The sequence below is a fragment of the Halogeometricum sp. CBA1124 genome, assembly GCF_009741955.1.
Lineage (GTDB): Archaea > Halobacteriota > Halobacteria > Halobacteriales > Haloferacaceae > Halogeometricum > Halogeometricum rufum.
This window is the reverse complement of record NZ_WPCD01000009.1, coordinates 1-51,968: the sequence shown is the minus strand read 5'-3', so window position 1 is coordinate 51,968 and position 51,968 is coordinate 1. Positions and strand designations below refer to the sequence as shown.

Sequence of the window (51,968 nt, the reverse complement as noted above, 5' to 3'; positions counted from 1 at the left end):
TCGCCGCCGTCGCCCTCGCCGCCGCCGTCGGCGTGGTGACGACGGCAGTCGGCCGCGCAGTCGACCGCGCGGCGCCCGAGAGGCGTCCGTGCGCGTCCCCGGCGCGGACGTCGAAGTCACCGTCGCTCGCTCCTCCGGCGAGTAGTCCGACCCGACGGCCCCCGAACGTTATTTTTCAGTCGAGTGACGAGTGCGAACGATGCCCGGAACACCCGACCCCGTCCTCGGTTCGTCACTCCTCACGCACGCCGTCGGCGCCCTCGCGGGCGTCGTCGCCGTCCTCCTCGCCGTCCGGTACCGCGACGACGCGTCGCCGCGGACGTTCGCCGCCGTGGGTGGCGCCGTCTTCGCGACGCTCGCCCTCCTCCTGTGGTTCGTCGTGCGCGTCGCCACCGACGAGTTCGCGCAGTTGTCGATTCCGTCGCTGCCGACGTTCGCCGCCATCGTCCTCGCCTCGGGTGCGGTGCTGTTCGCGCACACCGCGCTCTGTCTGTACCTGTACGGGCGAGCGGGCTATCTCTCCCCCCTGCTCGTCCTGTTCGGCGCGACGGAGTTCGTCGTCTGGGTGTTCCTGCACGTCCGCGGCGAGACGGACCCCATCGGTCTCTACTGGCTCCTGTTCGGACCGCTCGTCGTCGGGGTCGCTCTCGCCCTCGCGGGCGTCGAGTACGGCGTGCGGCGAGTCGCCGGCGGCGGTGTCGGGGGCTGAGTCGGGTCACGCGTCCTCGGGTCGGTCGCCGGCTGAGTCGGGTCACGCGTCCTCGGGTCGGTCGCCGGTCGACTCGCCGCGAGTCCGGACCCGGCGGACGATCCACCCCACGCACACCGCCTCCGCGTAGAGACAGGCGAACGCCAGCGGGTAGAACAACCACGGGGCGCGGAGTCCGAGCTGGTTGTACGCCACGGTGTCGAGGAAGAACGCCGCGGCGAACGCCGGGAACAGCGGGAAGAACAGTTCGCCGGGGGCGACGCCGGCGGCGAACCCGGCCCACGCCGCGAGGAGGAGTGCGAAGACGCCGAGCGTGACGCGACTCGTCGCCGCACGCCGAGCCGTCTCGACCGGCGGTGCGGACATCTCAGTCGACCGCGTCGGGGTCAGGACCGGCCGTGTCGTCGTCACGTTCGGCCGTGTCGGCGGCGCTTCCGGCCGCCTCGTCCGCGAGTCGGACGGCGGTCCCGTAGGCCAGAATCTCCGCCGCGCTCTGGGCGACGTTCGAGGTGGTGAAGCGGACGTTGACGACGGCGTCGGCACCCAGCGATTCGGCCTCGGCCTCCATCCGGTCGGCGGCTTCGTCTCGCGCCTCGGTCATGAGCCCCGTGTAGGAGTTCAACTCGCCGCCGACGAGGTTGCGGAGGCTCTGCGTGACGTCGCGGCCGACGTTCCGCGCGCGGACCGTGTTCCCGCGGACGACGCCGAGCACTTCGGCCGTCTCGCGGCCGGGGACCGATTCGGTGGTGGTGGAGAGCATACCGAGCGGTGCGCGGCCTGCGGATTTATTCGTTCCCCCGACCATCTCGCGCACGATGGAGTTCCACCACCTCGGCGTCGCCACCGCCGACGCCAGCGGACTCGCCGCCCTGTTCGCCGAACTGTTCGACGCGCCGGTCGCCCACGAGGAGGAGTTCGACGGCATGACCGTGCTGTTCCTCGAACTGGAGTCGGGCTACTTCGAACTGCTCGAACCGCACGAGGGCGGCGCGATATCCCGGTATCTGGAGAATCACGGGCCGGGCATCCACCACGTCGCCCTGCAGACCGACGACATCGAAGGAGCGTTGGAGACGGCGCGCGGCGCGGGCGTCGAACTCATCGACGACGAACCGCGACCCGGCGCGTGGGGGCACCAGGTGGCGTTCTTACACCCCAAGTCGACGGGCGGCGTCCTCGTGGAGTTCGTCTCGCACTGAGTCGCCCCGGCAGAAACGGACGGAACACAATCACTTTGTCGGGGTCCGCCGAGCATGCCTCATGGAGCGAGCCGAACTGTACAACCTCCTCACGCTGTTTCTCGTCTCGATAGTGACCCTGAGTGCGGACCTCTCGACGTTCTCGTTCCCGATGAGTCTCCTGTCGTCCGTCGCCTCTGTCGTCGCGTTCCTCGCGGTGATACTGATTCCTGCGTACCTCCTCGCGGACGTCGTCGCGGACGCGGAGGACCGCCTGCGGTCCTGACCGGTCGCAGTCTTAGTCAGCGAAACCGCTCGGTCACGCCACGGTCACGAAAGGTAGTTTACCCTCGCCGCCGAGTGGCGAACGATGCGCGATTGGCTCTCTCACCGGGTGCGGACTTCGCCCGACGCGACGGCACTCGTCCACGCCGGCACGGGCGAGTCGTGGACGTTCGCCGAGTTGGACGGGATGGTCGAGGAGACGGCGGGCCGACTCGTCGCACTCGGCGTCGCGCCGGGAGACCACCTCGGCGTCGTCCTCGAACCCCGCGTCGAGTACGTCACGCTGATTCACGCGGCGATGCGCCTCGGCGCGACGCTCGTCCCGTTGGGCGACGGACTCACCGCGCGGGAACTCGGCCGGCAGGTGGAGACGGCCGACGTGACCGTCCTCGTCTGCGGCGCGGAGACGGAGGCGAGAGCAGTCGAGGCCACCGACGACGTGCCAGTCCTCAGCGTGGACGCGACGGTGACGGCGAACGCGACGGCGGTGGTGTCCATCTACGAGTTCCTCCCCGAACCGGTGACGCCCGCGACGTGGTCGCGGGAGGACGTGCAACTCCTGCTGTTCACCTCGGGCACGACGGGCGACCCGAAGGCGGTGCAACTGACGATGGGGAACGTCCTCGCCAACGCCGTCGCCTCCGTGTTCCGCCTCGGCTTCGACCCGGGGGACCGCTGGCTGGTGACGCTCTCGTTGCACCACATGGGCGGTATCGGCCCCGTCCTCCGGATGCCGCTGTACGGAACGACCGTCGTCCTGCGCGAGGAGTTCGAGGCCGGGCCGGCCGCCGACGACATCGACCGGTACGACGTGACCGGCGTCTCTCTCGTGCCGACGATGCTCCGACGGATGCTCGACAGTCGCGGTACCCTCGCGTCGTCGCTTCGGACGGTCCTCCTCGGCGGCGCACCCGCCCCGCGGGAACTCGTCGAACGCTGCCGCGACTACTCCATCCCCGTCTACCCCACCTACGGGATGACCGAGACGGCCTCGCAGGTGGCGACGGCGCCGCCCGACGAGGCGTTCGGCCACGTCGGCACCGTCGGGCGACCCCTGTTCTGGACGGACGTGACCGTCGTCGACGAGGACGGCGAACGGCTCCCGCCGGGCGAGACGGGGGAGTTCGTCGTCGACGGTCCCACCGTCTCGCCGGGGTACTACGGGGACCCCGAGGCGACGGCCGAGCGTTCGGCGAGTTCGGCCTCCACACGGGCGACGTCGGCTACGTGGACCGGAGCGGCCGCCTCTACGTCCTCAACCGCGTCGACGACCGTATCATCACGGGCGGGGAGAACGTCGACCCCGGCGAGGTGGCGGACGTCCTCCGTTCGCACCCCGGCGTGCGCGACGTGGCCGTCGTCGGCGTCCCCGACGCAGAGTGGGGCGAACGCGTCTCCGCGCTGGTCGTCCCCGAGACGGACGAACTCGACCGGACCGACCTCGAGGCGTACGCCCGCGAGCGACTGGCCGGGTTCAAGATTCCCCGCGCCGTGGCGTTCGCAGACGAACTCCCGCGGACGTCTCGGGCACCGTCGAACGGGACGCGGTCCGCGAACGACTGGCGGCACACGACGAGACGGACGACGGCGGCGAGAGCGACGGTAGCGACGGCATCGATTCGGACGACGGCGAAAGCACCGAACCGACGAACGACGGTGACGCCGCGGACGGGGCAGACCGGGCCGATGCGGGAGAATCCGACGGCGCCGGCGACGACGACGGCATCGATTCGGACGACGCGGCGGCGGGCGACTCGGACGGTACCGACGACAGACGGTCCCCGGAGACGGAGAACTGACGCGGCGACGCGGCGGACAACTCCTCTGTTCGGGTCGTCGGTTCACGAACGATGATTATAGTGGAGCACGTGGGTCCGAGGTATGCCCGGTGCAACAGACCAGACGCTCCGACCGTTCCTCTGGCGCGCGCAGAAGATGTTCCCCGACCGAGAGGTCGTCTCGCGGACGCACGAGGGGGTTCAGCGCTACACCTACGCCGAATACGGCGACAGAGTCGCCCAGTTGGCGAACGCCCTCTCGGCCGCCGGCCTCGGCGACGGCGACCGAGTGGGGACGTTCTGCTGGAACCACCACCGCCACTTCGAGACGTACTTCGGCGTCCCGTCGATGGGTGCGCAACTGCACACCATCAACCCGCTCTTGCCGGACCACCACGTCCAGTACATCGTCGAGAACGCGGCCGACAGACTGCTGTTCGTCGACCCCTCGCTCGTGGAGAAACTGGACGAGGCGTACGACGAGGAGGCGTTCGCCTCGGTCGAACAGTTCGTCGTGATGGGCGAGGAGGTGCCCGACACCGACCTGTCCCCCGTGACCGACTACGAGTCGTTCCTCGCCGACGAGGACGCGGCGTACGACTGGCCGGACCTCTCCGAGGACCAACCGGCCGGGATGTGCTACACCTCCGGGACGACGGGGAAGCCGAAGGGCGTGGAGTACACCCAGCAGATGCTGTGGGCGCACACGATGGCGTCGCTCCCCGAGGCGGGACTCGACCTCCGTTCGTCGGACGTGGTGATGCCCGTCGTACCGATGTTCCACGTCAACGCGTGGGGGATGCCGTTCTCCACCACCGCCGCGGGAGCCAAGCACGTCTACCCCGGCCCGTCGCCGACGCCCGCGGACCTCGCCAGTCTCATCGAGGAGGAGGGCGTGACGCTCACCGCCGGCGTCCCCACCGTCTGGCTCGGACTCCTCGACTACCTGGAGGAGAACGACGCCGACATGTCGTCGCTGGAGACCATCGTCATCGGCGGGTCCGCGGCCCCGCAGTCGGTCATCCGCCGGTTCGACGAGGAGTACGACGTGGACGTCCTCCACGCGTGGGGGATGACGGAGATGTCGCCCATCGGCACCGTCGCGCGCCTCAAGCCCGGGATGGAGTCGCTCCCGAAGGACCAGCAGTACGACAAGCAGGCGAAACAGGGCCTCCTCATCCCCGGACTGGAGATGCGCGTCGTCGACGACGACGGCGAGGAGGTGCCGTGGAACGGCGAGGACTTCGGTGAACTGTGGGTCCGCGGCCCGTGGGTGACGACCGAGTACTTCGAGCGACCGGAGGCCAACCAGGAGGACTTCGAGGACAACTGGCTGAAGACGGGCGACGTGGTCACCGTCGACGAGGAGGGCTACGTGAAGATCGTCGACCGGGCGAAGGACGTCATCAAGTCCGGCGGGGAGTGGATATCCTCCGTCGAACTGGAGAACACCCTGATGGCCAACGACGGCGTCGCGGAGGCCACAGTCGTCGGCGTCCCCCACGAACGCTGGCAGGAACGGCCCGTCGCGTTCGTCGTGCCCGCCGCGGGGACGGACGAGGACGCCCTCAAGGCGGAACTCGTCGAGATGGTGAAAGCGGAGTTCCCGAAGTGGTGGGCCCCGGACGAAGTCGTCTTCATCGAGGAGGTGCCGAAGACGGCCACCGGCAAGTTCGACAAGAAGGTGCTCAGAGACCAGTACGACGACCAGTCGCTGGTCGAGGGGAAGACGCCCGAGGACGCCGCGCCCGACGCCGACGACTGACGCGCGCCGGCCGCGCCGTCGCCGTCACCGTCTCGAAACGATAAACTCGTTTGAAGGTTTCCACAGTTCCGTGGATTATTTTACCTTACAATTCTACTCCGAGGTATGGACCTTCTCGACGAGAGCGTCGTCCCCGAACACGCGCGGGACGTCAAGCAGACGGCACGCGAGTTCGCCGACGAACACGTCCGACCGAACGCGGAGGAGTACTTCGAGAGCGGCGAGTACCCCTGGGAGATTCTGGAGGCCGGCATGGACGCCGGCATCGTGGCTCAGGACATCTCCGAGGAGTACGGCGGCAAGGGGTACGACCTGCAGCAGATTCTCGCCATCAACGAGGAACTGTACCGTGCGGACGCGGGCATCGCCCTGACGCTCATGCTCGCCTCGTTCGGCTGTGAGATAGTCGAACACTACGGCTCCGAGGAGCAGAAGGAGGAGTACCTCCGCCCGGTCGCCGAGAACGAGCAGATTTCGGGGCTCGCCGTCTCCGAACCCCAGACGGGGTCGGACATGGCCGGCATGACGACGACGGCGGAGAAGACGGACGAGGGGTGGGTGCTCAACGGCGAGAAGTACTGGGTCGGCAACGCCGTCGAGGCCGACTGGCTCACCGTCTACGCGAAGACGGACGACACCGACGACCGGTACTCGAACTACTCGATGTTCATCGTGGAGACGGACACGGAGGGCTACGAGGCCGAACACATCCCCGAGAAGATGGGGATGCGCGCCTCCAAGCAGGGCCACATCGTCTTCGACGACTGCACGGTTCCCGAGGAGAACGTCGTCGGAACCCCCGGCGGCGGCTTCTACATGCTCGCGGACTTCTTCAACCACGGCCGCGTCGTCGTCGGCGGGCACGGCATCGGTCTGGCCGCGCGCGCCATCGAGGAGACGTGGGAGTTCGTCCACGACCGGGAGGCGTTCGGCCGCAACATCTCGGACTTCCAGTCGACGCAGCACATCCTCGCGGACATGCGGATGGAGTTCGAGGCGGCGCGGTCGCTGAACTGGCGCGCCGCGGAGAAGGTCCAGAACGGCGAGAACGCCGGCTTCTGGGCGGCATCGACGAAGACCAAGTCCACCGAGACGGCGATGATGTGCGCCGAACGCGGCATGCAACTGCACGGCGGCCGGTCCGTCCTCAACGAGTACCCCATCTCGCGCGTCTACCGCGACGTGCGCATCCCGGTCATCTACGAGGGCGCGAACGAGATTCAGCGCAACCTCATCTACCGGCAGTCGAAGTAACGGACGTCGACACCCGCCTTTTTGTCTCGGTCGACCGATTCGCCGCCATGGAACTCCGTCTCGACCGGTTCGCCGCGGAGCCGAGAGGCTGGGAGACCGCCCGCGTGTTCGTCTTCGGTTCGCTGGCGTTCTTCGGTCTGTACGCGTCTTTCGCAGTCGTCTCCGGGAGCGGCGACGCCACGATGCTCGTCTTCGGCGTCGCCAACGCGATGGCCGGCGTCGCGGAACTCCTCCCGAAGCGACGGCAGCGGTGGGTGAACGCCCTGCGGGCGGGTGCGGTCGGCGTCCTCCTCCTCGTGGTCGCGGGAGCGCTGGGCCGCCTCCTCTGGTAGCGTCCGGTCACGAGGCGGCGTCCGCGGCCGCACCGTTCTCCGTCGGCGTCACCCGGCGTCCAACAGCAACACGCCGACGGCCAGCACCGCACAGACGCCCGCCAGCGTCGGCCACAGCAGCGACGAGAGCCCGGCGTCGAAGAACGCGCCGCCGACGACGGAACCGAGGCCGAACCCGAGTCGCTTCGCGACTTCCAAGAGGGACAACTGCGACCCGCGGTCCTCCGCGCGCCCCAGCGACGACGCCAGCGACGTTATCAGCGGCGCGTGCAGAATCTCGCCGAGCGTTCGGAGGACGAGGAACGCGCCGACGAGGCCGACGCCGAGCGTCGCGGACACGGAGGAGACGGCGGCGACGGCGAGCATGCTCGCGGCCCACAGCGACGCGGAGACGACCAGTCCGCGGGTCCGCCGCCACGAGGCGACGGCGGCGACGAGGGGGAGTTGGAGCGTGACGATGACCAGCGGATTGAGGACGTACAGCGTCCCCAGTTGGGAACTCGTGAGTCCCAGCGTCTCCTCGGCGACGACGGGCACCGTCGTCTGCATCTGCGCGTACAGCACGGCGAAGCGACGTTGAGGACGGCGAGCGTCAGGACGCGACGCTCCGAGAGCGCCCGCCCCCAGTCGCCGACGGCGTCGCGGAGGGCGGCGCCGTGTCGCCCTCGTGGAGTCGCGGCAGGGCGTACCAGAGGACGCCGGCGACGACGGCGCAGGTGAGACCGTCGAGGACGAACACGGACAACGCGGCCACCTCGTAGAGGACGCCGCCGACGACGAACCCCGCGCCGAAGCCGGCGTTGTTGCCGACCTTCAGGAGGGCGAACGCCCGGTCCCTGTCGCCGCCCTCGGTCAGGTCGGCGATGGTGGCGTGACTCGCGGGCGTGTAGAGGCCGAGCGTGAGGCCCGCGGCCGCGGCGACGGCGACGAACGCCGGTCCGCTCTCGACGAGGGCGTAGGCGGCGAGCGTCACCGACGAGAGGAGCATGCTGGCGACCATCACGGGCTTTCGGCCGCGCCGGTCGGCGAGGTAGCCGCCGACCGCCGTGCCGACGGCGGTGGCGACGTTGTTCGCGAGGAGGCCGAACCCGACGACGGACAGCGAGATGCCGACGGCGAGGTGGAAGTGGACCGTCGCGAACGGGTAGACCAGCCCCGAGCCGAACAGGTTGACGAGTTGGCCGGCGGCGACGGCGTACACCGGTCGCGGGAAGCCCCGGAGGGCGTCCAGCGAGAACGACGGGGACGACACGCGCGGCGGTTCGGCACGCCGGGTGGAAAGCGTCCCGGAACCGGCGTCCCCTGCGCCGTCTGCACCGCGACTCGCCCCGGCCGCACCGCGCGCCGGGCCGACCGCCGCACTGACGGCGTCGACCCGTCAGCGGCGTGGACTGTTCCGAAGCCGCTGAGAAATGTTATTTGGTACCATGGGGCGTACTTCGGGTCGGTATGTCTACCGAACACTCGCTGGAAGACGCGGTATCGATAGTGACCGGGGCGGGCGGACAGATCGGCGAGGGAATCGCGGTGGAACTGGCGAAGGCGGGCAGCGACGTCGTCGTCGCGGACGTGGACGTCCTCGACACGGAGTACAACCAGCAGTCGTCGACGGAGGTCGGCGGCGCGACGCGGGCCGAGGAGGTGGCCGGCCGGGTCGAAGAACACGGCCGGCGGGCGCACATCGTCGAGTGTGACGTGACGCACGCCGACCAGGTCGAGGCGATGGTCGAGGAGACCATCTCGGAGTTCGGCCGACTGGACGTCCTCTGCAACAACGCGGGCATCATCACCTTCGACACGGTCGACGAGATGGACGAGGCGGAGTGGGACTCGGTGATGGACGTGAACGTCAAGGGCGTGTTCCTGCCGTCGCGGGCGGCGATTCCGCACCTCAAGGAGTCGAAGGGGTCGATAATCAACACCGCCTCCATCGCCGGGACCATCGGCGCGGCGGGACTGGCCCACTACTGCGCGTCGAAGCACGCCGTCCTCGGACTCACCAAGTCGCTGTCGCTCGAACTCGCCGGCGACGACGTGACGGTCAACGCCATCTGCCCCGGCATCGTGGACACGCCGATGTGGAGCAAGGTGCTGACGCCCCAGATGGGCGAGGACTACGAGGAGACGGTCAAGCGCGCCATCCCCCTCGGCCGCGACCAGTCGCCCGAGGACATGGGCCGCCTCGCCGTCTTCTACGCGACGAACCGGAACGTCACCGGGCAGGCACTCGCCGTGGACGGCGGCATCCTCCAGAACGTCATCTGAGCCCTCCCCGCGCCGCCGTTCGGACGAATAGTTATCCCCGCTCCGGCCTACCGGCCAGTATGGTCGATGCGTCAGTCAGACTAGTGGACAGAGGTCGCGTGCACGCGGACATGGGCTACGTCGTGGACGGCTACACGATGGGAAGCGCGTCGAACCCGAACCCCGACCACGAGATGGGGGAGTTCGTCGTCTGGAACGCGGTGATAGACCACCCCGAGGGGACGTTCCTCTGGGACACGGGGTCGCACCCCGAGGCGGGCGACGGCTACTGGCCCGAACCGCTGTACGAGGCGTTCTCGCACGTCGACGCCGCGGAGCACGAACTCGAAGCGGACCTGAACCGCGTCGGCTACGACCTGTCGGACATCGACGCCGTCGTGACGAGCCACCTCCACCTCGACCACGCCGGGGGCCTCCGCGCGTTCGCCGGGACGGACGTGCCGATATACGTCCACGAGGAGGAACTGAAGTTCGCCTACTACTCGGCGAAGACGACCGAAGGCTCTATCGCCTACCTCGCCTCGGACTTCGACCGCGACCTGAACTGGAACGTCGTCCACGGGCACCGCCACACCGTCGCGGAGGACTTCGAGTTGCACCACCTGCCGGGGCACACGCCCGGCGTGATGGGCGCGCGAATCGACCTGCCCGGGGAGACGGTACTCGTCGCGGGCGACGAGTGTTACGTGGACGCGAACTACGCCGACGAGGTGCCACTGGGACCGGGTCTGCTGTGGTCCGAGCGGGACTGGTTCGACAGTCTGCAGACGGTGAAGGAACTCGAACGCCGCACCGGCGGCGACGTCCTCTACGGGCACGACCTGGCGCGGTTCGAGTCGTTCGGCGACGGTTGGAACGTCTGACCGCCCGGCGAGTAGTTGTCCGCTCCGAACAATACCCCTCGCTCCGGAGAGTCGCGAAACCAGACAGCTTGTTGATACGAGAGCCGCGGAGGTCGGCTCACGGACCGATGCGTGACGCTACGCGAGACGGCGAACAGACGCAGTATTTCGCTCTCTGCACACAACCTTGGAAATCCTTAAGGGCGCGTGTCCAGTAGTCGGGGTACCTACATGAGTCTGCCAGACCTCCCCGATTTGGACGTCGAGGTGCCGGCTATCTCGGCGGAGTCGCTGAAGTCGCGACTCGACGGCGGCGAGGAACTCGTCCTTCTCGACACCCGCCCGCCGGAGAAGCACGAGGAGTGGCGCATCGACGCCCCCACCGCGACGCACGTCAACCGCCCGTACACCGAGTATCTGGACGCCGAACTGACCGACGAACTCGTCGCCGGCCTGCCCGATGACGAGGAGTTCGTCGTCCTCTGCGCCGTCGCCCACACCAGCGAGTTCGTCGCCGGGAAACTCCGGCAGGCGGGCTACGACGCCGTCGTCCTCGAAGACGGGATGGAGGGCTGGGCCGGCCTCTACGAGTACGCCGAACTCGACACCGACTTCGACGGGACCGTCGGCCAGTACCACCGACCGTCCAGCGGGTGTCTCGCCTACCTCGTCGTCTCGGGCGACGAGGCGGCCGTCGTCGACCCTCTCCGCGCGTTCACCGACCGCTACGTCGCCGACGCCCGCGAGTACGGCGCGAGCATCGAGTACGTCGTCGACACGCACGTCCACGCCGACCACGTCAGCGGACTGCGCGAACTCGCGGCGGCGACGGGTGCGAAGACGGTCCTCTCGGCCGCCGCGGCGGCCCGCGGCGTCGCCTACGACGCGGACGCCTCGTCGAGGACGGCGACGAACTCACCGTCGGCGACGCGACGCTCGAAGCGATGGCGACCCCCGGGCACACCTCCGGGATGACCTCCGTCCGCGTCGGCGACGTGCTCCTGACCGGCGACGGCCTGTTCACCGACAGCGTGGCTCGACCCGACCTGGAGGAGGGCGAGGCGGGCGCTCGCGACGCGGCGCGGACGCTGTACGAGACGCTCCAGGAGCGGATTCTCCCCCTCCCCGACGACACGCGCATCGCTCCGGCCCACACGTCGGGCGGGGCGGCCACGCACGAAGACGGCACGTACACGGCTCCCCTCGGAGAACTGACCGCGCGCATGGACGCGCTCCGGTACGACCGCGAGGCGTTCGTCGAGTACGTCCTCTCGGACATGCCGCCGCGGCCGGCGAACTACGAGGAGATAATCGAGACGAACCTCGGCCGGACCGACGTGGACGACGACGAGGCGTTCGAGTTGGAACTCGGCCCGAACAACTGCGCCGCGGGGACGGCCGACTGAGCGACGATGTTCGATCTCTCACTCGCCGCCGTGGCCGCCGTTCCGCTCGCCGGCGTCGCCGACCTCTTGTCCGTCGCTTCGCCGACCTGTTCCCGAACGGCTGGGTTCACTACGCCCTCGGCGGCGTCCTCATCGGCCTCGGCGCCTCCGTCATCTACCTCTCGACGGGCATCATCGCCGGCGCGAGCACGTTCCTCGAATCGACGCTGTCGTACGTCTCGAACGTCCCGCGGTTCAACAAGGGGAAGTACGTTCGCTCGCGCGACTGGCGCGTCGTCTTCACCGTCGGCATCGTCCTCGGCGCGGCCGTCTACGCCCTGACGCTCGGTCCCGGCGGGTGGACGACCGAGGTCCAACCGTGGCGGCTCCTCGTCGGCGGGACGCTGGTCGGCGCGGGGACGCGCCTCGGCAAGGGTTGCACCTCCGGCCACGGCGTCTGCGGCATCGGGTCGGGGTCGAACACCTCCATCGCCAACGTCGCCACGTTCATGCTCCTCGCCATCGGGACGGCGCAACTCGTCGCCGCGCTGGGGGTGTCGCCGTGAGCGCCGAGAACGGCGTCCGTCCGGCGCAGGACGACGCTCACCCCCTGTTCCTCCCCGTCATCTTCGTCGGCGGGCTGGTGTTCGGGTTCGGCCTCGGCCTGAGTCGGATGGCGCGGCCCGAAGTCGTCCTGAACTTCCTGCAGTTCGAGGACTTCGGCCTCCTGTTCGTGATGGGCGGCGCCGCCGCCGTCACCGCCGTCGTCTTCACCGTCGGCGTCAGACTGAAGCGCGGCGCACCGCTCACCGGCCGGCCGTACGAACGCCGCGAGAAGTCGTTCGACCGGAACGTCCTCTTCGGCGGCGCCGTCTTCGGCGTCGGCTGGGGACTCTCGGGCATCTGCCCGGGCGCGGCCTACGCCAGCCTCGGCGTCGGTAACGTCCCCATCCTCTGGGCTATCGGTGGGATGTTCCTCGGGGCGTACGCGCAGGGGTATCTCCGGACCGCGCTCGGGTCTCCGACGACGCCGCGGCGACGTCGGCCGACTGACCCGCGCGACTGGCCGGGCGGCGCCTCGGACGGACCCGTCGAACGGCGTTCGCACCGTCGGACGCGGTTGGGTCAGTGTTGTACCGTTCAAACAAACCCTTTTTACCGCGGACTCCCAAGAAACGACGAGTATGCCCGATTCGATGGCCGAATATCTCCAGGCCGACATGGAGTGCGAGGGGCTCTTGGAGTGTCTTCACGGCCTCAAACAACTGGACAAGGAAGTGTTCCGAACGCTCGTCGAGTCAGCCGAACCGCTGACCGTGGACGAGGTAGCCGACAGCGTCGAGCGCGAACGTTCGACGGCCTATCGGGCTATCCAGCGACTCCTGCAGACGGGGTTCGTCCAGAAGGAGCAGGTCAACTACGACCAGGGTGGGTACTACCACGTCTACCGACCGACAGACCCGGACGAAGTCGCAGACGACATGCAGCGGATGCTCAACGACTGGTACGCGAAGATGGGGACGCTCATCCAGGAGTTCCGCGACAAGTACGAGCGAGAAGAGGAGGCACCGCAGGCCGAAGTCGCGACGTCCGAGTGAGACGGGCTATTTTTCGTGCCGGTTCGGGCGCTCCCTAACGGCTTAGGCCGACTGTCTATGCCCGCGTGGCCGCTATCCGTAGGTGGCGAATCACAATGTCGAAGAGTGAACCGGGACTTACCGAGCTGACGGAGTACTGTGACAACTGTGGCGTCCGAACCGCGCACGACGTCTCCATCGAACTGAAGACGGAGAGTTCGAAGCAAACCAATCAGGAGTTCTCGCGGGAGCCGTACCGCGTGACGGAGTGCGTCAAGTGCGGTGACGAGACCAGCCAACGAATGAACGACGCGTGACCGAATCCGCCCCCGTATCGTCCGGCGACCGCTCGCCCCACCGCTCGATAGATACACGGGCGACCCCGAGCGACGGTGCCGAACTCCGGTGGATTCATCGTACCCATGACCCTCACATCAGCTGACGTGCCGACGAAACGCCCCACCGTCCTCGTCGCAGACGACGAGGCCGCCCTGACGGACAGCATGGCCGTGTGGCTGTCCGACGACTACCGCGTGCGGACCGCCTACGACGGCCACGAGGCGGTCAGCGCGTTCGGTCCGTCCGTCGACGTGGTCCTCCTCGACCGGCGCATGCCGGGCCTCTCCGGGGAACGCGTCCTCGAACGACTCCGCGAGGCGGAGGCGAACGCGCAAGTGGCCCTCCTCACGGCGACCAGCGTCGAGGAGTTCGGCCCGGAGGTGGCCGAACTCGGCTTCGACGCGCACCTCACGAAACCCATCTCCCGAGACGAACTCCTCGACGCCGTCTCGGACCTCGCGTCCGCCTCCGAACCCCCACAGCACTGACTCGACGGCGACGTGCCGCGTCGGGAGCAGTCGCTCGTTCTGATACCGTCTCGTCCGAAGGACCCACGAGCGTCGCGTCGACCCGTCGTGACCGCGCGCTCTCGCCTCCGCGACGCCCGACTCCTCAGTCGCGGTTCGCCGAGTCCGCTATCTGCCGCCGTTCGTCCGCGGACGATTCGGCCGTCTCCTCGAAGAACGTCGCCATCAGTTTCTGCTCGCCCGCGCGCAAGTGTTCGTGAAACGTCGGCGCGGAGATACCGAGCGACTCGGCCACCTCCTCGGCCGTGCTCCCGCGCGGCCAGTCGAAGTAGCCCGAGACGAACGCCGTCTCCAACACGTCCCGCTGTCTGTTCGTGAGTTTGTCCTCCAGTTCGCGCTTGAACGTCTCCGTCGACTGGACCGAGCGCTCGACTTCGCGCTTGGCGACGACTTCCATCGCGGGGAACGCCGACTGGAGGGTGTCGCTCAGGACGCGCAGGTCCGCCTCCGGCGAGACGGTGACGACGAGCGACCCGTCCCCGTCGGCGGCCGTCAGGGTTTCGACGCTCGCGCCGAACTCGACGAGGGGGACCAGCACCGTCGAGTCCGCGACGCGAAACTCGAACAGCGACTTCTCGGGCGTGTCGGTGATGGTCCGCGCGTGTTCGACATCGTCGTGCGTGGTGAGGTACTCGAGGACGGTGTCGGCGGCGGCTCCCTCGACGCTGACGTAACAGGAGATGCCGCCGTCGGCGGCGGGGGAGAACCCCTGCAACGAGACGCGCGCGCCGACGGCCGCCGAGAGGTCCACGAACAGGTCGCCGTGGTCACCGTGCGTGAACTCCAGTTCCACCGCCGTGTCGCTGTAGAGGAGGCGCTTGGACTCGGCGGCGTTGATACCGTGACCGATGGTCGCGCCGAGTTCGTCGAACACCGCTCTGTCGTCGTCGTCGAACGACTCCTCGCCGTCGGTGTAGACGACGAGCGCGCCGTACGCGGTGTCGCGGTAGGCGATGGGGACGACGATGGCGGAGAGGCGCTCCGGCGACAGGTCCGTCGCGGACCCCTCGTCGGACTCGAACACCGCCCGGAAGTGGTCGGCGTCCACGCGTTCGACGAGTACCGCGTCGAGGTCCTGCAGGGCCGAACGAACGAGAGGCGTGACGGCGTCCGTCTGTCCGTCGAGGCGGGGCAGCGTGATGCCCGCGGCGGTCCGGCAACTGACCGTGTCGACCGTGTCGCTGTAGCGTGCGACCCACGCGCCGAGGTAGGAGTCGAACGACGCGAGCGCTTCGCACACCGTCTCCTCTATCTCCTCGCGCGTCGTGGCGTCCACGAGCGCCCTGTCGACCTCTCTGAGCAGGTCGTTGATGTGGTGCAGGCGGTCGAGTTGGCGCTGGCGACGCTCGATTTCGTCCTCCTGCCCCCGTCGAACCGTCTCCACCTGTTGGCGGAGTTCGTTCAACGCCTCCGGGTCGCGGAGGTCCTCCACGTCGCGCGTCTCCAGGGCCGCCTCGGTCGATTCGAGCGCGAAGAACTCCCGGACCTCCTCGTCGAACTCCGACCGCACGACCAGTTCCTCGACGGCCTCGCGGACGTCCGTCTTCGTCACCGGCTTCACGAGGTAGTCGTCGAACGGCATGTCGACGATTTCGGTGTCCGGTTCGACGGCCGTCATCATCGCGACGTGGCAGTCGAGCCCTCGCTCTCGGAGGCGTTCGAGGACGTCGTCGCCCGACAGGTTGGGCATCCGACGGTCCAGGAGGACGACGTCTACCGTCTCGTCCGCCTGCGACAGGGCGTCCTCGCCGCCGTACGCGACGCGGACCTCGTAGTCGTCGCGGAGCCAGTATTCGCAGGTGTCCGCCAGGTCCTCGTCGTCGTCGACGACGAGAACGACCGGCTTCGCTGAGCGATTCTCGCCGTCGTCGCCCAGCGAACGTTCTGTGGACATGTTGATAGCGTTTCAGACTGCCCCCACAGATATATATCTGGCCCTTGGGGTGTCGAATTTAACACCACGGAAAAATTAACGAACGTTAAAATCTTCGCCGAACGCACCGTCAGGCGGTCTGAAACGTGATGGTGAAGATGGCACCCTCCGGGTCGTTGTCGGTCACGTCCACGCGGCCGCCGTAACTGTCGACGAGTTCCTTCACGAGGTAGAGGCCGAACCCGCTCCCCGGCGTCGAGAGGCCCTCGATGCCCTTCTCGACGATGCGGCGTTTCTCCTCGTCGGGGATGCCCGGCCCGTTGTCGGCGATGCGGACGGACACCGTGTCGTCGTCTCGTCGTTCGACGCCGACGGTGACGCGCGGGACGGCCTTGTCGTTGTGCTGGACGGCGTTCGAGAGGACGTTCTCGAACACCTGCGACAGCAGGTCGTCCGCCATCACCTCCACGTCGGGTATCGCTCCGTCCGTCGAGACGACCACGTCCGCGTAGTCGTCGTCGAGGCGTTCGAGTTCGCGGACGAGCGTCTTCCCGAGGGGTTTCGGCACCAGTTCGTGCGACTCGCTGTCGACGATGGCCTTCGTGACGTCCGCATCGTCTCCACCAAGTCGACCATCTCCTCGACGCGGTTGCGCACCGTCACGAGGTGGTCCCGTCCGGGTCCCTCGACGAAGTCTTCGAGAATCTCCGCGCGGGCGCTGACGACGTTCAGCCCGTTGAGGAGGTTGTGGCGCAGGATGCGGTTCATGAACTCCAGTCGCTCGCGTTCGCGGCGGAGGTCCCGTTCGTGCTGTTTTCGGTCGGTGACGTCCCGGCCCTCGGGGACGAGGAGGACGACTTCCCCGCGTTCGTCTCGCACCGGCGTGATGGAGAAGTCGACGACGAGTTCCTCGCCCGTCTTGGGGTCCGTCCCGGACGCCTCGTAGCGCACGAAGTCGCCCGCGGAGGCCCACCTGATGGCGTCCTTCAGGCCGTCGACCGTCTCCGCGTTCGCGTCCCACCACGGGGCCTCCCAGAACCGCTTGCCGACCAGTTCCGACCGGTCCGCGCCCGCGAACTCCGTGGCGGCGTCGTTCACCTTCAGCACGGTTCCGTCCGGTTCCATCAACCCCATGAACTGGAACGTCCGGTTGAAGACGGCTTCGAGGCGGCGTTCGCGGCGCCGGCGGTCGGTCATGTCGCGAACGACCTTCACGAACCCTCGACACGTCCCGTCCTCGTCGGTCAGGGCCGAGACGGTGACCGACGCCCAGAATCGCTCCCCGTCCTTGCGGACGCGCCACGCCTCGTCTTTGGCCTGCCCGGTCCGCCGCGCCTCCGCCAGCATCTCCTCGGGGTGGCCGTCCTCGGCGTCCTCCTCGGTGTAGAAGATGGAGAAGTGTCTGCCGAGCACCTCGGACTCCGAGTAGCCCTTGATGTCCTCGGCACCGCGGTTCCAACTGGCGACGTGACCGTCCGGGTCGAGTCGGAAGATGGCGTACTCCTCGACGTCGTCCACGAAGGTGCTGAACTCCTCGCGCCGCCGCTTCAGTTCGCGTTCCTCCTGCCGACGCTCGACGGTGTCGATGGCGTGCGTGATAGCGTCGCCGAGTTGTTGCAGCGAGTTCGTCGGACCGTCTTCGGTGCCGAAGGCGCCGACGCTGTCGGAGTACAGACAGAGGACGCCGTAGTTCGACCCGCGATACTCCAACGGGACGCACGCGCACGCCCGGTACCCGCGTTTGAGTGCCGCCTCGCGCCACGGTTCCCACGCGTCGCACTGTTCGATGTCGGCCGTAATCTGCACTTCCCGCTCCGACACGGCGCGCCCGGCGGGGCCGCGTCCGGTCTCTTTCTCCGGGTCGATGGAGAACGACCCCTCGTCGAGGTAGCCGTGTTCCGCGCCCGCCCACGCCGACGGTTCGATGTCGTCGCCGTCGACGCGACCGATCCACGCGAAGTTCAGCGGCGTCGTCTCGACCAGCCGACTACACACCAACTGCTCGATGTGTGCCCGCGAGATGGCGTCCTCGCTGGCGCTACTCACCTCGCTTATGACCTGCGTGAACGTCTCCAGGATGTCGAGTCGGTCCCGCTGGCGTTCGAGACGCTCCTCCCGGTTCCGGCGGTCCGTCACGTCCCGGAAGTAGACCGTGAGGCTCGTCTCCGCGGGGTAGGCGTCCACCTCGAACCACCGGCCGAGTGGACCGTAGTACTCCGTGAATCGCACGTGTTCGTCCTCCTCGAACGCGCGTTCGTACTCTCGCTGGAACGTCGAACTCAGCGCGGCCGGGAACTCGTCCCACACCAACTCCCCGATGAGTTCGTCCGGGTCTCTGTCCAGCAACGCCGACGCCTTGCCGTTGAGATAGGTGAACCGAAACTCGGTGTCGAGTGCGAACACCGCCTCGGAGGTCCGTTCGAGGTGTTCGTACACGTCCGCGTCGAGTTGGCCGCCGGCCTGATTCGTCGGGGTGTGCTCCATGATGGTCGCGACGCCTCCCAAACCGGAGGCCTCGTTCTTTGTAGTCTATCTTAGTGCGAAACATATACGGCTTTCCCCATCTCTCAGCCGTCGGGGGCCGCCTCGTTCGACTGCATTTCCGGGCGGTGTGGTCGCGACGCCGATTTCCACGGGCGCGGCCTTTACCCGGCCTGAACCCCTACTTTGCGACGATGAAGAAGAACGAACTGGTCCATCTCCACGCCCTCCTGACGTGCGTCGCGGAGGACTTCGTCGAACGGGGCGTCGTCGACGAGAGCGCGTTCGCGGAGTACCGGGAACTCGGAACCACCTCGATTGCGCTCCGCGCCTCGCGCGGCGACCACGCGGCCGCCGTCAGACTGCTCACCGACGTCCTCTCGTCGGCCGCCGCGGACGCCGACGCGTCGAACGACACGTCGTCGGACGCCGACTCCGCCGCCGACGGCGGGGACGGAGAATCAGCGGACGCTGGGGCCGTGACCGGCGACGACCGACGCCTCACGACCCGGTAGTCGGACGGGCGACGCCGAGGTCGTCGCTCGCCGACCGGACGGCGACGGCGCGGTGAGTTCCGACCCGAAGCGCCGACGGCGCGAACGAGGAACCTACAAGGGGGCCCCTGACCACGTGCCCGTATGCGACTGCAGGACTACTGGGGGGTCGGTCCGAAGACGAGCGAACGACTCCGCGAGACGCTCGGCGTCGAACGGGCCGTCGAGGCCATCGAGGGTGCCGACATCAGGACGCTCGCCGACGCGGGTCTCCCCCGCGGGCGGGCGGTTCGAATCCTCCGGCGGGCGAACGGCGCGGCCGGGATGGACGCCCTCGGCACGCGCGACGTCCACGACGTGTACGACGACCTGTTGACCCTCGCCAGCGAGTACGCCGTCACCGACCACGCCGCCGACCGGATTCGCGTGCTCACGCCGCTGGAACGGGTCGAAGAGCGCGAGGAACGACTGGACGACGTGGAGGCCGCCCGCGAGGCGTGGGCGGCCCTCGACGAGGCGTCGCGGACGGCCGTCCTCGACGCGTTCGAGCGCTACGACGAGGCGGGCGGGACCGACCGTGCGGCCGTCGAGGCGGCCCTCTCGCTCCGCGAGGCGGGACTGCGCGGGACGACGTTCGCCGCCCTCGACGGCGTGGACGACGACGCACTCCGCGACGCCGCGGGCGCACTCGGCTACGTCGAACCCGACGGCTCCGTCGCCGCCGGCGCCGACGAGGAACTGGACCGACTCCGGGACAGACTCGACACCGTCCGCGGACTGGAGAACGGCGCGCTGGACGTCCTCGAATCGGTCCGGTCGCGCGGCGTCCGCAGTCTGGAGGAGTTCCAGTCGGCGTTCGTCGAGTACGTCGCCGAGGAGTCGGACCTCCGGCGCGGGCGCATCGAAGCCGCGACGGCCGCCGACGCCTACGACGAGGCGGACTTCGCCTCGACGACGCTCCGGACGCTGGTGGAGGAACTCGAAGCCGACGTCGAGGCGCGCGAGGAACGCGTCGCGGCCGACCTGCGGGGCGACGTGGAGGCCGCCCGCGAGGACGTGGACGCCGCGCTCACCGCCGTCTCCGACATCGCCTTCGAGTTGTCGCTCGGGCGGTTCGCGGCGGAGTACGACCTCACGCGCCCCGCACTCGTCGCCGACGGCGTCGCCGTCGTCGGCGCGCGGAACCTCACGCTGTCGGGCGACGTCGACCCCGTCTCCTACGCCGTCGGCACGCACGGACTCGGCGGCGGCGACGCCGCGCCCCCGTCGGGGGACCGGGTTGCGGTGCTCACGGGGGCGAACTCCGGCGGGAAGACGACGCTGTTGGAGACGCTCTGTCAGGTCGTCCTCCTCGCCTCGATGGGCCTGCCCGTCCCCGCCGAGGCCGCAGAGGTCGGCGACTTCGACACCATCGTCTTCCACCGACGGCACGCCAGTTTCAACGCGGGCGCCTCGAGTCGACGCTGAAGTCCATCGTCCCGCCCCTCGCCTCGGGCGGGCGGACGCTGATGCTCGTCGACGAGTTCGAGGCCATCACCGAACCCGGCCGGGCGGCCGACCTGCTCAACGGGCTGGTGTCGTTGACGGTCGACCAGGAGGCTCTCGGCGTCTACGTGACGCACCTCGCCGACGACCTGAGTCCGCTCCCGGACGAGGCGCGCATCGACGGCATCTTCGCGGAGGGACTGACCGAGGAGTTGGCGCTTCGCGTGGACTACCAACCGCGCTTCGGTACCGTCGGCAAGTCCACGCCGGAGTTCATCGTCTCGCGCCTCGTCGCGAACGCGCGCGACCGCGCCGAACGACAGGGGTTCGAGGCGCTGGCGGCCGCCGTCGGCGAGGAGGCGGTCCAGCGGACGCTGTCTGACGCCTTCTAGCGCATCTCTTCGAGGCCGACGAACGCGTCGAGGTCGGCGGACAACCACGCCGCCATCCGGTCGAGACAGCGGTCGCGACGCGGATAGACCGTACACCGGTCCGGTTCGCCGTCGTACTGGACGACGACGCTGTGGAGTTCGTAGTCTCGACCGTCGATTTCGCGGAACGTGCTCGCGGCGGCGTCGGTCGTTGCCCACGGTTCGGACGGCCCCTGTGAACTGGCGGGTGAGTCGGACATATGCGTCCTCAGTTACACGTGGCGCCGCCGGCCTACATAACCCCTGCTAAGTCAGCTCAATAGACACCACGGCCGATATTTAGTCCACAATATAGAAAGTCCATATTTCGGAGGTGTTCGCGTCGACTGGCCGCACTCGCCCGGTCTGACGCAGACCCTGACGTTTTTCGGCGTCCACCGCCGATGGGGGGTGATGTTCGAAGACCGCTCCGGCCGTCTCCCCGACAGGCGACCGCTCAAAGGGTACGGAGCGGCGGTCTTCGTCGGCCCGGACGGGCCGCGCGTCTTCGTCGGCGGTTACGGCACCGACAACCGCCTCCTCGCGCCCGACGGGACGGGGAGTGTCGCCGACGTGCGCCCGAGGCACTCGCGGACCCGCACGGTCACGCGTTCGGCGTCGTCGCCGCGGACGTGGACGCCGACGGCACGGAGGAACTGTACGTCCACAACAGCGACGCCTACGGCGGCATCGCCACGGAGACGGACCGCCTGTTCGACTGGACGGCGAGAGGGTGGCGAGACGTGTTCACCCTCCCCGTCAACGCCGGGCGCGAGAACGTCCGCGCGGGCCGGTCCGTCGCCGCCGTGGACCGTCTCGGGACCGGACGGTACGGGCTACTCCTGGCGTGTTACGGCGCGCCGATGCGCTTCTACGAACTGGGCGACGACGACGAGGTGACCGACATGGCCGAGGAGGTGGGCGTCGACTTCCTCACCGGCGGCCGGTCGCTCGTCGTCGGCCCCATCGTCACCGACCGGACGGACGTGTTCGTCGGCAACGAACGCGGCCCGAACTACCTGCTCCGCAACGAACGCGGGCACTTCACCGACGTGGCGGCCGAGTTCGGCCTCGACGCCCCCTCGGAACACGCCCGCGGCGTCGCCCTCGTGGACCCCGACGGCGACGGGCGGTTCGACCTCGCGGTCGGCAACTGGGAGGAGCCCAACCGCATCTACGAACGACGCGGCGACGGGTTCGTCGACGTCGCCCCGGCGGCGTGGAGGGAACCGACCCGGACTCGGACGGTCCTCGCCGCCGACTTCGACAACGACGGCACCTGCGAACTGTTCGCCAACGCGATGGGCGCGCCGAACCGACTGCTCCGCCACCGCGACGGCGAGTGGACGGTCGGTGACCCCGGCGCGGCGCGGGAACCCCGCGGACTCGGCACCGGCGCGACGGTCTGCGACGTGGACGGCGACGGAACGCTCGAACTCCTCGTCGTCCACGGCGAACTCGGGTCGCAACCGCTGTCGCTGTACGCCGCCCCCACGGAGAACGAGTGCTCCGGGTCCGCCCCGTGACGGAGTACGGCGCGCCCGCCCGCAACGCCGTCGTGACGCTCCGGACCGACCGCGGCGCGCAGACGCGACTCGTCTGCGGCGGGTCCGGCTACCTCTGCCAGATAGAACCGGTGGCGCACTTCGGCCTCGGCGGCGACACCGCCCCGTTGGCGACGCCCCGCGAGGTCACCGTTCGCTGGCCCGACGGGCGGGTGCGAACCGTCGAGACGCCCGCGTCGGAGACGGAACTGACGGTCCGCCACCCGGCGACCCGCGACCCGTGAGGCAAGTTCCGCCACCTGAGTCGGAGTCAAGTGCGTCCGGTCACTCTCCCCGTGGAGAGATGGTAGACCCGACCTCTGACCTCGGGGCGGACGTCGACGAGTCCGACGCGCCGACCTGTGCGACCTGCGGCGACCCGATAGTGCAGTCGGCGACGCACCGCGTCGTCACGTGGATCGAAGACGGTTCTGTCCGGCATCGCCACTTCTGTTCTGACGACTGTCGCGACGCGTACGACGGCTAGGCGGGCGGCGGCGTCCGCGGCGGACGGCCGGTCGACGAACGGCGACCCGGCGAACGGCCACTCGGCGGCGACTCGACCCGCGGCTACTCGACCGACGACCAGAACCGGTCGACGCCGAACCGAAGCATGTCCGGACTGACCGGCGAGAACTCCTCGCGCTCGGCCTCCGGGAAGTACTCGCGGACGCCGTTCCACGAGTCCCGAGCGTAGCGTGCATCCACGAACGCGCGGATGCCCACCTCCTCGGGGCCGCGGATGACCCGGCCGATGGCCTGTCTGGCCTTCCTGACCGCCGGCACCGTGAGCGCCGCCTCGAACCCGTCGCGTGTCGCTGATGCGTCCCGCGGGCTCCCGCTCGCGTCGCTCGCGGGAACGTCCCCGAACTCGCGGTCGTACGCCGTCTTCAGCGCCCGCGTCCGCGGACTCGACGTGTTGATGATGGGGACGCCGCAGACGACGGCCGCGGCGAGTCTGTCCGCCCCGGTAGTCGACGCCCTCCGTGAGCGTCCCGCGCAGACTCGTCACCAGCACCTTCTCGCCGCCGCCGAAGAAGTCGGCCTTCAGGCGTTCGGTCGCGCCGTCGTCGGACGCCTCGTCCAGCAGTACCGTCTTCGACAGTCGCTCGTCGAGTTCGCCCGCCATCCACTTCGCCTCTGCGTAACTCGGCATCCCGACGAGGACGTTGCCCGGCGAGGCGGCAATCTCGGCGCAGGCGTCCACGTACGCCCGTCTCGTCTCGTTGTCCTCGCCCGGCGGCCCGCGGTTCTCGTAGGTGAACTTCGGCACGTCCACGGCGAACGACGCGCGGTTCTCCGGGGGGAAACCGAGCCCGTACGTTCGCTCGACGACCGGACGCCCGTCGGCTTCGAGGGCGTTCAGCCCGGTCACCTCCCGGAAGACGTCGAGGGGGGCGAGCGTCGCGGACATGAGGACGCCGCCGCCGAACTCCCCGAGTCGGTCGGCGATGGCGTCGCCGGGGATGCAGTTGTGGAGCGCCAGATGCGCGTTGTACGCCCGCCGCCACGACTCCTCGCGGGCCGTCTCGTCCCACGTCCGGTCGAGTTCTATCTCCCGGAAGAACGACGTGTGGTCCGCGCGCGCCCAGTTCGCCAGCGTCCGCCCGACGGCCGGCGCGGCGCGGCGTTTGTCCTCCTCCTCGGCGCTGTTCAGGACGCGGGCGGCGACGGCACCGACCGTCTCCGCGCGGACCCACGTCCCCTCGTCGTAGCCCGCCGCCTCGGCCCACTCGGTCAGTTCGTCCGTCGCGGGTTCCTCGGGGTCCCGCAGGGGTATCTCGTCGTCGTCCAGTCGGGTGAGGTCCGCGCGCCAGTCCGGGAGCGTCCGGTCGAGGTGGGCCGTCACGCGGCGGTCCACCTCCTCGCGCACGTCGCGCACGAAGTCGCGCGTCTCCTTCAGTTCCCGGAGCGTCACGTCCGCGTCCTCCAGTTCGCCGCGGACCAGGTCGGCGTCCTCTGTCGCCTTCCCGCCGTCGTCGAACTCGACGGGCTGGACGACGCGAGTCAACTCGTTCTCGGCGTCGCGCAGGGTGGCGTCGCCCACGCCGTCGCTGACGAGTTCGCGGACGCGCGGTTCGAGCATGTGCGCCTCGTCGCAGACGACGAACGTGCTGTCGTCCACGAGGGCGCCCGTGAACGACCCCACCGTCGTCGGGTCGAACGCGTGGTAGTAGTTGCCGACGACGACTTCGACGTGCGGCAGGACCGCGCCCATCACCGAGTGCGGGCAGGTGCCGTACCCGGCCGACAGGCGGACGAGTTCCTCGGTGTCGACGAGGCCCAACTCGGTCACGTCGAACGGGACGGCCTCCACCGGGTCGCCCTCCTCGGGCAAGTCGTCCAGAAACGTCGCGTAGAACGGACAGTACTCGGTGTCCTCGTACTCGGCCGTCTCGGGCAGGTAGGGCGTCGGTTCGCCGGCGGTTTCGAGGTAGTCCGGCCCGCCGCCGGACGCGCCGGTGTCGAGGAGGCCGGTCTGTGCGGCCCGGGCCTCCTTCACCAGCTTGCCCGTCGAGGCGACGCCGCCGTCATCGCCGGACTGCGTCCGGCTGCCAGCGGGACTTCGTCCCGCGCTGCCGACGAGGTTCCGCGTGCGCTCTCTGAGACCCTCGCAGCGGTCGTACACCGTGGCGTCGTCGATACCCGCGACGCTCTCGCGACTGTACGGGCAGACGTCCGCCTTGCCGACCAGCGTCAGCCCCGAGACGGGGTTCCAGTCGTCGGGCAGTCCGTCGTTGATGGTCCGCAGGTCCTCCTCGAACTGTCGCAACTGCTGTTTGACGCTCGTCAGCACCAGCACCCGTTCGTAGTCGGAGTCGGGGTCGCGGACCCGGTCGATGCCGGCCGTGAGTGCGAGCATCGTCTTGCCCGTCCCGCACGCGCCCTCCACCACGAGGAAGCCGTCGTCCTCGGCGGCGTCGATGGCCGCGTCGATGCCGTCGGCTTGCTCGGGGTAGGGTTCGGAGTGCCGAACACGGCCTGCCAGTTCACGCGTCTCACTCCCGCCGCGGTGGTCATATGGGTGTCGGTGATGGCCGCGCGTTCGCACTTGAACGTTCGCGCGGCGGGCGGACCGTCGCGTGCACCGCGGCCGCCGTTCCGCGCCGCAGTCGGGCGGTCGGCGGCGGCGCAGGGCGCCGCGCCTCCGACGCCTCCCCGGCAGCCGGACGCGTTCACGCCGGACGGTGCGACGGGGTCGGACACGTTCGCGCCCCGCCGGTCCAGTTGCCGTCACCCGGCGCGCCGGTGACGGCCGACTCGGGCACGTCGAACGGTCGCCCCGCCGCCGACGCCGCGGCGTAGGCGTCTAGGTCCCCGGTTCGACTCGTCCGTTCGAGGAGGAACTCCGTCTGCGCGGGCGTGAGGTTGCCCTGCGAGGCGACGAGAGCGGCCGCGCCGCCGACGAACGGCGTCGCCGCGGAGGTGCCGTAGAACGCGCCGACGGAGTCCGTCTCGACGCCGTCCGGCGCGGCGAGGTCCACCGACCCGTCGCGCCCGAGCGAACTGTACGACCGGACCGACCCGTGCGACCCGATGGCCCCGACGGTGATGATGCCGTGCCCCGTCGTCGGCGCGACGACGCTCCCCGCGGCGTCGGTGTTCCCCAGTCGGTGGCGAGCCGAGAACAACTGCACCGTCCCCGGCGACGCGACGCCCTCGCGCGCGTACAGGGCGACGTAGTAGTGGCCCTCGGGGACGGCAACGTCTATCGCCTCCATGCCGCCGCGGGAACGCCGCGTCGACTTCGCCACCACCGGGTCGTCCGACCCCGGCAGGTCGCGGTAGAGGTACAAGTCGTAGTCGGCCGCGGTGTCCCACTGCGCGCGGAGCGACACCCGTCCGGAGACGGTGCCCTCCCCGAGGTAGTTCGCCTGGTCGGTCGCCGAGAAGTTCACCCACCCCGCGGCGGTGCCGTCGCCGGACCAGTGGTGGCCCGCGTAGTTGCCGGCGGAGGTGACGTAGATGGCCCCGTGGTCGATGGCGTACTGCGCCGTCCGCGAGAGGTTCGCCGAGGCGTTCGCCGTCCGCGGGAAGTAGCTCCCCGAGTCGACGACGACGTCCACGTCGTTGGCGACCAACCAGCGCACGGCGTCGTCGTACCGGTCGGTCGTCGGCTCCGACCCCACGGCGGCGAGGTACAGTTCCGACTCGGGTGCCGTCTCGGCGACGATTTCGGCGACGGCGGTGCCGTGGGCGGTGTCCCGGTACGGCCGCAGTCGGCCGCCGAACCGCTCGTGGTCGGCGACGTGCGTGGCGACGCTCTCCGCGTCGGCGTCGAACGACCGCCCGACGACGCCGACGGTGACGCCCTCGCCGGTGATGCCGTGCGTGTGCGCCTCGACGCGCCGACTCGCTGGAGGGCGTCGTGCTGGTCGACGACGTCGATGCGCTCGCGGATGCGCTGGCGCTGGCGCGCCTCCCGACTCGTCTCGACGTCGCCGGCGTCGGGGGCGTCCGACGCGTCGGCGGCGTCTATCGTCGGTACGTCGTCGCCCGTCGTCGGGTCGATGGTGCCGCCGGTGAGGAACACGCTGACCGGAACCGCCGTCGAGACGAGCAACAGCACGGTCACGACCAGCACCGTAGTCTGCCCGCGCGGCATCTCACTTCACGCGCGACCCGTACGCGCGAACGGTCAGGAGGACGCCGAGGACGAGTAAGCCGCCGGCGAGGAAGGCGACGCCCGGCGGGAGGAGGCCGAGAACCGGTTCGGCACCGCCGGTCACGCCGTCGGCCACGCGCGGCGTCGTCGCCGGGCCGCCGAGGTCCGCGACGCCGGCACCGAACAGCGTCTGGACGGCCACCGCGGCGACGGCGAGGGCCGCGCCCGCGCCGACGTACTGGCCCAGTCCGTCGAGGAACGAGTCCTTGTCCTCCGTGCTCCCGACGCAGACGACCAGCGAGTCCTGCGTCGGCGCGTACACCTTCATCTCGCGCCCCTTCACCGAGTAGCGCGTGTCGGCGACGCGGACGAGGCCGGCGCTGCGGAGGTTGTCGAGGTGGTGCCGGACGTTCTGGAGCGACGTGTCGACCGCGTCCGCCAGTTCCGAGGCGGTCGAGGGGTCGCGCTGGAGAGCGGCGAACGTCTCGCGTGCGGTGTCCGAGGAGAGACACCCGATGAGTTGCTCCGCCTCGTCGTCGTCGAGCGAGAGGACGCGGAGGTCACCGTTCGCGTCCGAGTCGGCCTCGGCGTCGGCGTCGGTGACGTCCGCGTCAGACGGTAGCAACCCAGACATGCACAAACGTTCTAGCGTGCAAGTAGTAAACATTTCGGACGTGGTACCACGGCGTATCGATTTCGACCGACTCAGGCGTCCGACGCGCGCCGGGCGGTCCCGGGAATCTGACCGGTGAGGTAGAGCACGACGAGGAGGACGACGACGCCCGCCAGTCCGAACGCGACGCCCGGAACACCGCGTCGAAGGCGTACCCCGCCTCGGTGAGGAGGCCGACGGCGCCGCTCCCGTTCGCCTCGAGGAGGAGGGAGGCGCCGCTGAAGACGGCGTACGCGCTGCTTCGGACCGGTGCGGGGAGCGTGCCGAGCAACCACGCGTCCAGCGCCGGAAACAGGCTGTGGATGGCGTAGCCGACGACGGCGGTGACGGCGAGGACGGGCAAGAAGGCGGAGACTTCGGTCAGCGCGAACAGCGAGGCGACGTAGACGGTCAGTATCGCGAGGATGTACGGGACGGTGGGGAAGCGGTCGGCGAGGCGGCCCGAGAGCCAGAACGCCGGGACGCCCGCGGCGAAGACGACGGTCAGCGCCGTACTGGCCTGCGTCGTGGTGAACGCCTTCGCGTTCAGGAGGTAGGTGACGTAGAAGTTGAACAGGCCCTGCCAGACGAACCCCGCGGTGGCGACCATCAGCATCCCGACGAGGATGAGTCGCCAGTGGCGGAGGGCCCCGAGGAAGTCCCGGTCGGCGCCCGTGTCCACCACCGCGCCGACGCCGCGGGCGGTGTACGCGAGGACGACGGTGACGACGGCCGTGAGGGCGGCGAGCAGCCAGAACGTCGCGCGCCAGTCGGCGACGGCGACGAACGTGACGACGACGGGCGCGGCGACGACGGCGGCGAGTTGGGCGGCCGTCCCGTGGATGCCGATGGCGCGGCCGACGGCGTCAGGGTAGAGTTCGCCGACGAGGGGGACGGCGGCGACGAAGTACGCGCCGGAGGCGAGGCCGATGCCGAACGCGCCGACCTGCACCGCGCGAATCGACGGCGCGGTGGCGGTGAACGCGGCGGCGGCGGCGAGGAGGGCGCCCGTGCCGAGGACGACGCGGTGTCTGGGGACGCGCGTGAGGAGGTAGCCGACGGGGATGCGCGGGAGGGCCGTCCCCATCCAGACCAGCGTGGTCACCAGCCCCACCGTCGCCGGCCCGACGCCGAACTGCGTCTGAAACGTCTCGACCAGCGGTGCGAACGCCGTCCGGCCGAGGTTGACGAGGAACACAAGCCCGCACAGCGTCCCGAACAGTCGTCGCGTCACGGAGGGGAGTTCGGCCACCCCCGTCAGGAAGGTTCCGAAAGGGGCGAACGGGAACCGGGAACGAGGCGGGTGCGCACCGGCCTCGGGGGCGAGCGACCGCCGCGAGTCGAACCCCGGCCGACGCGAGGCCATCCCCTTTACCACGGTACCCGACGAACCCGCGACCATGATAACGAGCGACCGAATGGCCGCGGTGGACGAGAACGCCGAGGCGGTCGGCGTGCCGCGGAAGCAGTTGATGGAGTCGAGCGGAACGCCGTCGCTCGGGCGGTGCGCGAGGTGGCCGACCCGGACGCGAGGTGGCCGTCGTCGCCGGACGCGGCAACAACGGCGGTGACGCGTTCGTCGCCGTCCGCTTCCTCGACGGCTACGACGCGACGGTCCACCTCCTCGGCGGCCCGAGAGCATCTCGACGGACATCGCCCGCGAGAACTGGGACGCCTTGCAGGAGGCGGAGTACGACACGGAGACGGTGACGGACTCGCGGTCGCTGGACCTCGGCGACCCGGACGTCGTCGTGGACGCCATGCTCGGCACCGGCGTCACCGGCGCGCTCCGCGAACCCGAGGCGACGGCCGCCGAGGCGGTGAACGCCCTCGACGCGTCCGTCGTCGCCGTGGACGTGCCCTCCGGCGTGAACGCCGACACGGGCGAGGCCGCGGGGGTCGCCGTCGACGCCGACCGGGTCGTCACGTTCCACGACGAGAAACCGGGGCTCGCGAGCCTCGACTGCGAGGTCACCGTCGCCGACATCGGCATCCCCGCGGCCGCTGAACGGTTCGTCGGCCCGGGCGACCTGCGCTCGGTGCGCCGAGGGGTGCGCGGCGGCGACTCGCGCGTCTACGTCGTCGGCGGCGGGCCGTACACCGGCGCGCCGGCCCTCGCCGCGCAGGCCGCCCTCCGGGCCGGTGCGGACCTCTCCTTCGTCGCCGCGCCCGGACGCGTCGCCCGGCAGATTCAGGCTACGCCGAGGACCTCATCGTGCAGGACTACGAGGGCGACCACCTCACGCCCGACCAGGTGGACGACCTCGTGCAGACGGCCCACGACTACGACGACGTGGTCGTCCTCGGACCGGGACTCGGAACCCACGACGAGACGCTGGCGGCCGCGCGCCAGTTCTTGGAGACCTTCGAGGGGACGGCCGTCGTCGACGCCGACGCCCTCTCGGTCGTCCCGGGAATCGACACCGACGCGACCCTCGTCTGCACCCCCAACCGCCGGGAACTGGCGAAGATGGGCGGTCCCGACGTGGACGGACCGCTCCGCGACGCCCGCGACGACATCGAGTCGTTCGCGGCGGACATCGGCCACGTCGTGGTGGCGAGGCCGCCGAAGACGTCGTCACCGACGGCGAGCGGACGCGAATCGTGCGCGCCGGCACCCCCGCCATGACGGTGGGTGGCACCGGCGACACCCTCGCCGGGACGATAGCCGGCCTCCTCGGCACGCAGGACCCGTTCGACGCGGCGTGCGCCGGCCCCTACGCCAACGGTCGCGCGGCCGAACTGCTCGACGACGAACGCGGCGACGGCCTCCTCGCGTCGGACCTGCTGGACGCCCTCCCGCGGGCGCTCTGGGGTGAGGACGCGTGAGCGGCGAGGAGCGACGGGACGAAGAGGTCGGCGACGCGGCCGCGGCCGACGACGAACGCGACCTGACGCACGTCGACGAGGCGGGCAACGCGCAGATGGTGGACGTGGGCGGGAAGCCCGACACGCGCCGCCGCGCCGTCGCGCGGGGGACGATTCACCTCACCGAACCGACCGTCGCGGCGATTCGCGACGACGAAATCGGGAAGGGGGACGTGCTGGGGACGGCCCGCATCGGCGCGATTCAGGCCGTCAAGCACACGTGGGAGACCATCCCGATGTGCCACCAGATACCCATCACGAACGTCGAGACGGCGTTCGACGTGGCCGACGACGCGGTGACGCTCACCGTCACCGTCGAGACGACGGGCAAGACCGGGTGCGAGATGGAGGCGCTGGAGGGCGTCACGACGGGGCTGAACGTCGTCTGGGACATGGTGAAGGCGGCGGAGAAGGACGCGGACGGACAGTACCCCGACACCCGTACCACGGACGTGCGCGTGGTGACGAAGGAGAAGTCGGAGCTGGGAGAGGAGAAGTCGGGGCTGTAAGCGCCCGGTATCGCGTTTGATTCTCGGGAGAAGGGCAAAAAACCGGCTTCGAGCGGTGAGATAGCGCTATTTCACTTGCGCTATCTCGTTTGATACCGGTTCGAAAACGTTGAAGTGGCTGACTTTTCTCTATCGGCTATCGATGAAATCGCCACACCGCACGGCCACGCTACTGGTCGCGCTGTTGTTGCTCTCGTCGAGCACCCCCGTCGCGTTCGTCGGGTTCGCGTCCGCGAACGGGACAACGCCGACCGCTCCCGCAGACGCCCCCGGCGTGAACGCGACGGAGACGGCATGGACGCCCGGAACCGACGCCAACGTCACCGTCGCGTACAACGTCACCGGCACGTCCGACCCGGCGAACACGACCATCTGGCTCCAGAACGACTCCGGGTTCGCCGTCGACTACGACGCGACCTGACCGCGGCCGCCGGCCGGCGAAACCTCACGTTCGGCCCCGGGTCGGCGTTCGCTGACACCGTGGACGCCGTCGCCGGCGACCGGCGCGTCTGGGTTCGCGGCCACGACGGCGACGAGTCCCGCTTCGAGAGCGCGGCCGTCGGCGTGGTGAACACCACGTCGTCGGTGCGAATCGAGTCGTACTCGCTCGCCTCGACGACGGTGTCGCCCGGCGTCGAGACGACTGTCGCCGTCACGCTGAACAACACCGGGGGCGCGGCGACGACGTTCCGCGTCGCGGCCTACCCCGAGACCGGCGACGCCGACGCGGCGAACGTCTCGCTCGTGGACCTCGGCGCCGGCGCGGTGAAGACGGTGCAACTCCCGGTCGTCTACACCGAACAGTACGCCGGCGAGACGGTGAACTTCACCGTCAACGACGAGGCGCCGACGACGGTCACCGTCTCCGACGCGGCGCCGACGCCCTCGGTCGCGGGCGACTGCCCCGCGGCGTACGGGTCGCCTGCGTCGCCTCGCCGGCGGACGTCACCGCGATGCGTGGCGACGCCGTCTCCGTGCCGGTCCGGTTCAACCTCACGGGGACCGTCACCGCCGCCGACGCGAACCTGTCGCTCTCGGGACCGAACGGCCTCCTCGCGTTCGACGCCGACCTCGGGACGGCGAACGGGACGGCGACGCTGACGCTGCCCGCGCGGGCGGCCGCCGGGTCGTACCGCGTCGAGGCGGGCGTCGTGAACGACTCCACGGGTGAACGCGTCTCCGGGTCGTTCTCGATGACCACGGTGACCGTCGTCGGCAACACCTCCGTCGGACTCGTGAGCGTTCCCGAGACGAACCTCACGCGGGGCAGGACGCACGAGGTGACCGTCCGCGTGGACAACACCGGCGAGACGGTGGAGAACCACACCGTCTCCCTCTACCCGGGCGCGTTCCGGACCACGCCCGTCGGAACCGCGACGGTCACCGTCCGTCCCGGCCAGTCGGCTCAGCGGTCGGTGAACGTCACGTTCCCGTCGCACTTCGACACGTCGAAGGCGTACGCGCTCTCGACGGGCGGGTACGAGGGGCCGACGGTGACGCTGGAACCCCTGGTCGAGATGACCTCGCTCACGCACGTCGGCGGCGCGGCGAACACCTCGGCGCTCGGTACGAGTACCATCGCGCCCACCGACGACGGCGGACTGCTCCAGTTCGACCTCACCTACGAGGCGCCGGGGAGCGACCGGCCCCAGAACCTGAACGGGTCGGGACTCGACGAGACGAGTCGCTTCGAGGTGGTGCTGGACGTGCCGCACTCGTACGAACCCTCGATTCTCGTCGCCACCGCGCACGACGTGTCGTGGGACGTGGTGAACCGCTCCGACGGCTACGAGGTCACCGTCGTCGCGCAACCGATAGACGCCGCGTACAAGGTCGACGGCCCTGCCTCGGTGTCCGGGTGGGACGACCTGAGCGCGAGCGAGGACGTGGCGACGCACGCCTACACGCCGATGTTCTCGCTCGCGTTCGTCGACAACGGCTCCACGACGATGCGCAACGTCTCGGGGATGGTCGTCGCCACCGACGCTCAGTCGGCGACGGCGCCGTACCCCGGCCTCGTGAACGGGTCGCCGACACTGAACGTTGACCTCGGCGCGCCACACGAGACGGTGGACGGGCGGAACAACACCGGTCAGTACGAGGCGACCGTTCCTTCGGCCCTCCTCGACCAGTGGGGTGTCTCAGACCCGAGTACGCTCGGCGGGACGTACAAGGGCGACGGCGTCTCGCTGTCGCCGAACGTGACCGCGGACGGCGACGTGCGCGTCGGCTTCCCGACGACGTACTCCACGGGCACGGTCCAACTGTCGCCCGACACGGCGGCCATCGGCGCGGCCGGCGGCGAGTCGGGGACCGAGGGGTCCGGTGACGGGGGGTCAGACGGCGGTTCGGCCGGCGACACCGACGGGTCGACTGCCGACAGCGGCGGCGATACTGACGACGGCGACGGTTCGTCGGGCGATTCGGACGGTGAGCGGGAGACGAACGCGACGGCCGGCGGTGCGACGGTGGTCGCCACTGCCACGGCGGACGGTCGGGCGGCGGCCGCGAACGTGACCGACGCGCCGGCCGACGAGACGGTCACCGTCCGCATCCCGTCCCTGACGCCTCGGCGACGGCCGCGAACGCCACCGACGGCGCGAACGCGACCGAATCGGCGAACGCGTCGACGGGGCGCAACGCGACGGCCGACGCGGACCGGTCGGACGAACGGTCGCAGGTCCGGGAACTCGGCCTGAACCTCTCGGAGGGGCGGCCGAACTCTCCGTGACCGTCGCCTCGCACGACGCGGTCCCCGACGGGACGCCCGCACTGAACCCCGGCGGCGGCGCGGGCGACGCGGACGGAGACGGCCGGGGCGACGGCGCCATCGACTACGTGTCGATAGACCTCGCGGGGACGACCGACGACGCCGTCGAGAACGCGACTATCACGTTCGAGGTTCCCGCCTCGAAACTCGAAGCCCGCGGCGTGTCGCCCGACGAGGTGCGACTGTACCGGTTCCACGACGGCGAGTGGCGGACGCTGAACACGACTGCGCTCGGTAACGGGACGTACGAAGCGGTCACGCCCGGGTTCTCCGTGTTCGCCGTCGGGTCCGAGAACGCGACCGAGAACGCCGCGGACGACGCGTCCGCGACGACCGAGGACGAGGCCGGCGGAACGACCGCGACGGGGACTGACGCGGGAGGGACGGCGACGCCGGACCCGAGCGACGCGTCCGCACCGACGGCGGCCGACGAGACAGAGACGACCGAGACGGGCGCGCCCGGATTCGGCGTTCTCGCGGCGTTCGCGGCGCTCTTGGCGGTCACAACGCGGGTTCTGCGCCGCTGACGGTCGGCGTCGCTTCGGCTCACGCCGACAGTATGCGGTGACGAGAACAGAACGAGACGGAGGCGAGGACGGACCGCCGCCTCGTCCCGTGCGTGCCGCTACGACCGATAGCCGCCGTCGGCCTCGGCCTCCGCCTCGGCGTCACCGGTCTCTCCGGACTGCACCTCGGCGGCCTTCGCGCGGGCCTTCTCGACGATGGCGGGGCGGGCCTCGAACTCGACGAGGACGTTCTCGCCGTCGTACTCCTCGTTCTCCACGTGGCCGTGGTCGTACAGCCACGAGACGAGGCTCATCGCGTCGTCCGACATCGGCAGGAGCAGACGCTCCTCGCGCCAGTCGGGCAGTTCGCGCTCGATTCTGTCGGCGAGCGCCCCGACGTTCTCGCCGGTCAGTCCCGAGACGGCGACGGGGTTCGGCGCGAGGGCGCGAAGCGCGTCCATCTTCCGGTCGAGTTCCGCCTCGTCCACCACGTCTATCTTGTTCAGCACCGTCACGATGGGCGCCTCGTTGCGTTCGTACAGCGTGTCGTGGCAGGTGACGAGTTTGTCGCGCATCTCCTCGACGGGTTCGGAGGCGTCCACGACGAGGAGGACGAGGTCCGCGCGGTACACCGAGTCGAGCGTGGACTTGAACGACTCGACCAGCCAGTGCGGCAGGTCCGAGACGAAGCCGACGGTGTCGGTGAGGAGGACGTTTCGGGTCCCCGTCTCGGCGCGGCGCGTCGTCGTCCCGAGCGTGGTGAACAGGCGGTCCTCGGACTCCGCCGTCGGGTCCAGGTCGGGGTGCAAGTCGTCGTTCTCGCCGACTTCGAGGTCCTCGGCGAGTCGCCGCATCAGGGTGGACTTGCCGGCGTTCGTGTAGCCCGCGAGGGCGACGAGGTCGAACCCGGACTCGCGACGCTGTTCGCGCCGCGTCTCCTCCTTGTCGGCGATGGCGTCGAGTTCGTTCTTGATGCGCGAAATCTGGGCCTTGATGTCCCGTTCGCGCGACTCGTCGTACTCCCCGAGGCCCATGAACCCCGGGCGCTCGTCGCGTTTCGCGAGGGAGGCTTTCGCCTCCGCGCGCGGGAGTTCGTACCGGAGTTCCGCGAGTTCGACCTGTAGCTGGGCCTTCCGCGTACTGGCTCGCTGGCCGAATATCTCCAGGATGAGCGTGAAGCGGTCGACGACTTCGACCCCCTCGGGGAGTTTGCCGCCGATGTTGTACGTCTGGTACGGGCCGAGGCGGTTGTCGACGATGACCGCCGCGGCGTCCGTCTCGACGACGAGTCCGGCGAGTTCGTCCACCTTGCCCTCGCCGAAGTGGAACGCGGCGTCCTCCTCGCGCGACTGCGAGAGCGTTCCGACCACGTCGTACCCCGCGGCGCGCGCGAGGTCCGTTATCTCCGACAGGTCGGCTGACTCGCCCGAATCGACGCGCTTGGCGACGACGGCGCGGGTGCCGTCGCTCATCGGCCACACCCGGTCTCGGCTGGTGTTTCGCCTCCACAGATGTGGACGGTACGCCGTCGAGACAGTTGAACGTTACTCGGCGGTGTTCAACGGTGATGCCGGTCCGTCACCCCGGTTAGCCCGCCTGCCGTGCGTTCACGGTCCATGCGCGCGGGTAGGACGGCCGCTGACTTGTAAGTTCCCCGCGCCCGGACCTACAGTCGTCGTCGCGTACCAGTCCGAAATCGGACCTGTCCGACCACACAAAGGTTATATCCGATGCCGCGCCACGTCCGGGCATGCCCGACCCGCTACAACTGTCCATCGACCCCACCTCGCTCGGACTGGAGTTCGGGAGTGGTGCGGTCATCGGCGGCATCATCGGCTTCGCGGCGAAGAAAGTCGCGAAGATAATCGCCGTCATCGTCGGTCTGGAACTGGCCCTGTTCAAGTTCCTCGAATCGCGCGGCATCCTCTCGGTGGATTGGGAGAAACTGCGTCCGGGCTCGTGAAGACGAGTCAGGACGCCGCCACGGGGGCACCGCCCAGTTGGCTCTCCTCGATACTCTCGACGCTCTCCATCTCCGCCGGCTTCACCGGCGGGTTCCTCGTCGGCTTCAAGAAGGGATAACTCGCCGCTCGCTCCGTTCTCGCGTCTCGCCGACGAATATTTTCCGCGCAGTCGTCCGCTCGCGGAGGCTATCCCCGGGAGTCACCCCCTGCGGTCTCGGCTTACCGCGTACTCAGTTCGTCCTTGTCCTTCACGATGCGCGTCTCCGCCTCGCCGGAGGTGTACTCGTTCACCATGTCGTAGAAGTCGTTCTGCATCCCGGCCGGGAAGGTGACGACGCCGACCCACGACCCGTCGTTCTGCCACTCCTCGCGCTCTAAGTCGCCGTACTCTCTGACCTGCGCCTGCGTCTTCCCCGCGTAGTTCGCGGGAATCTGGACGGCGACGGTCACCTCGTCGAACCGGATGGGGATGACCGGGCGGAGCGCCTCCAGCGCGTCGTCCACCTGCGACTCCACCTTCTCCATCGGGTCGACCTTGAACCCTGCCTCCTCTAAGGCGCGTTCGATGCGCTCCGGCGGGTGCGGCGCGTTGTCCATCTGCGGGTTGACCGCGTTGCGGGTGATGGTGTTGATGAGTTGTTTCCGCTTCTGCTCCTGCATCTCCCGGCGCTGCTCGGCGGTGATCTGAATCTCGCCGCGCTTGATGACTTCGGGGATTATCTCCATCGGGTCCGTCGTCCCGAACACCGTCTCCAGGTCCTCCTCGGCCGGTCGGTCGCCGCGAGAGGCGTCCTCGAACACGTCCTCGGCGGCGATGACGTCCTCTAAGTCGCCCTCGAACTCGTCTCGCTTGATGGCGAGGGCCGCGTCCGGGTCGATGAGAACCTCGAAGCGTTCACCGTGAGATTCCAGTCTGGCGGTCACCGCTTCGTCGAGTGAAATCATACCGGGGGATACTCGCTCCGAATTAAAAAGCCCTCCCCGAACGTCACCGCGTGCGGCCGGTCCCGCGTCGGGCGTCGAACTGCCGCCGTGCGGCGTCTCGCGACCCGTGCCGCGGCGCGACGAAACGGGAGTCGGCGTGCTGGCGCGGCGACACGGACCCGCGCGGTGCCGCGAAGCGAAACGCTATCTCGTCCGTGCGCCTACGCTCCGCATGAGTATCGAGACGAGAGACGGCGAGTCGGGCCTCGAAGACCGACTCGTGCTGTTCATGCGCCGGAACTTCCCGCAGATTCAGATGCACGGCGGGAGCGCGGGCATCGACGCCATCGACGAGGAGTCCGGCGAGGTGTGGATTTCGCTCGGCGGGGCCTGTTCGGGGTGCGGCATCTCGCCGATGACGGTGCAGGCGCTACAGTCGCGGATGGTCGCGGAGTTCGACGAGGTGTCGCAGGTCCACGCCACCACGGGCGGGTCGTTCGACTACGACGCGCCCGACGAGGACCGGTTCGCGCGGAGTCGCGAAGACGCCCCCTTCTGAGGGGTCGTAACCGCCGGTTAACCGCTCGGCCGGCCCCGTACGGCCGGCTTACGGGTTCGCTAGTCGGTGCGTAGCTATACCCGTACAGTCGTATCTTCGTGTATGTCAGGAACAGCAACCGATGCGTCCGAAGCGAAGGCGTACTACCACGTCGTCTGTCGCGACTGTCTCACCGAGTCGGTGCAGACCGACGCGGAGACGGCCGAGCGAGTCCGACGCCGACACGAGTCCGAGACGGGCCACGTCGTCGCGGTCGGGTCGATATAGGCGTCGCCGACCGCGGCGACGCGAAGACGGAGAACGGAGGCGGGACGGCGTCAGTTCGACAGTTCGTCGACGATGTCGAGGAGGTCGGACTTGTCCTGGACGCCGATGACGCGTTTGGCCTGTTCGCCGTCGACGTAGAACTGTAGCGTCGGCACCGAGCGGATGCCCTCCTCGCGGGCGAGTTCCTGCAGTTCGTCGATGTCGACCTTCAGGACGAGGGCGTCGGTCTCGGCGGCGATCTCCTCGACGGTGGGTTCGAGCATCTTGCACGGGCCGCACCAGTCCGCGTAGAAGTCCACGAGCACCACGTCCGCTCCGGCGACGAGTTCTTCGAGGTGCTCCTGACTCTCGACGTGGACGGGCGTTCCTCGGCTCTCGGGTGTACTCATACGCCCTCCGTAGTCACCGGACTCCCTTAACTATTGAGAGGAGATGCCGACCCGTCGCACGACCGGCCGGTCCGCCGCGTCGACGGACGACGGTTTCGCCCGTCAGTCGACGTCGTACGTGAGGAGGACGCCGTCGTCGACGCGTTCGACGCCGCGGAGGTCCAGCGTCGGGAAGTCCGCCACGAACCCCTCGCCGTCCGCCAGCGTCGGCGCGTCGCGCCCGCCGACGACGACCGACCCGACGTACAGGCTGAGTTCGTCCACCAGACCGTCCTCGAACAGCGAGAAGATGACCTCGCCGCCGCCCTCGACCATCGTCCGCTCGACGCCGCGGCGTTCCAGTTCCGCGAACGCCTCGGGGAACGAGACGCGCGTCTCGCCCGCGACGACGACGGTTGCCCCGACCCGTTCGAGGGCGGCGACTCGGTCCTCCGGGGCGGACTCGCTCACGAGGACGTACGTCGTCGCGGCGTCGTCGACGATGCGGGCGTCCGTCGGGGTGCGCGCGCGGGAGTCGGCGACGACGCGGGCGGGGTTCGGGTCGCGCCCGTCCGCGCGTCGTTCGTCCCGGTACGTCTCGTCGTCCAGCGTCAGGTGCGGGTCGTCCGCGAGGACGGTGCCGACGCCGACGAGGACGGCGTCGCTGTCGGCGCGGACGCGGTCCACGCGGGCGAAGTCGTCCGCCCCGCTTATCTTCACCTGCTCGCGCCGTCGCGTGGAGAGTTTCCCATCGACGCTCGCGGCGGCGTTGACGACGACGTGCATACGGGAGCGTCGGCCGCGTGCGGTAAGCGGATTTCGGTCGGCGGGACGGACAGGAGTTATATGTCTCTCCGTGGTATCTCGTCTCACCAATGCCGCCCAAAGTGCTGATGCTGGGTTGGGGCTTCCCGCCGAACGTGAGCGGGGGTCTCGACACCCACGTCGGGGAGATGTTCGACGGACTGCAAGCGCGCGGCGTAGACATCGAACTCGTCCTCCCGGCGGAGTACGCGCCGGAGGACCGCGACGGGATACACGGCGTCCCGACGGGGGAAGGTGACATCATCACCCGCATCGGCCGTCTCAGCTCCGCGTTCGCCGAACACGCACAGGACGCCGACGTGGTCCACACGCACGACTGGTTCGGCTACGGACCCGGGTCGCGGGCGAAGTCGAACGCGGACGTGGAGTGGGTGACGACGTTCCACTCGCTCTCCTCGGACCGCAACGTCGACCCGCCCAAGCGAGAGGTCGAGACCGAACGCCGCATCGTCGAACGCTGCGACCACCTCCTCGCGGTGAGCGAACTCACGGCCTCGCGCGTCAGGGACCTGTACGGCGGCGACCCCGACGTCATCTACAACGGCTTCTCGAAGTGTGAGACGACCGGGCGCGACCTGAAGGAGGAACTGGACATCGACGGCAACATGCTGTTCTTCGTCGGCCGGCACACCGACCAGAAGGGCATCTCGCACCTCGTCTACGCCATGGAGAAACTCCGCCGCGACGACGTGACGCTGGTCGTCGGCGGGTCGGGCCACCTCACGGACCAACTGAAGAAGTTCGCCGAACTGCTCGACGTGCAGGACCAGATAGAGTGGGTCGGCTACATCCCCGAGGAGGCGCTGGGCGACTACTACGCCTCGGCGGACCTGTTCGTCTCGCCGTCGCTGTCCGAGCCGTTCGGCATCACCATCACGGAGGCGCTCTCGGCGGGGACGCGCGTCGTCGCCACCGAGAGCGGCGTCAACGAGGTGCTCCCCGAGGACTGCGTCATCGAAGTCGAACCCGAGTCTGGGTCGCTCGCCGACGGCATCGACTACGGTCTCTCGCTGGAGGGACCACCCGAGTACGACCCGGTGACGTGGGACGACGTGGTGGACGAGACTATCGACTTCTACGAGCGAGTCGCCGGCGAGTAGCGCCGCCGACACCGGCGTTCGTCTCTCGCGGTGACGCCGATTCCCCCATGCTATATCTCGTGTGGTGTGCTATCTTTTAGCACATGTTCACCGTACTGATGCCGGTCGACGAGAGCGAATCGCGCGGCACGGCGCAGGCCGACGCGGTCATCAGAGTCCCGCACGCGGCCGAAGACGTACGGGTGGTGCTCCTGTACGTGTTCGAGGACAGAACGCAGGCGGGAGGAACCTCGCCCAAGCAGATAGCCGGCGGGCGCGCGGCGCACGGCCGACTCAGGGGTGCGGGCGTCACCATCGAGGAACTGTCGCGCGTCGGCGACCCGGCGACGGAGATACTCTCGGCGGCGGCCGAGACGGACGCCGACTACATCGTCCTCGGGGGCCGAAAGCGGTCCCCGCTCGGGTCGCTGCTGTTCGGCAGCGTCACGCAGGCCGTCGTCTTGGACGCCGACCGACCGGTCACCATCACCGGCGGGGCGAAGGCCAGTCCGTCCTAACGGAGCAGTCGCACGTCCGTCGCCGGTTCCGGGTGGCGGATGCGGTAGCCGTCGGACGTCGGCACCAGTCCCTCTCGGGGGAGGCTCTGGCGCGCGGACTGGTACGGCGAGTCGTCGCGGGCCGACTGGTACGGGCTGTCCTGTTGTGCGGACTGATACGGGCTGTCCTGCTGGGCCGGTTGGTACGGGCTGTCGCTTCGCTGGCGCGCGCCGCGTTCGAAGTCCTCCGGCGGGAGGTAGATTCGCTCGCCCGACGCGGACTCGACGACGACGGCGGTGTCTCGGTCGCCGCGCATCGTGATGACCGTCTCGCCGTCTTCGATGCTCAGCGAGAAGGTGACCTGTCCCTCGTCGGCCGCGGTGTCCGCGTCACTCATACCACCGTGTGCGACTGCCCCGCACTTAGCAGTTCGTGCTCGGGGGCCTCCGGGAACCCTTTTTACCGAACGGGACGCAACGTCGGACGATGAACGTGGACGAACACGCCGAGGAACTCGCCTCCACCCTCGGAGTAGACAAATCGGAGGTCAAATCCGACCTGAAGAACCTGCTGTCGTACAGCGTCCCCATCGACGAAGCCAAACAGAGCATCCGCCGCAAACACGGCGGCGACTCCGGCGGGAGTGCCTCCCCGACGGCGAAGGACGTGGCCGACGTGACCACCGAGAACGGCAACGTCACCGTCACCGTGCGCGTGCTGACCGTCGGGCGGCGTTCGATTCGCTATCAGGGCGAAGAGCAGACCATCCGAGAGGGCGAACTCGCGGACGCGACGGGGAAGATATCCTACACGTCGTGGGAGGACTTCGGCTTCGAGGCGGGCGACTCCGTGACCGTCGGGAACGCCAACGTGCGCGAGTGGGAGGGCGAACCCGAGTTGAACCTCGGGCAGAGCACCACCGTCGCCGTCGAGACGACGCCCGTCGAGACGCCGTACGAGACGGGCGGCGACACGAACCTCGTCGACCTGCGCGCGGGTGACCGCGGCCGCAACGTGGAGGTTCAGGTACTCGAATCCGAGGAGCGGACCATCTCCGGGCGCGACGGCGACACCACCATCCGGTCGGGCGTCGTCGCCGACGAGTCCGCGCGACTCCCCTTCACCGACTGGGGGGGCGCGGCCCGAACTCCGCGAGGGCGAGACGTTCCGCTTCGAGGACGTGTACGTCCGGGAGTTCCGCGGCGTCCCGCAGGTGAACCTCTCTGAGTTCACGACGGTGACTCCCCTCGGACGCGACGTGGACGTGAAGGACGAGGCGCCGCGGATGCGCGTCGGCGAGGCCGTCGGGTCGGGCGGGATGTTCGACGTGGAAGTCGTCGGCAACCTGCTCGAAGTCCGCGACGGGTCGGGCCTCATCGAGCGCTGTCCGGACTGCGGGCGCGTCCTCCAGAACGGCCAGTGCCGGACGCACGGCGACGTCGACGGCGAGGACGACATGCGCGTGAAGGCCATTATCGACGACGGGAGCGGCACCGTGACCGCCGTCCTCGACCGCGACCTGACCGAACGACTGTACGGCGGGACGATGGCCGAGGCGATGGAAGCGGCCCGCGAGGCGATGGACAAGGAAGTCGTCGCCGACGAGATTCGCCGGCAGGTCGTCGGTCGGGAGTTCCGCGTCCGCGGCAACCTCTCGGTGGACGACTACGGCGCGAACCTCGAGGCGACCGAGTTCGCCGAGGCGACCGACGACGCCGCCGACCGTGCGACGGCCCTGCTCTCGGAGGTGCGGGCATGAGCGCGATAGAGAACCGCCGCGAGGTCGCGTACCGCCTGTTCGCCGCGGAGTTCGACGACGCGACGCTGTCGTACTCGGAGGGCGACGAGGAACGCGCGCCGAACTACGTCGTCACGCCGACGGGCGCGCGGGTGAACCGCCTGTTCGCCGTCGGCGCACTCACCGAAGTCGAGTCGGTGAACGAGGAGGTCCTGCGGGGGCGCGTGGCCGACCCCACGGACGTCTTCGTCACCTACGCCGGGCAGTACCAGCCCGAGGCGATGAACTTCCTCGACCGCTCGACGCCGCCGATGTTCGTCTCGCTGACGGGGAAGGCGCGGACGTACGAACCCGAGGACTCCGACCGCGTGTTCACCTCCGTCCGCCCGGAGAGCATCAACGAAGTCGACGCGGCGACGCGCGACCGGTGGGTCGTCGCCGCCGCGCGCGCGACGCTCGAACGCGTCGCGACGATGCGGGCCGCGTCGGCGCTGGACCACCGCGGCGACGACCTGCGCGCCGTCCTCGAAGCGCGCGGGGTGGACGAGTCGTTAGCGACGGGCGCCCCCTCGCCATCGACCACTACGGCACGACCGAACACTACCTCGAAGCCGTCCGGACGATGGCGGTTCAGGCGCTCGAACTCGTCGCCGGCGAACGCGACGCCGTGGACTCGCTGAGCGTCGCCCCCGACGAGGCCGGACCGGACGAACTCGGACCGCTCCCCGACGTTCCGGCGGCGACGCCGCCCGAGGGCGGCGACGTCGCGATTACGGAGGCGCGCGAATCGACCCAGGCAGGCGGTCTCGCGGCGGGCGACGACGCCGACGCTGACGCGGACACCGGAGCGGAGACGGCGGACGCGGGAGCGACAGACGCAGAAACGACGGCGGAGACGACGGGGACGGAGACCACGTCGGACGCGGGGACCACGTCGGACGCGGGGACCACGTCGGATACGGAGACGACGCCGGACGCGGACGCCGCAACCGGCGGAACCGACGAAGCGCCCGGTTCGGACGACGCCGTCGCCTCGTCGGCGGCCGGGACCGCCGACGGCACGGAGACGCCCACGGAGACGGAACCCACCACCGGGACCGAATCGGACCAGTCCGAACCGACACCGACCGCGACCGAGACCACGGAGACGAAGGAACCGGCACACGCGGACGCGTCGGAACCGGAGACGGCGGAGACGGCGACTCCCGAACCCTCGGAGACCGCGGACCCGAACCCGACCGAATCGACGGCCTCGACGACCGAATCGCCGACCGACGCCGACGCCGGTGACGACTCGGAGCCGGCACAGTCGGGCGGTCTAGGCGACTTCGACGCGGGCGGGTCCGACGAACCGGCGGCCGAGACGGACGACGCCGACGGTCCGGGCGGTCTGGGCGACTTCGACGCCGGCGATGCGGCGACGACCGACGCGGGCGACGAGGAACCGGCCGCGGACGCGGACGCCGCCGCGACCGGGGAGATGTACGAGATGGACGAGGAGGAACGCGCCGAGATAGAGGCGGAGTTCGGCGCGGAGTTCTCCACCGGAAACGAGGTCGACGACCCGGGCGAGGCCGACATCGACGTGCCGGACGCCGACGACTTGGAGGCGCAGGCCGCCGAGGCGAACGCCGGGACGAACGGCGAGGCGCCGACCGGCGGGGACTCGTAGGCGGAACCGGCCGCGCCGCCGGAAGACTCCCGACCGGACACGCAGTCACCCGACGCGGCGGCCGCCGACTCCCCCGACGGGGCCGTCGCCGACGACGCGAGACGCCCGACGACGCCCAGACGGCGGCCGGCGACGCGGCCCCCGCTTCGTCCGACGGCGACACCGACGAATCGGCCGGCGGCGACGAACCGGCGGATGCGGACGAATCCGGCGACGCCGACGCCGGCGGCGACGCCGACGAATCGGCCGCGGACGTGGACCTCGAAGACGCCGTGGTCGAGGTGATGGCGGACCTCGACGACGCGACGGCGCGGACCGCGAGGCGGTCGTCTCCGCCATCGTCGACCGCTACGGCGCGGACGCCGGCGACGTCGAGGACGCGATTCAGGACGCGCTGATGAGCGGCAAGTGCTACGAACCGAGCGAAGGGACGCTGAAGTCCATCTGAGCCGATGGCACGCCGAGGCGACCGGCCGATAGTCGAACCGGTGCCGGGCGACCCGGCGGCCGTCGCGCGCCTCGGTCCCGAGGCGGCCGACGAGACGGCACTCGTCGTCGCCGACTACCACGCGGGCATCGAGGCGGGCCTGCGCTACGAACGCGGCGTGGAACTCGACAGCGACGCCGACGTGCGCCTCGCGCGCCTCGCCCGACTGCTCGACGAGACGGCCCCGGACCGACTGGTCGTCCTCGGCGACCTGGGCCACCGCATCGGGAACCCGCGCGGCGACGAGACCGACGAGTTGGAGACGTTCGTGGAGCGAGTCACCGCCCGCGTGCCGGTGACGCTGGTCCGCGGCAACCACGACGGCGGCATCGACGAGACGTTCGGCGACCGCATCGAGGTGACGGACGGTGCCGGCGTCAGACTCGGCCGCGTCGGCTTCGCCCACGGCCACACGTGGCCGTCGCGCGAAGTGGTCGAGAGCGACGTGGTCTGCACGGCGCACGAACACCCGGCGGTCCGCCTCGAAGACTCGGTCGGCGGCGGCCGGAAGGAACGGGCGTGGCTCCGCGGGCCGATGAACCCCGACCCGTTCGCCGAGCAGTTGGGACTGGACGCGACCGACCTCGACTGGAAGGCGCCCGAACTCGTCGTCTTCCCGGCGTTCAACGACCGCTCCGGCGGCACGTGGGTGAACGTCGAGGGACAGGGATTCCTCTCGCCGTTCCTCCCGGCGGGCGTGTTCGACGCCGACGCCTACCTGCTGGACGGGACGCGACTCGGGCCGTACCGGTCGGTGTGAGGCCGCCGTCGGACGCCTGAAGCCGCTCAGACGAACTCCCAGCCGACGGCGAGGGCGAACAGGACGCTCCCGGCGACCGTCAGGTAGAGGAGCGGACCCCACTCCTCGGGGCCGTCGTAGGCCGCCGGACGGACGGCGTTGTAGCCGACCACGCCGAGTATCACGCCGCCGCCGAGGACGGCGACTGCCGACCACGCCGTGCCGTCTGCGACGTAGTCCGCGACGCCGCCTGCGACGCCGGCGGTGCCGAACGCGAACAGCGAGCAGAGGTACGCGGTGCGGGGACGCACGCCCAGTCGTTCGTCCCCCTCGCTCATGAATGTCCGGCGGAGGGCGAATAGAGCTAACCGTGGGCCGCGAGAATCGGCCGGTCATGCGAACGTCCACCGCCGTCATCGTCGCCGGCATCGCCCTGTTCCTGCTCCCCTTCCCGCCGACGTTCACCATCGGCGCGCTGGTCATCCTCGCCGGCGTCGCGTACCGCTTCCTCGCGGAGTGACGCCGCCTCGACGCCGCGAGCGGTGTGCTTAATCTGCTCGCACCGTTACGGCTGACGATGGCAGACGCGACCCGCGCGCAGGGGATGGACGCGTTCACCGCCCTCGGCGAGACGGTCCGCGCGGCGCTCTCCGAGCGCGGATTCACGACGCCCACGGAGCCACAGCGACGCGCGATTCCCCCGCTCGCCGCCGGGAACGACGCCCTCGTCATCGCCCCCACCGGGACGGGCAAGACGGAGACGGCGATGCTCCCGGTCCTCGACGCGATCGTCGAGTCGGACGCGAGGACCGGGCGGGCATCTCGGCGCTGTACGTCACGCCGCTTCGCGCGCTGAACCGCGACATGCGGGAGCGACTCGACTGGTGGGGGGGAAGAACTCGACGTCGAGGTGGACGTTCGGCACGGCGACACCACGCAGTACCAGCGACAGAAGCAGGCGAACGACCCGCCGGACGTGCTGGTGACGACGCCCGAGACGCTGCAGGCGATGCTGACGGGCGAGAAGTTGCGAAAGGCGCTGTCGGACGTGCGGCACGTCGTCGTCGACGAGGTGCACGAACTCGCCTCGGCCAAGCGCGGCGCGCAGTTGACCGTCGGACTCGAACGCCTCCGCGCGCTGGCGGGCCCGTTCCAGCGCATCGGCCTCTCGGCGACGGTGGGGTCGCCCGAGGAAGTCGGGAAGTTCCTCACCGGCGACCGCGGGTTCGACATCGTCGAGGTGGAGGCCGGCAGCAAGGTGGAGTTCACCGTCGTCCACCCCGAGGTGACCCGCGAGGACCAGACGCTGGCCGGTCAGTTGGCCACGGAGGACGAGATGGCCAGCCACGTCCGGGCCATCCGCGACATCGTGCGCGACCACGAGTCGACGCTCGTGTTCGTCAACACCAGACAGACCGCGGAGGCCCTCGGCTCGCGCTTCAAGGCGCTCGACGAACCGATCGAACTCCACCACGGGTCGCTGTCGAAGGACGTGCGAATCGACGTCGAGGACCGGTTCAAGTCCGGCGAGTTGGACGGCCTCGTCTGCACCTCCTCGATGGAACTCGGCATCGACGTGGGGCGGGTGGACCACGTCGTCCAGTACGGCAGTCCGCGCGAGGTGTCGCGCCTCCTCCAGCGCGTCGGCCGGGCGGGCCACCGCCGCGACCAGACTTCCCACGGGACCATCGTCACCTCCTCGCCGGACGACACCCACGAGGCGTTGGCCATCGCGCGGAAGGCCGAGGCGGGTGAGGTCGAACCCGCGCGCATCCACCACGCGAGCCTCGACACCGTGGCGAACCAGATAGTCGGCGTCGTGATGGACTACGGCGAGGTGTCCGCGCGGGAGACGTACGAACTGGTCACGGCGGCGTACCCGTTTCGCGACCTGGGGGAGGAGACGTTCCGCGAGATAGTGCGAGAGCTGTCGGGCAACCGCCTGCTGTGGGTGAACGAGGAGAAGGACCTGTTAGAGAAGTCCGGCGGCACCTGGCAGTACTTCTACGCGAACCTGTCGATGATACCCGACGAGGAGACGTACGACGTGTACGACATGTCCTCGCGCGGGCAGATAGGGACGCTCGACGAACGGTTCGTCGTCAACTTCGCCGAACCGGGCGCGTCGTTCATCCAGCGCGGCGAGATGTGGCGCATCAACGACATCGACGACGACGAGGCGCGAGTGAACGTCACGCCCATCGAGGACCCCTCGGGCGAGGTGCCGTCGTGGACCGGGAGCGAGATTCCCGTCCCCGCGCACGTCGCCGGAGAGGTCGGCGAGATTCGGGAGACGGCGGCCCGACAGTTCGAGATGGGCGGCGAACGGGACGCCGTCGCGCGCGACTTCCTCGGGCGCTACCCGACGGACGAGCGCACCGTCTCGAAGTCGCTGCGGCCCACGGAACGACAGGTCGAGGCCGGGTTGCCGGTGCCGACGGCCGACCGACTCGTCCTCGAGGGACAGGGGCGGAACGTCGTCCTCAACTCCCCGTACGGCCACCGCGTCAACGAGACGCTGGGACGGATGCTGGCCGCTCTCGTCGGCCAGCGCACCGGGTCTTCGGTCGGTATCGAGACGGACGCCTACCGCGTCGAGTTCGAGGTGCCGCCGAGCGCCTCGGTCCACGACTTCACGGAGGTGTTGGAGACGACGGACCCAGACCACGTCGAAGGCGTCCTCGAACTCGCCCTGAAACACTCCGAGTCGCTGAAGTTCACGCTGGCGCAGGTGGCGGCGAAGTTCGGCGCGCTGAAGCGCTATCAGGGAAACCAGCGGTTCGGCGGCGACAGACTGCTGGCGGCCCTCGAAGACACGCCCGTCTACGACGAGGCGGTCCGGGAGGTGTTCCACGTCGACCTGGCCGTCGCGGAGACGGCCGAGTTGCTCCGGCGGATTCAGACCGGCGAGGTGGCGCTGGAGACGGCGCGAGAACGCACGCCCATCGGTATCGACGGCCGGTCCAGCGGGCGGGAACTCCTCGTTCCCGAGAACGCCGACGCGAGCGTCATCCAGGCCGTCAAGGAGCGAATCCGGAACGACCGGGTCATCCTCCTGTGTCTGCACTGCACCGACTGGAAGACGACGCGGAAGGTGCGTCGCGTCCGCGACCAGCCGGAGTGTCCGGAGTGCGGCGCGACCCGAATCGCCTGCCTGAACCCGTGGGACGACGAGACGGTGAAGGCCGTCCGCGCGAACGACCCCGACGAGGAGCAGGAGCGACTGAAGAGGCGGGCGTACCGGTCCGCCAGTCTGGTCCAGAGCCACGGTCGGAAGGCCGTCGTCGCCCTCGCCGCCCGGGGCGTCGGCCCGCAGACGGCGGCGCGCATCATCGGTAACCTCCGCGAGGACGAGGACGACTTCTACCGCGACATCCTCGAACAGGAGCGACAGTACGCCCGCACGCAGTCGTTCTGGGACTGACAGCCCCGAGTGGCCCCGTTCGGCGCGCGGTGACTCGCGGTCCGCGGCCGTCGGTCATCTGCCTTCGGCCCTCGGCTAGCAGCCCCTGAACCGGACCTCGTTACCGTCCGGGTCGGTGACGGCGAACCCGTCGTCCGTCTCGGTCGGCCGACGGCCGCGCTCTGCGAACCGTTCTCGAAGCGCGTCGAACGCGGCCGAATCCGGCACGACCACCTCGAACCACGACAGACCGCGGCCCCGAACGGGCTCCGTCCGGCGGTTCCAGGTGTTCGCCGCGACGTGGTGGTGGTACCCGCCCGCCGAGACGAAGGACGCGGCGGGGACCGACATCTGCATCTCGAAGCCGACGGTGTCCACGTAGAACGACCGGAACGACTCCAGCGAGGTGGTCTCGAGGTGGACGTGCCCGACGTCCGTGTCCGGCGGCGCGTCCGACCGGCCCGCGGCGGCGGCTTCGACGGCGTCGAGGTCCAGCGGGTCGGTGCTCATCCGGACGGTGCCGTCGTCGGCCACGGGCCACGCGTCGCGCGGGAAGTCGCGGTACAGTTCGACGCCGTTCCCTCCGGGTCGGTGAGGTACAGGGCTTCGCTGACGCGGTGATCGGAGGCGCCGTCGAGGTGCCACCGGTCCCGCACTCGCCGCAGTGCGTCGCCGAGGGCCCCGCGCGAGGGGAGTCTGAACGCGTTGTGATAGAGGCCCGCGCGCGTCCGGCCCCGTTCGGGTGCGTCTCCGTCCCCCTCCAAGACGAGAAGCGGCGACTCGCCGACGCCGAGGACCGCAGTCGTCTCCGCGCGGTGGAGGACGCCGAGTCCGACGACGTCGCGGTAGAACGCGGCCACCTCCCCGAGGTCAGAGACGCGGAGCGCCGTCCGCCCGAGACGCGTCCCGTCCGGGAGCGCGTCCGCGTCCGAGGAGGCCGTCACACCGGTCCTCCGTGCGGCGCGCGGTGGGGAGCGACGCCCGCGTGCCGCGTCGCGGACTCCGCCGAAGTTCGTGGTTTCATCACGCAATCCAGTTCGTTCGCGAACCGGATATAGCTCCGGCAACGGTCGCATCACCAGGTTACGACGACGCAACCGCCGCCGGGAGGCGTTCGACGACGCGCGGACCGACCCACCGACCACGCGTCACCGTCTCACCGCGAGCGCCGACCTGCCACGTTAGAAACCCACACACGTCGAGAGTTTATCACGTTCGCCGTCGTCCGACCGCCCATGCCGGACGACGCTCTCGGCACGGCGATGTGGGACTACCTGCGCGGCGACTACGACGGGTCCTGCGTCCACCGCGACCCGGCGACGGGAGAGACGTGGGACGCGCGGGTCGAACACCACTACTTCGAGCCGTACGCGGCGTGGAGCGACGCGGCGAAGGCGTTCGCGAACGGGTTAGAGACGCCCCTCCTCGACGCCGGGTGCGGGGCGGGCAAGCACGCCCGAGTCGTCTCACTCCGCGGGCGCGTCGTCGCCTTCGACGCGAGTCCGATGGCCGTCCGGACGGCCCGCGCCCGCGGCGTGGACGCGTTCGTCGCCGACATGTTCCGCCCGCCAGTCCGCCCGGACCGCTTCGAGACTGCGCTCGTGAACGGGACGCAGGCGACGCTATCGCAGTCGGACGCCGAACTCCGCGACTTCCTCGGCGAACTCGCGCGAGTCACGACGGCGACGGGCGACGCGTGGGTGGCTCGTACGACCCGACCCGGGCCGCCGGGTCGCACGGCCACCGCGAGACGGACGAGGCGGGCGGTCGGCCGCCGGCGGTTCCGCGTGGAGTACCGCGGCCGCGACCTGGTCGGCCCGCGACTCTCGTTTCGGACGTTCTCGCCGGACCGACTCCGCGACACCTGCGAGGGGACGGCGTGGTCCGTCGCCGAGGTGCGGCGCTACGGCGACGTCGGGTACTTCAGGGCGCGTCTGGCGAAGTGAGCGCGTTCGAGCGGTCAGCGCCACGACCCGGGATATGCGGGGTTCCGTCGCGGGAGGAAGGGCGCGACGAGGGCGAGGACGCCGACGAGGAGGAACGCGCCGAGGAGTACGGGCGTGGTGGCGACGGCGGCGAGCACCGCCCACCACGACGCCGTCCCCGCGGCCACGCCGGCGAGGACGTCGGGTCGGAACGTGAGGAAGGCCATCAGCATGAACACCGCCTCCATGAAGGCGACGCGGAGGAGGGCGCGGACCAGCCACCACGTCGCCGAGACGGGGCCGCCGGTCAACTGGCCCCACTCCCGGTCGACGCGACGACGCCACCCGGACGTGTTCACGGCCGTTCCCTCCCCGTCGCGCGTTCGGAATGCATACTGTAAGGAGGCGTGACGCTCCGATAAAGCCGTATTGAGGATTCCAGAGACAGTCAGGGAAGCGGGCGTCTACTCCTCGGCGGGCGTGACGAGGGCGAGGGCGGCGTCGAAGTGTTCCTGCGTGACGAGTATCTCGTCGGCGTGTTCGTTCGCCTCTGCGCCCTCGTAGGCGTCGGCCACCTCCTCGATGGCCCGCATCGTCGCCTCGCGGCAGACCGCTTGGATGTCCGCGCCGGAGAGGCCGTCCATGTGCGCCGCGAGTTCGTCGAGGTCCACGTCGTCGGCGAGCGGTTTCTCGCGGGTGTGGACGCCGAGGATGGCCCGCCGCGCGTCCACGTCCGGGTCGGGGACGAGGACGTGCGACTCGAGGCGGCCCGGCCGGAGGAGGGCCGGGTCGAGAGCGTCCTTGCGGTTCGTGGCCGCGAGGACGACGACGTTCGGGTTGTCCACCAGCCTGTCCAACTCGGTCAGCAGTTGGGAGACGACGCGTTCGCCGACGCCCGAGTCAGACCCCATCGCGTCGCGGTTCGCCGCGATGGCGTCTATCTCGTCGAAGAAGACGATGGCGGGCGCGGCCTGCCGGGCGCGTTCGAACACCTCTCGGACGGACTTCTCGGACTCGCCGACGTACCGGTCGAGCAGTTCCGGCCCGGCGACGTGGATGAAGTTGACGCCGCTCTCGCCGGCGATG

The 51,968-nt window shown here is 69.7% G+C and carries 47 protein-coding genes and 12 pseudogenes; 38 read left to right on the top strand and 21 right to left on the bottom strand.

The genetic code is table 11. The features are described from left to right. The first annotated feature begins 199 nt into the window (after positions 1-199). Entirely contained in the window at positions 200-709 is a 510-nt protein-coding gene (locus GJ632_RS02675; RefSeq protein WP_191451993.1) for a hypothetical protein, read from the top strand. A gap of 42 nt (positions 710-751) precedes the next feature. Here GJ632_RS02675 and GJ632_RS02670 read toward each other — a convergent pair whose 3' ends face one another. Together GJ632_RS02670 and GJ632_RS02665 are read right to left on the bottom strand one after the other, a co-directional pair. After that, positions 752-1,075: a hypothetical protein gene (locus GJ632_RS02670; protein WP_191451992.1), complete on the bottom strand. Its 324-nt coding sequence runs from the start codon at positions 1,073-1,075 to the stop codon at positions 752-754. A gap of 1 nt (position 1,076) precedes the next feature. Next, positions 1,077-1,469 carry a YbjQ family protein gene (locus tag GJ632_RS02665; protein ID WP_231751265.1) on the bottom strand — a complete coding sequence of 131 codons (393 nt, stop codon included), beginning with the start codon at positions 1,467-1,469 and terminating at the stop codon, positions 1,077-1,079. Between the two features lie 55 nt (positions 1,470-1,524). On the opposite strand from GJ632_RS02665, the gene mce reads away from it, so the two are divergent. From mce to GJ632_RS02635, 6 genes and pseudogenes are all read left to right on the top strand, one after another. Beyond that, positions 1,525-1,908 (top strand): methylmalonyl-CoA epimerase, encoded by a 384-nt coding sequence (gene mce / locus GJ632_RS02660; RefSeq protein WP_191451991.1) that lies wholly within the window; start codon positions 1,525-1,527, stop codon positions 1,906-1,908. A gap of 61 nt (positions 1,909-1,969) precedes the next feature. Further along, entirely contained in the window at positions 1,970-2,173 is a 204-nt protein-coding gene (locus GJ632_RS02655) for a hypothetical protein (protein ID WP_191451990.1), read from the top strand. An 84-nt stretch (positions 2,174-2,257) separates the two neighbouring features. Further along, a pseudogene (gene menE, locus GJ632_RS02650) lies at positions 2,258-3,971 on the top strand (o-succinylbenzoate--CoA ligase). A gap of 82 nt (positions 3,972-4,053) precedes the next feature. Continuing rightward, complete coding sequence (locus GJ632_RS02645) at positions 4,054-5,715, top strand: long-chain fatty acid--CoA ligase (protein ID WP_089806525.1); 1,662 nt, start codon at positions 4,054-4,056, stop codon at positions 5,713-5,715. Positions 5,716-5,820: 105 nt separating this feature from the next. After that, positions 5,821-6,969, top strand: coding sequence for an acyl-CoA dehydrogenase family protein (locus tag GJ632_RS02640; RefSeq protein WP_191451989.1), 1,149 nt, complete (start codon positions 5,821-5,823; stop codon positions 6,967-6,969). Between the two features lie 47 nt (positions 6,970-7,016). After that, positions 7,017-7,301 (top strand): hypothetical protein, encoded by a 285-nt coding sequence (locus GJ632_RS02635; RefSeq protein ID WP_191451988.1) that lies wholly within the window; start codon positions 7,017-7,019, stop codon positions 7,299-7,301. 48 nt (positions 7,302-7,349) lie between these two features. On the opposite strand, the gene GJ632_RS22865 is transcribed toward GJ632_RS02635, so the two are convergent. Together GJ632_RS22865 and GJ632_RS22860 are read right to left on the bottom strand one after the other, a co-directional pair. Next, a complete protein-coding gene (locus tag GJ632_RS22865; RefSeq protein WP_343160979.1) occupies positions 7,350-7,865 on the bottom strand; it encodes an MFS transporter in 516 nt (171 codons plus the stop codon). A 28-nt stretch (positions 7,866-7,893) separates the two neighbouring features. Then, positions 7,894-8,553, bottom strand: a complete 660-nt coding sequence (locus GJ632_RS22860; RefSeq protein ID WP_343160977.1) for an MFS transporter — start codon at positions 8,551-8,553, stop codon at positions 7,894-7,896. A gap of 197 nt (positions 8,554-8,750) precedes the next feature. Between GJ632_RS22860 and GJ632_RS02625 the strand changes: the two genes are divergently transcribed. The 8 genes and pseudogenes from GJ632_RS02625 to GJ632_RS02590 all read left to right on the top strand — a co-directional run bounded on the left by GJ632_RS02625 (position 8,751) and on the right by GJ632_RS02590 (position 14,197). After that, on the top strand, positions 8,751-9,566 hold the full coding sequence (locus GJ632_RS02625; RefSeq protein WP_191451987.1) for an SDR family NAD(P)-dependent oxidoreductase: 816 nt from the start codon (positions 8,751-8,753) through the stop codon (positions 9,564-9,566). Positions 9,567-9,625: 59 nt separating this feature from the next. Further along, positions 9,626-10,429 (top strand): N-acyl homoserine lactonase family protein, encoded by an 804-nt coding sequence (locus tag GJ632_RS02620; RefSeq protein WP_191451986.1) that lies wholly within the window; start codon positions 9,626-9,628, stop codon positions 10,427-10,429. Positions 10,430-10,639: 210 nt separating this feature from the next. Next, positions 10,640-11,814: pseudogene (locus tag GJ632_RS25735) on the top strand (MBL fold metallo-hydrolase). 86 nt (positions 11,815-11,900) lie between these two features. After that, positions 11,901-12,359, top strand: coding sequence for a YeeE/YedE family protein (locus GJ632_RS02610; RefSeq protein ID WP_191451997.1), 459 nt, complete (start codon positions 11,901-11,903; stop codon positions 12,357-12,359). Then, positions 12,356-12,826, top strand: a pseudogene (locus tag GJ632_RS02605) (YeeE/YedE family protein); the annotation flags it as partial. The gene GJ632_RS02610 and the pseudogene GJ632_RS02605, both read left to right, overlap by 4 nt. A 151-nt stretch (positions 12,827-12,977) precedes the next feature. Then, the gene (locus GJ632_RS02600; RefSeq protein WP_089806505.1) at positions 12,978-13,391 is read left to right on the top strand and encodes a helix-turn-helix domain-containing protein; all 414 of its coding nucleotides are present in this window, start codon (positions 12,978-12,980) and stop codon (positions 13,389-13,391) included. A 95-nt stretch (positions 13,392-13,486) separates the two neighbouring features. Next, positions 13,487-13,687 (top strand): hypothetical protein, encoded by a 201-nt coding sequence (locus GJ632_RS02595; protein ID WP_089806503.1) that lies wholly within the window; start codon positions 13,487-13,489, stop codon positions 13,685-13,687. A gap of 105 nt (positions 13,688-13,792) precedes the next feature. Next, entirely contained in the window at positions 13,793-14,197 is a 405-nt protein-coding gene (locus tag GJ632_RS02590; RefSeq protein ID WP_191451985.1) for a response regulator transcription factor, read from the top strand. Between the two features lie 124 nt (positions 14,198-14,321). Here GJ632_RS02590 and GJ632_RS02585 read toward each other — a convergent pair whose 3' ends face one another. The 3 genes from GJ632_RS02585 to GJ632_RS02580 all read right to left on the bottom strand — a co-directional run bounded on the left by GJ632_RS02585 (position 14,322) and on the right by GJ632_RS02580 (position 18,614). Beyond that, complete coding sequence (locus GJ632_RS02585) at positions 14,322-16,130, bottom strand: bacterio-opsin activator domain-containing protein (RefSeq protein WP_191451984.1); 1,809 nt, start codon at positions 16,128-16,130, stop codon at positions 14,322-14,324. A gap of 109 nt (positions 16,131-16,239) precedes the next feature. Then, positions 16,240-16,677 carry a sensor histidine kinase gene (locus tag GJ632_RS22855; protein ID WP_343160976.1) on the bottom strand — a complete coding sequence of 146 codons (438 nt, stop codon included), beginning with the start codon at positions 16,675-16,677 and terminating at the stop codon, positions 16,240-16,242. Then, entirely contained in the window at positions 16,569-18,614 is a 2,046-nt protein-coding gene (locus GJ632_RS02580) for a PAS domain S-box protein (RefSeq protein ID WP_231751264.1), read from the bottom strand. Before GJ632_RS02580 ends, GJ632_RS22855 begins: the two co-directional genes overlap by 109 nt. Positions 18,615-18,784: 170 nt before the next feature. On the opposite strand from GJ632_RS02580, the gene GJ632_RS02575 reads away from it, so the two are divergent. Both GJ632_RS02575 and GJ632_RS02570 read left to right on the top strand, forming a co-directional pair. Beyond that, the gene (locus GJ632_RS02575) at positions 18,785-19,105 is read left to right on the top strand and encodes a UPF0058 family protein (RefSeq protein WP_191451983.1); all 321 of its coding nucleotides are present in this window, start codon (positions 18,785-18,787) and stop codon (positions 19,103-19,105) included. A 123-nt stretch (positions 19,106-19,228) separates the two neighbouring features. After that, a pseudogene (locus GJ632_RS02570) lies at positions 19,229-20,961 on the top strand (DNA mismatch repair protein). On the opposite strand, the gene GJ632_RS02565 reads toward GJ632_RS02570, so the two are convergent. Then, positions 20,958-21,200, bottom strand: coding sequence for a hypothetical protein (locus GJ632_RS02565; RefSeq protein WP_089806489.1), 243 nt, complete (start codon positions 21,198-21,200; stop codon positions 20,958-20,960). The pseudogene GJ632_RS02570 and the gene GJ632_RS02565 sit on opposite strands and share 4 nt — an antisense overlap. 411 nt (positions 21,201-21,611) lie before the next feature. Here GJ632_RS02565 and GJ632_RS02560 point away from each other — a divergent pair, with 411 nt between their 5' ends. The 3 genes from GJ632_RS02560 to GJ632_RS02555 are packed head-to-tail and all read left to right on the top strand — an operon-like array spanning position 21,612 to position 23,010. Beyond that, positions 21,612-22,505: a VCBS repeat-containing protein gene (locus tag GJ632_RS02560; RefSeq protein ID WP_343160975.1), complete on the top strand. Its 894-nt coding sequence runs from the start codon at positions 21,612-21,614 to the stop codon at positions 22,503-22,505. Then, positions 22,502-22,768 (top strand): ASPIC/UnbV domain-containing protein, encoded by a 267-nt coding sequence (locus GJ632_RS25105; protein WP_343160974.1) that lies wholly within the window; start codon positions 22,502-22,504, stop codon positions 22,766-22,768. Before GJ632_RS02560 ends, GJ632_RS25105 begins: the two co-directional genes overlap by 4 nt. A 59-nt stretch (positions 22,769-22,827) precedes the next feature. Then, the gene (locus tag GJ632_RS02555) at positions 22,828-23,010 is read left to right on the top strand and encodes a hypothetical protein (RefSeq protein ID WP_191451982.1); all 183 of its coding nucleotides are present in this window, start codon (positions 22,828-22,830) and stop codon (positions 23,008-23,010) included. An 83-nt stretch (positions 23,011-23,093) separates the two neighbouring features. Here the strand turns inward: GJ632_RS02555 and GJ632_RS02550 are convergent. Continuing rightward, positions 23,094-25,544: pseudogene (locus GJ632_RS02550) on the bottom strand (ATP-dependent DNA helicase). Between the two features lie 155 nt (positions 25,545-25,699). Continuing rightward, positions 25,700-26,698: a S8 family serine peptidase gene (locus GJ632_RS02545; protein WP_394351775.1), complete on the bottom strand. Its 999-nt coding sequence runs from the start codon at positions 26,696-26,698 to the stop codon at positions 25,700-25,702. 18 nt (positions 26,699-26,716) lie between these two features. On the opposite strand from GJ632_RS02545, the gene GJ632_RS25730 reads away from it, so the two are divergent. Further along, complete coding sequence (locus GJ632_RS25730; protein ID WP_231751263.1) at positions 26,717-27,187, top strand: hypothetical protein; 471 nt, start codon at positions 26,717-26,719, stop codon at positions 27,185-27,187. Here GJ632_RS25730 and GJ632_RS02540 read toward each other — a convergent pair. Both GJ632_RS02540 and GJ632_RS02535 read right to left on the bottom strand, forming a co-directional pair. Further along, the gene (locus tag GJ632_RS02540) at positions 27,131-27,763 is read right to left on the bottom strand and encodes a helix-turn-helix domain-containing protein (protein ID WP_191451981.1); all 633 of its coding nucleotides are present in this window, start codon (positions 27,761-27,763) and stop codon (positions 27,131-27,133) included. The two genes, GJ632_RS25730 and GJ632_RS02540, sit on opposite strands and share 57 nt — an antisense overlap. 71 nt (positions 27,764-27,834) lie before the next feature. After that, positions 27,835-29,015 (bottom strand): annotated as a pseudogene (locus GJ632_RS02535) (MFS transporter). 166 nt (positions 29,016-29,181) lie between these two features. On the opposite strand from GJ632_RS02535, the pseudogene GJ632_RS02530 reads away from it, so the two are divergent. The 5 genes and pseudogenes from GJ632_RS02530 (at position 29,182) to GJ632_RS02510 (ending at position 34,455) form a co-directional block, all read left to right on the top strand. Next, a pseudogene (locus GJ632_RS02530) lies at positions 29,182-30,610 on the top strand (NAD(P)H-hydrate dehydratase). Next, a complete protein-coding gene (gene moaC / locus GJ632_RS02525) occupies positions 30,607-31,158 on the top strand; it encodes a cyclic pyranopterin monophosphate synthase MoaC (protein WP_343160973.1) in 552 nt (183 codons plus the stop codon). The pseudogene GJ632_RS02530 and the gene moaC overlap by 4 nt, the downstream one beginning before the upstream one ends. 142 nt (positions 31,159-31,300) lie before the next feature. Next, entirely contained in the window at positions 31,301-31,579 is a 279-nt protein-coding gene (locus tag GJ632_RS02520) for a hypothetical protein (protein ID WP_191451980.1), read from the top strand. A 532-nt stretch (positions 31,580-32,111) separates the two neighbouring features. Beyond that, positions 32,112-33,857 carry a hypothetical protein gene (locus GJ632_RS02515; RefSeq protein WP_191451979.1) on the top strand — a complete coding sequence of 582 codons (1,746 nt, stop codon included), beginning with the start codon at positions 32,112-32,114 and terminating at the stop codon, positions 33,855-33,857. 28 nt (positions 33,858-33,885) lie between these two features. Beyond that, entirely contained in the window at positions 33,886-34,455 is a 570-nt protein-coding gene (locus GJ632_RS02510) for a PGF-pre-PGF domain-containing protein (protein ID WP_191451978.1), read from the top strand. Positions 34,456-34,553: 98 nt separating this feature from the next. On the opposite strand, the gene hflX is transcribed toward GJ632_RS02510, so the two are convergent. After that, complete coding sequence (gene hflX, locus GJ632_RS02505; RefSeq protein WP_191451977.1) at positions 34,554-35,906, bottom strand: GTPase HflX; 1,353 nt, start codon at positions 35,904-35,906, stop codon at positions 34,554-34,556. Positions 35,907-36,184: 278 nt separating this feature from the next. Here hflX and GJ632_RS02500 point away from each other — a divergent pair. Then, positions 36,185-36,516, top strand: a pseudogene (locus tag GJ632_RS02500) (FUN14 domain-containing protein). Between the two features lie 101 nt (positions 36,517-36,617). On the opposite strand, the gene GJ632_RS02495 reads toward GJ632_RS02500, so the two are convergent. Continuing rightward, positions 36,618-37,343 carry a ribosome assembly factor SBDS gene (locus tag GJ632_RS02495; RefSeq protein ID WP_089806469.1) on the bottom strand — a complete coding sequence of 242 codons (726 nt, stop codon included), beginning with the start codon at positions 37,341-37,343 and terminating at the stop codon, positions 36,618-36,620. A gap of 211 nt (positions 37,344-37,554) precedes the next feature. On the opposite strand from GJ632_RS02495, the gene GJ632_RS02490 reads away from it, so the two are divergent. Then, positions 37,555-37,881, top strand: coding sequence for a NifU family protein (locus GJ632_RS02490; RefSeq protein ID WP_089806467.1), 327 nt, complete (start codon positions 37,555-37,557; stop codon positions 37,879-37,881). A gap of 102 nt (positions 37,882-37,983) precedes the next feature. After that, on the top strand, positions 37,984-38,148 hold the full coding sequence (locus tag GJ632_RS21820; RefSeq protein WP_177232563.1) for a hypothetical protein: 165 nt from the start codon (positions 37,984-37,986) through the stop codon (positions 38,146-38,148). 50 nt (positions 38,149-38,198) lie between these two features. On the opposite strand, the gene trxA is transcribed toward GJ632_RS21820, so the two are convergent. Further along, entirely contained in the window at positions 38,199-38,537 is a 339-nt protein-coding gene (gene trxA, locus GJ632_RS02485; protein WP_191451976.1) for a thioredoxin, read from the bottom strand. A gap of 102 nt (positions 38,538-38,639) precedes the next feature. Continuing rightward, positions 38,640-39,302: a 2,5-diamino-6-(ribosylamino)-4(3H)-pyrimidinone 5'-phosphate reductase gene (locus tag GJ632_RS02480; RefSeq protein ID WP_191451975.1), complete on the bottom strand. Its 663-nt coding sequence runs from the start codon at positions 39,300-39,302 to the stop codon at positions 38,640-38,642. Between the two features lie 107 nt (positions 39,303-39,409). Here GJ632_RS02480 and GJ632_RS02475 point away from each other — a divergent pair, with 107 nt between their 5' ends. Both GJ632_RS02475 and GJ632_RS02470 read left to right on the top strand, forming a co-directional pair. Continuing rightward, on the top strand, positions 39,410-40,441 hold the full coding sequence (locus GJ632_RS02475) for a glycosyltransferase family 4 protein (protein ID WP_191451995.1): 1,032 nt from the start codon (positions 39,410-39,412) through the stop codon (positions 40,439-40,441). An 83-nt stretch (positions 40,442-40,524) separates the two neighbouring features. Next, positions 40,525-40,938: a universal stress protein gene (locus GJ632_RS02470; RefSeq protein ID WP_191451974.1), complete on the top strand. Its 414-nt coding sequence runs from the start codon at positions 40,525-40,527 to the stop codon at positions 40,936-40,938. On the opposite strand, the gene GJ632_RS02465 is transcribed toward GJ632_RS02470, so the two are convergent. Next, entirely contained in the window at positions 40,935-41,315 is a 381-nt protein-coding gene (locus GJ632_RS02465) for a hypothetical protein (protein WP_089806459.1), read from the bottom strand. The two genes, GJ632_RS02470 and GJ632_RS02465, sit on opposite strands and share 4 nt — an antisense overlap. Before the next feature lie 89 nt (positions 41,316-41,404). On the opposite strand from GJ632_RS02465, the pseudogene GJ632_RS02460 reads away from it, so the two are divergent. The 3 genes and pseudogenes from GJ632_RS02460 to GJ632_RS02450 all read left to right on the top strand — a co-directional run bounded on the left by GJ632_RS02460 (position 41,405) and on the right by GJ632_RS02450 (position 45,575). Beyond that, a pseudogene (locus GJ632_RS02460) lies at positions 41,405-42,677 on the top strand (Single-stranded DNA binding protein). Beyond that, positions 42,674-44,776 (top strand): annotated as a pseudogene (locus GJ632_RS02455) (hypothetical protein). The pseudogenes GJ632_RS02460 and GJ632_RS02455 overlap by 4 nt, the downstream one beginning before the upstream one ends. Positions 44,777-44,780: 4 nt before the next feature. Beyond that, entirely contained in the window at positions 44,781-45,575 is a 795-nt protein-coding gene (locus tag GJ632_RS02450; RefSeq protein WP_191451973.1) for a metallophosphoesterase, read from the top strand. A gap of 26 nt (positions 45,576-45,601) precedes the next feature. On the opposite strand, the gene GJ632_RS02445 is transcribed toward GJ632_RS02450, so the two are convergent. Further along, entirely contained in the window at positions 45,602-45,892 is a 291-nt protein-coding gene (locus tag GJ632_RS02445) for a hypothetical protein (protein ID WP_089806452.1), read from the bottom strand. 56 nt (positions 45,893-45,948) lie between these two features. Here GJ632_RS02445 and GJ632_RS24550 point away from each other — a divergent pair, with 56 nt between their 5' ends. From GJ632_RS24550 to GJ632_RS02440, 3 genes and pseudogenes are all read left to right on the top strand, one after another. Next, entirely contained in the window at positions 45,949-46,074 is a 126-nt protein-coding gene (locus GJ632_RS24550) for a hypothetical protein (RefSeq protein ID WP_255473498.1), read from the top strand. A gap of 57 nt (positions 46,075-46,131) precedes the next feature. Continuing rightward, positions 46,132-46,731, top strand: a pseudogene (locus GJ632_RS22845) (DEAD/DEAH box helicase); the annotation flags it as partial. A 159-nt stretch (positions 46,732-46,890) separates the two neighbouring features. Beyond that, on the top strand, positions 46,891-48,978 hold the full coding sequence (locus GJ632_RS02440; protein WP_231751266.1) for a helicase-related protein: 2,088 nt from the start codon (positions 46,891-46,893) through the stop codon (positions 48,976-48,978). A 75-nt stretch (positions 48,979-49,053) separates the two neighbouring features. On the opposite strand, the pseudogene GJ632_RS02435 reads toward GJ632_RS02440, so the two are convergent. Further along, positions 49,054-49,901 (bottom strand): annotated as a pseudogene (locus tag GJ632_RS02435) (VOC family protein). A gap of 291 nt (positions 49,902-50,192) precedes the next feature. Between GJ632_RS02435 and GJ632_RS02430 the strand changes: the two are divergent. Beyond that, positions 50,193-50,903: a class I SAM-dependent methyltransferase gene (locus GJ632_RS02430; RefSeq protein WP_231751262.1), complete on the top strand. Its 711-nt coding sequence runs from the start codon at positions 50,193-50,195 to the stop codon at positions 50,901-50,903. Between the two features lie 14 nt (positions 50,904-50,917). Here GJ632_RS02430 and GJ632_RS02425 read toward each other — a convergent pair whose 3' ends face one another. Both GJ632_RS02425 and GJ632_RS02420 read right to left on the bottom strand, forming a co-directional pair. After that, positions 50,918-51,241, bottom strand: coding sequence for a hypothetical protein (locus tag GJ632_RS02425; protein WP_343160971.1), 324 nt, complete (start codon positions 51,239-51,241; stop codon positions 50,918-50,920). A 105-nt stretch (positions 51,242-51,346) separates the two neighbouring features. Beyond that, a partial coding sequence (locus GJ632_RS02420; protein WP_191451972.1) for a 26S protease regulatory subunit occupies positions 51,347-51,968 on the bottom strand: 622 nt, incomplete at its 5' end.

Excerpts from the sequence above, each read along its gene's own strand:
- GJ632_RS02490 (WP_089806467.1), top strand. The coding sequence starts at position 37,555 with ATGAGTATCGAGACGAGAGACGGCGAGTCGGGCCTCGAAGACCGACTC.
- GJ632_RS02670 (WP_191451992.1), bottom strand. The coding sequence starts at position 1,075 with ATGTCCGCACCGCCGGTCGAGACGGCTCGGCGTGCGGCGACGAGTCGC.
- GJ632_RS02640 (WP_191451989.1), top strand. The coding sequence starts at position 5,821 with ATGGACCTTCTCGACGAGAGCGTCGTCCCCGAACACGCGCGGGACGTC.
- mce (WP_191451991.1), top strand. The coding sequence starts at position 1,525 with ATGGAGTTCCACCACCTCGGCGTCGCCACCGCCGACGCCAGCGGACTC.
- GJ632_RS02590 (WP_191451985.1), top strand. The coding sequence starts at position 13,793 with ATGACCCTCACATCAGCTGACGTGCCGACGAAACGCCCCACCGTCCTC.
- GJ632_RS02475 (WP_191451995.1), top strand. The coding sequence starts at position 39,410 with ATGCTGGGTTGGGGCTTCCCGCCGAACGTGAGCGGGGGTCTCGACACC.
- GJ632_RS02515 (WP_191451979.1), top strand. The coding sequence starts at position 32,112 with ATGCGTGGCGACGCCGTCTCCGTGCCGGTCCGGTTCAACCTCACGGGG.
- GJ632_RS02575 (WP_191451983.1), top strand. The coding sequence starts at position 18,785 with ATGAAGAAGAACGAACTGGTCCATCTCCACGCCCTCCTGACGTGCGTC.
- GJ632_RS24550 (WP_255473498.1), top strand. The coding sequence starts at position 45,949 with ATGCGAACGTCCACCGCCGTCATCGTCGCCGGCATCGCCCTGTTCCTG.
- GJ632_RS02470 (WP_191451974.1), top strand. The coding sequence starts at position 40,525 with ATGTTCACCGTACTGATGCCGGTCGACGAGAGCGAATCGCGCGGCACG.
- GJ632_RS02620 (WP_191451986.1), top strand. The coding sequence starts at position 9,626 with ATGGTCGATGCGTCAGTCAGACTAGTGGACAGAGGTCGCGTGCACGCG.
- GJ632_RS02665 (WP_231751265.1), bottom strand. The coding sequence starts at position 1,469 with ATGCTCTCCACCACCACCGAATCGGTCCCCGGCCGCGAGACGGCCGAA.
- GJ632_RS02465 (WP_089806459.1), bottom strand. The coding sequence starts at position 41,315 with ATGAGTGACGCGGACACCGCGGCCGACGAGGGACAGGTCACCTTCTCG.
- GJ632_RS02440 (WP_231751266.1), top strand. The coding sequence starts at position 46,891 with ATGGCCAGCCACGTCCGGGCCATCCGCGACATCGTGCGCGACCACGAG.
- GJ632_RS02625 (WP_191451987.1), top strand. The coding sequence starts at position 8,751 with ATGTCTACCGAACACTCGCTGGAAGACGCGGTATCGATAGTGACCGGG.
- GJ632_RS02450 (WP_191451973.1), top strand. The coding sequence starts at position 44,781 with ATGGCACGCCGAGGCGACCGGCCGATAGTCGAACCGGTGCCGGGCGAC.
- GJ632_RS21820 (WP_177232563.1), top strand. The coding sequence starts at position 37,984 with ATGTCAGGAACAGCAACCGATGCGTCCGAAGCGAAGGCGTACTACCAC.
- GJ632_RS02585 (WP_191451984.1), bottom strand. The coding sequence starts at position 16,130 with ATGTCCACAGAACGTTCGCTGGGCGACGACGGCGAGAATCGCTCAGCG.
- GJ632_RS02430 (WP_231751262.1), top strand. The coding sequence starts at position 50,193 with ATGCCGGACGACGCTCTCGGCACGGCGATGTGGGACTACCTGCGCGGC.
- GJ632_RS02600 (WP_089806505.1), top strand. The coding sequence starts at position 12,978 with ATGCCCGATTCGATGGCCGAATATCTCCAGGCCGACATGGAGTGCGAG.
- GJ632_RS02495 (WP_089806469.1), bottom strand. The coding sequence starts at position 37,343 with ATGATTTCACTCGACGAAGCGGTGACCGCCAGACTGGAATCTCACGGT.
- GJ632_RS02635 (WP_191451988.1), top strand. The coding sequence starts at position 7,017 with ATGGAACTCCGTCTCGACCGGTTCGCCGCGGAGCCGAGAGGCTGGGAG.
- GJ632_RS02520 (WP_191451980.1), top strand. The coding sequence starts at position 31,301 with ATGAAATCGCCACACCGCACGGCCACGCTACTGGTCGCGCTGTTGTTG.
- GJ632_RS02555 (WP_191451982.1), top strand. The coding sequence starts at position 22,828 with ATGGTAGACCCGACCTCTGACCTCGGGGCGGACGTCGACGAGTCCGAC.
- hflX (WP_191451977.1), bottom strand. The coding sequence starts at position 35,906 with ATGAGCGACGGCACCCGCGCCGTCGTCGCCAAGCGCGTCGATTCGGGC.
- GJ632_RS02675 (WP_191451993.1), top strand. The coding sequence starts at position 200 with ATGCCCGGAACACCCGACCCCGTCCTCGGTTCGTCACTCCTCACGCAC.
- GJ632_RS02445 (WP_089806452.1), bottom strand. The coding sequence starts at position 45,892 with ATGAGCGAGGGGGACGAACGACTGGGCGTGCGTCCCCGCACCGCGTAC.
- GJ632_RS02645 (WP_089806525.1), top strand. The coding sequence starts at position 4,054 with ATGCCCGGTGCAACAGACCAGACGCTCCGACCGTTCCTCTGGCGCGCG.
- GJ632_RS02595 (WP_089806503.1), top strand. The coding sequence starts at position 13,487 with ATGTCGAAGAGTGAACCGGGACTTACCGAGCTGACGGAGTACTGTGAC.
- trxA (WP_191451976.1), bottom strand. The coding sequence starts at position 38,537 with ATGAGTACACCCGAGAGCCGAGGAACGCCCGTCCACGTCGAGAGTCAG.
- GJ632_RS02480 (WP_191451975.1), bottom strand. The coding sequence starts at position 39,302 with ATGCACGTCGTCGTCAACGCCGCCGCGAGCGTCGATGGGAAACTCTCC.
- GJ632_RS02565 (WP_089806489.1), bottom strand. The coding sequence starts at position 21,200 with ATGTCCGACTCACCCGCCAGTTCACAGGGGCCGTCCGAACCGTGGGCA.
- GJ632_RS02655 (WP_191451990.1), top strand. The coding sequence starts at position 1,970 with ATGGAGCGAGCCGAACTGTACAACCTCCTCACGCTGTTTCTCGTCTCG.
- GJ632_RS02540 (WP_191451981.1), bottom strand. The coding sequence starts at position 27,763 with ATGTCTGGGTTGCTACCGTCTGACGCGGACGTCACCGACGCCGACGCC.